51 protein-coding genes (2 of these 51 running past the window's edge) are annotated in these 57,671 nt (G+C 71.3%); 15 read left to right on the top strand and 36 right to left on the bottom strand.

Annotated elements, in window-relative coordinates:
- The 5 genes from ATL40_RS15520 to ATL40_RS14560 form a co-directional block, all read left to right on the top strand.
- Positions 1-240, top strand: partial view of a LacI family DNA-binding transcriptional regulator gene (locus ATL40_RS15520; protein ID WP_245867174.1) — the 3' portion only. It extends 27 nt beyond the left edge of the window; only the last 240 of its 267 coding nucleotides appear in the window; the start codon falls outside the window, past its left edge; its stop codon occupies positions 238-240.
- Positions 126-1,100: a substrate-binding domain-containing protein gene (locus ATL40_RS14570; RefSeq protein ID WP_342747633.1), complete on the top strand. Its 975-nt coding sequence runs from the start codon at positions 126-128 to the stop codon at positions 1,098-1,100. The genes ATL40_RS15520 and ATL40_RS14570 overlap by 115 nt, the downstream gene beginning before the upstream one ends.
- The gene (locus ATL40_RS14565; protein WP_245867173.1) at positions 1,097-2,278 is read left to right on the top strand and encodes an ABC transporter substrate-binding protein; all 1,182 of its coding nucleotides are present in this window, start codon (positions 1,097-1,099) and stop codon (positions 2,276-2,278) included. Before ATL40_RS14570 ends, ATL40_RS14565 begins: the two co-directional genes overlap by 4 nt.
- On the top strand, positions 2,275-2,403 hold the full coding sequence (locus tag ATL40_RS15615; RefSeq protein WP_281254908.1) for a hypothetical protein: 129 nt from the start codon (positions 2,275-2,277) through the stop codon (positions 2,401-2,403). Before ATL40_RS14565 ends, ATL40_RS15615 begins: the two co-directional genes overlap by 4 nt.
- A 169-nt stretch (positions 2,404-2,572) precedes the next feature.
- Entirely contained in the window at positions 2,573-3,184 is a 612-nt protein-coding gene (locus tag ATL40_RS14560; RefSeq protein WP_245867171.1) for a carbohydrate ABC transporter permease, read from the top strand.
- Here the strand turns inward: ATL40_RS14560 and ATL40_RS14555 are convergent.
- The 4 genes from ATL40_RS14555 to ATL40_RS14545 all read right to left on the bottom strand — a co-directional run bounded on the left by ATL40_RS14555 (position 3,159) and on the right by ATL40_RS14545 (position 6,474).
- Entirely contained in the window at positions 3,159-3,761 is a 603-nt protein-coding gene (locus ATL40_RS14555; RefSeq protein ID WP_245867169.1) for a carbohydrate ABC transporter permease, read from the bottom strand. The genes ATL40_RS14560 and ATL40_RS14555 overlap by 26 nt on opposite strands.
- Positions 3,762-4,043: 282 nt before the next feature.
- Positions 4,044-4,172, bottom strand: a complete 129-nt coding sequence (locus ATL40_RS15610) for a hypothetical protein (RefSeq protein ID WP_281254908.1) — start codon at positions 4,170-4,172, stop codon at positions 4,044-4,046.
- Positions 4,169-5,350, bottom strand: coding sequence for an ABC transporter substrate-binding protein (locus ATL40_RS14550; protein WP_245867167.1), 1,182 nt, complete (start codon positions 5,348-5,350; stop codon positions 4,169-4,171). Before ATL40_RS14550 ends, ATL40_RS15610 begins: the two co-directional genes overlap by 4 nt.
- Positions 5,347-6,474, bottom strand: a complete 1,128-nt coding sequence (locus tag ATL40_RS14545) for a LacI family DNA-binding transcriptional regulator (protein WP_098470176.1) — start codon at positions 6,472-6,474, stop codon at positions 5,347-5,349. Before ATL40_RS14545 ends, ATL40_RS14550 begins: the two co-directional genes overlap by 4 nt.
- A 238-nt stretch (positions 6,475-6,712) precedes the next feature.
- On the opposite strand from ATL40_RS14545, the gene ATL40_RS14540 reads away from it, so the two are divergent.
- Positions 6,713-7,327 carry a hypothetical protein gene (locus tag ATL40_RS14540; protein WP_098467735.1) on the top strand — a complete coding sequence of 205 codons (615 nt, stop codon included), beginning with the start codon at positions 6,713-6,715 and terminating at the stop codon, positions 7,325-7,327.
- A gap of 12 nt (positions 7,328-7,339) precedes the next feature.
- Here the strand turns inward: ATL40_RS14540 and ATL40_RS14535 are convergent, their stop codons facing one another.
- The 4 genes from ATL40_RS14535 to ATL40_RS14520 form a co-directional block, all read right to left on the bottom strand.
- On the bottom strand, positions 7,340-9,838 hold the full coding sequence (locus tag ATL40_RS14535; RefSeq protein WP_098467734.1) for a transglutaminase TgpA family protein: 2,499 nt from the start codon (positions 9,836-9,838) through the stop codon (positions 7,340-7,342).
- A gap of 9 nt (positions 9,839-9,847) precedes the next feature.
- Positions 9,848-11,128 (bottom strand): DUF58 domain-containing protein, encoded by a 1,281-nt coding sequence (locus tag ATL40_RS14530; protein ID WP_098467733.1) that lies wholly within the window; start codon positions 11,126-11,128, stop codon positions 9,848-9,850.
- A complete protein-coding gene (locus tag ATL40_RS14525; protein ID WP_098467732.1) occupies positions 11,125-12,126 on the bottom strand; it encodes an AAA family ATPase in 1,002 nt (333 codons plus the stop codon). Before ATL40_RS14525 ends, ATL40_RS14530 begins: the two co-directional genes overlap by 4 nt.
- Positions 12,127-12,242: 116 nt before the next feature.
- The gene (locus ATL40_RS14520) at positions 12,243-12,842 is read right to left on the bottom strand and encodes a hypothetical protein (RefSeq protein WP_098467731.1); all 600 of its coding nucleotides are present in this window, start codon (positions 12,840-12,842) and stop codon (positions 12,243-12,245) included.
- Between the two features lie 375 nt (positions 12,843-13,217).
- Here ATL40_RS14520 and ATL40_RS14515 point away from each other — a divergent pair, with 375 nt between their 5' ends.
- Genes ATL40_RS14515 through ATL40_RS14505 form a run of 3 tightly spaced genes read left to right on the top strand, consistent with a single transcriptional unit; the run spans position 13,218 to position 19,371 of the window.
- On the top strand, positions 13,218-14,018 hold the full coding sequence (locus ATL40_RS14515; protein WP_098467730.1) for a fructosamine kinase family protein: 801 nt from the start codon (positions 13,218-13,220) through the stop codon (positions 14,016-14,018).
- 50 nt (positions 14,019-14,068) lie between these two features.
- The gene (locus ATL40_RS14510; protein WP_143556806.1) at positions 14,069-16,672 is read left to right on the top strand and encodes a hypothetical protein; all 2,604 of its coding nucleotides are present in this window, start codon (positions 14,069-14,071) and stop codon (positions 16,670-16,672) included.
- Positions 16,673-16,731: 59 nt separating this feature from the next.
- Positions 16,732-19,371, top strand: coding sequence for an AAA family ATPase (locus ATL40_RS14505; RefSeq protein WP_098470172.1), 2,640 nt, complete (start codon positions 16,732-16,734; stop codon positions 19,369-19,371).
- Between the two features lie 37 nt (positions 19,372-19,408).
- On the opposite strand, the gene ATL40_RS14500 is transcribed toward ATL40_RS14505, so the two are convergent.
- The 3 genes from ATL40_RS14500 to ATL40_RS14490 all read right to left on the bottom strand — a co-directional run bounded on the left by ATL40_RS14500 (position 19,409) and on the right by ATL40_RS14490 (position 23,785).
- The gene (locus tag ATL40_RS14500; RefSeq protein ID WP_098470171.1) at positions 19,409-20,740 is read right to left on the bottom strand and encodes a mechanosensitive ion channel family protein; all 1,332 of its coding nucleotides are present in this window, start codon (positions 20,738-20,740) and stop codon (positions 19,409-19,411) included.
- Between the two features lie 651 nt (positions 20,741-21,391).
- On the bottom strand, positions 21,392-22,534 hold the full coding sequence (locus ATL40_RS14495) for a hypothetical protein (RefSeq protein ID WP_098470170.1): 1,143 nt from the start codon (positions 22,532-22,534) through the stop codon (positions 21,392-21,394).
- 60 nt (positions 22,535-22,594) lie between these two features.
- Entirely contained in the window at positions 22,595-23,785 is a 1,191-nt protein-coding gene (locus ATL40_RS14490) for a glycosyltransferase (protein WP_098470169.1), read from the bottom strand.
- 144 nt (positions 23,786-23,929) lie between these two features.
- Between ATL40_RS14490 and ATL40_RS14485 the strand changes: the two genes are divergently transcribed.
- On the top strand, positions 23,930-25,222 hold the full coding sequence (locus ATL40_RS14485; RefSeq protein ID WP_098470168.1) for a glycoside hydrolase family 15 protein: 1,293 nt from the start codon (positions 23,930-23,932) through the stop codon (positions 25,220-25,222).
- Positions 25,223-25,302: 80 nt separating this feature from the next.
- Here ATL40_RS14485 and ATL40_RS14480 read toward each other — a convergent pair whose 3' ends face one another.
- On the bottom strand, positions 25,303-25,893 hold the full coding sequence (locus ATL40_RS14480) for a DNA-3-methyladenine glycosylase I (protein ID WP_098470167.1): 591 nt from the start codon (positions 25,891-25,893) through the stop codon (positions 25,303-25,305).
- Between the two features lie 86 nt (positions 25,894-25,979).
- On the opposite strand from ATL40_RS14480, the gene ATL40_RS14475 reads away from it, so the two are divergent.
- Entirely contained in the window at positions 25,980-26,546 is a 567-nt protein-coding gene (locus tag ATL40_RS14475; protein ID WP_098470166.1) for a phosphoribosyltransferase, read from the top strand.
- Between the two features lie 33 nt (positions 26,547-26,579).
- Here ATL40_RS14475 and ATL40_RS14470 read toward each other — a convergent pair whose 3' ends face one another.
- Together ATL40_RS14470 and ATL40_RS15275 are read right to left on the bottom strand one after the other, a co-directional pair.
- Positions 26,580-27,092, bottom strand: coding sequence for a low molecular weight protein-tyrosine-phosphatase (locus tag ATL40_RS14470; RefSeq protein WP_098470165.1), 513 nt, complete (start codon positions 27,090-27,092; stop codon positions 26,580-26,582).
- 31 nt (positions 27,093-27,123) lie between these two features.
- On the bottom strand, positions 27,124-28,602 hold the full coding sequence (locus ATL40_RS15275) for a polysaccharide deacetylase family protein (protein ID WP_098470164.1): 1,479 nt from the start codon (positions 28,600-28,602) through the stop codon (positions 27,124-27,126).
- A gap of 376 nt (positions 28,603-28,978) precedes the next feature.
- On the opposite strand from ATL40_RS15275, the gene ATL40_RS14460 reads away from it, so the two are divergent.
- The gene (locus tag ATL40_RS14460) at positions 28,979-29,899 is read left to right on the top strand and encodes an LLM class F420-dependent oxidoreductase (protein WP_098470163.1); all 921 of its coding nucleotides are present in this window, start codon (positions 28,979-28,981) and stop codon (positions 29,897-29,899) included.
- 59 nt (positions 29,900-29,958) lie between these two features.
- On the opposite strand, the gene ATL40_RS14455 is transcribed toward ATL40_RS14460, so the two are convergent.
- The gene (locus ATL40_RS14455; RefSeq protein ID WP_098470162.1) at positions 29,959-31,647 is read right to left on the bottom strand and encodes a cation:proton antiporter; all 1,689 of its coding nucleotides are present in this window, start codon (positions 31,645-31,647) and stop codon (positions 29,959-29,961) included.
- A 101-nt stretch (positions 31,648-31,748) separates the two neighbouring features.
- On the opposite strand from ATL40_RS14455, the gene ATL40_RS14450 reads away from it, so the two are divergent.
- Complete coding sequence (locus ATL40_RS14450) at positions 31,749-32,795, top strand: LLM class F420-dependent oxidoreductase (RefSeq protein ID WP_098470161.1); 1,047 nt, start codon at positions 31,749-31,751, stop codon at positions 32,793-32,795.
- Positions 32,796-32,846: 51 nt separating this feature from the next.
- Here ATL40_RS14450 and ATL40_RS14445 read toward each other — a convergent pair whose 3' ends face one another.
- The 7 genes from ATL40_RS14445 to ATL40_RS14415 all read right to left on the bottom strand — a co-directional run bounded on the left by ATL40_RS14445 (position 32,847) and on the right by ATL40_RS14415 (position 41,768).
- Entirely contained in the window at positions 32,847-34,340 is a 1,494-nt protein-coding gene (locus ATL40_RS14445) for an amidohydrolase (protein WP_098470160.1), read from the bottom strand.
- A gap of 285 nt (positions 34,341-34,625) precedes the next feature.
- Positions 34,626-35,363, bottom strand: a complete 738-nt coding sequence (locus ATL40_RS14440; RefSeq protein ID WP_098470159.1) for a hypothetical protein — start codon at positions 35,361-35,363, stop codon at positions 34,626-34,628.
- Between the two features lie 172 nt (positions 35,364-35,535).
- Positions 35,536-36,510 carry a class 1b ribonucleoside-diphosphate reductase subunit beta gene (gene nrdF / locus ATL40_RS14435; protein WP_098470530.1) on the bottom strand — a complete coding sequence of 325 codons (975 nt, stop codon included), beginning with the start codon at positions 36,508-36,510 and terminating at the stop codon, positions 35,536-35,538.
- Between the two features lie 66 nt (positions 36,511-36,576).
- Positions 36,577-38,730, bottom strand: a complete 2,154-nt coding sequence (nrdE, locus tag ATL40_RS14430; RefSeq protein ID WP_211283135.1) for a class 1b ribonucleoside-diphosphate reductase subunit alpha — start codon at positions 38,728-38,730, stop codon at positions 36,577-36,579.
- Positions 38,700-39,116 carry a class Ib ribonucleoside-diphosphate reductase assembly flavoprotein NrdI gene (gene nrdI / locus ATL40_RS14425; protein ID WP_098470158.1) on the bottom strand — a complete coding sequence of 139 codons (417 nt, stop codon included), beginning with the start codon at positions 39,114-39,116 and terminating at the stop codon, positions 38,700-38,702. The genes nrdE and nrdI overlap by 31 nt, the downstream gene beginning before the upstream one ends.
- 137 nt (positions 39,117-39,253) lie before the next feature.
- Positions 39,254-39,502, bottom strand: coding sequence for a glutaredoxin-like protein NrdH (gene nrdH, locus ATL40_RS14420; protein ID WP_098470157.1), 249 nt, complete (start codon positions 39,500-39,502; stop codon positions 39,254-39,256).
- A gap of 493 nt (positions 39,503-39,995) precedes the next feature.
- Positions 39,996-41,768 (bottom strand): ABC transporter ATP-binding protein, encoded by a 1,773-nt coding sequence (locus tag ATL40_RS14415; RefSeq protein ID WP_098470156.1) that lies wholly within the window; start codon positions 41,766-41,768, stop codon positions 39,996-39,998.
- A gap of 106 nt (positions 41,769-41,874) precedes the next feature.
- Between ATL40_RS14415 and ATL40_RS14410 the strand changes: the two genes are divergently transcribed.
- The gene (locus ATL40_RS14410; protein ID WP_098470155.1) at positions 41,875-42,510 is read left to right on the top strand and encodes a hypothetical protein; all 636 of its coding nucleotides are present in this window, start codon (positions 41,875-41,877) and stop codon (positions 42,508-42,510) included.
- Between the two features lie 5 nt (positions 42,511-42,515).
- Here ATL40_RS14410 and ATL40_RS14405 read toward each other — a convergent pair whose 3' ends face one another.
- The 8 genes from ATL40_RS14405 to ATL40_RS14370 form a co-directional block, all read right to left on the bottom strand.
- Complete coding sequence (locus ATL40_RS14405; RefSeq protein WP_245867166.1) at positions 42,516-43,043, bottom strand: acyl-CoA thioesterase; 528 nt, start codon at positions 43,041-43,043, stop codon at positions 42,516-42,518.
- A 77-nt stretch (positions 43,044-43,120) separates the two neighbouring features.
- A complete protein-coding gene (locus tag ATL40_RS14400; protein WP_245867164.1) occupies positions 43,121-43,843 on the bottom strand; it encodes an alpha/beta fold hydrolase in 723 nt (240 codons plus the stop codon).
- Positions 43,844-44,062: 219 nt separating this feature from the next.
- Complete coding sequence (locus tag ATL40_RS14395; protein WP_098470153.1) at positions 44,063-45,289, bottom strand: arginine deiminase; 1,227 nt, start codon at positions 45,287-45,289, stop codon at positions 44,063-44,065.
- Between the two features lie 84 nt (positions 45,290-45,373).
- A complete protein-coding gene (locus ATL40_RS14390) occupies positions 45,374-47,017 on the bottom strand; it encodes a PQQ-binding-like beta-propeller repeat protein (RefSeq protein ID WP_098470152.1) in 1,644 nt (547 codons plus the stop codon).
- Positions 47,018-47,147: 130 nt separating this feature from the next.
- Positions 47,148-48,128: a zinc-binding metallopeptidase family protein gene (locus ATL40_RS14385; protein WP_098470151.1), complete on the bottom strand. Its 981-nt coding sequence runs from the start codon at positions 48,126-48,128 to the stop codon at positions 47,148-47,150.
- Positions 48,129-48,238: 110 nt separating this feature from the next.
- Complete coding sequence (locus ATL40_RS14380; RefSeq protein WP_098470150.1) at positions 48,239-49,771, bottom strand: OmpA family protein; 1,533 nt, start codon at positions 49,769-49,771, stop codon at positions 48,239-48,241.
- 165 nt (positions 49,772-49,936) lie between these two features.
- Positions 49,937-51,502, bottom strand: coding sequence for an OmpA family protein (locus ATL40_RS14375; RefSeq protein ID WP_169925998.1), 1,566 nt, complete (start codon positions 51,500-51,502; stop codon positions 49,937-49,939).
- A gap of 218 nt (positions 51,503-51,720) precedes the next feature.
- Positions 51,721-52,089, bottom strand: a complete 369-nt coding sequence (locus tag ATL40_RS14370; RefSeq protein ID WP_098470148.1) for a hypothetical protein — start codon at positions 52,087-52,089, stop codon at positions 51,721-51,723.
- A 195-nt stretch (positions 52,090-52,284) separates the two neighbouring features.
- Between ATL40_RS14370 and ATL40_RS14365 the strand changes: the two genes are divergently transcribed.
- Positions 52,285-53,760, top strand: a complete 1,476-nt coding sequence (locus ATL40_RS14365; RefSeq protein ID WP_169925997.1) for an ATP-binding cassette domain-containing protein — start codon at positions 52,285-52,287, stop codon at positions 53,758-53,760.
- A gap of 21 nt (positions 53,761-53,781) precedes the next feature.
- Here ATL40_RS14365 and ATL40_RS14360 read toward each other — a convergent pair whose 3' ends face one another.
- The 6 genes from ATL40_RS14360 to ATL40_RS14335 all read right to left on the bottom strand — a co-directional run.
- The gene (locus tag ATL40_RS14360; protein ID WP_211283134.1) at positions 53,782-54,198 is read right to left on the bottom strand and encodes a DnaJ family domain-containing protein; all 417 of its coding nucleotides are present in this window, start codon (positions 54,196-54,198) and stop codon (positions 53,782-53,784) included.
- A gap of 209 nt (positions 54,199-54,407) precedes the next feature.
- On the bottom strand, positions 54,408-55,445 hold the full coding sequence (locus ATL40_RS14355; protein WP_098470145.1) for a sensor histidine kinase: 1,038 nt from the start codon (positions 55,443-55,445) through the stop codon (positions 54,408-54,410).
- Positions 55,442-56,122 (bottom strand): response regulator transcription factor, encoded by a 681-nt coding sequence (locus tag ATL40_RS14350; RefSeq protein WP_281254907.1) that lies wholly within the window; start codon positions 56,120-56,122, stop codon positions 55,442-55,444. The genes ATL40_RS14355 and ATL40_RS14350 overlap by 4 nt, the downstream gene beginning before the upstream one ends.
- A gap of 4 nt (positions 56,123-56,126) precedes the next feature.
- Positions 56,127-57,047 carry an FAD:protein FMN transferase gene (locus tag ATL40_RS14345; RefSeq protein ID WP_098470143.1) on the bottom strand — a complete coding sequence of 307 codons (921 nt, stop codon included), beginning with the start codon at positions 57,045-57,047 and terminating at the stop codon, positions 56,127-56,129.
- Entirely contained in the window at positions 57,044-57,562 is a 519-nt protein-coding gene (locus ATL40_RS14340) for an FMN-binding protein (protein WP_098470142.1), read from the bottom strand. The genes ATL40_RS14345 and ATL40_RS14340 overlap by 4 nt, the downstream gene beginning before the upstream one ends.
- 56 nt (positions 57,563-57,618) lie before the next feature.
- Positions 57,619-57,671, bottom strand: the 3' portion of a protein-coding gene (locus tag ATL40_RS14335; protein ID WP_098470141.1) for a ferredoxin reductase family protein. 1,390 nt of this gene lie beyond the right edge of the window; only the last 53 of its 1,443 coding nucleotides appear in the window; its start codon lies beyond the right edge, outside the window — the gene reads right to left on this strand; its stop codon occupies positions 57,619-57,621.

The following is a 57,671-nucleotide window of genomic DNA, read 5'->3' as shown; positions in this document are numbered from 1 at the left end:
GCGGCGGCGGGGGTCTCCACCTCGACCGTCTCCCTTGTCCTGAACGACCGCGCTCGCCGAATTCCCGCGGCCACCCGGGAGAAGGTGCGCCGGCCGCGGCCGAGGTCGGATACTCCCCGAACGCCCTGGCCCGCAGCCTGCGCACGCGGCGCACCCGGACCGTCGGCCTCCTCTCCGACCGGATCGCTACCACGCCGTACGCAGGTCGGCTGCTCTCTGGCGCCCAGGATGTCGCGCTGAGCAACGACCACCTGGTGGTCCTGGTCAACACGGACGGCGATCGGGAGATCGAGGTCGACGCCGTCGCCACCCTGGCCAGCCACCAGGTCGACGCCATGATCTATGCCGCGATGTGGCACCGGCTCGTCCCTGTTCCCGAAGGCTTGCCGCCGGGCACGGTGTTCCTCGACTGCCGACCCGAGGGCGGTGGCTTTCCCGCCGTGGTCCCGGACGATGAGCGCGGGGGTCGCGCCGCCACCGAGGTGCTGCTCGCCTCCGGTCACCGACGCATCGCCTATATCGACGCCGACGAGGAGGACCTTCCGATCGCGTCGGGGCTGCGGTTGGCGGGCTACCGCGCGGCGCTGCTGGAGGCCGGCATCACCCCCGACCCGGCGCTGCACGTGCGGGCGGAGGTGAACGCGGCCGGTGGCCGATCCGCTCTGGGACGTCTGATAGCGCTCCCGCCGCGGCAGCGCCCCACCGGCATCTTCTGCTTCAACGACCGCATCGCGAGCGGTGTCTACTCCGCGGCGCACCGTGCGGGACTGGAGATTCCGCGAGACCTGTCCGTCGTCGGATACGACGACCAACAGCTCATCGCGGCCGAACTCGATCCACCCCTGACCACCGTTGCCCTGCCTCACGAGGCGATGGGGCGATGGGCCACCGAGGTGGCGCTGGGGATCAGGGAGATCGAGAAGGACGGCGAGATCCACCGGATGGAGTGTCCGGTGGTGCTTCGCTCATCTGTGGGTCCACCGCTGACCTCCATCACGCCAGCCAGCGATGGACCCACCGCCACACCCAGCGGTCGCACAGGAGCGACCACCGAGGCAGTTCCCGGGTGGCAGCCCGGGAGCGAGGAAGGAACACCATGAGGAGAAACTCCCTCACCCTGATCGTATCCGGCGCACTCGCCACGACCCTGGGCCTGACCGCATGCGGTCAAGCCGGTCAAGGCGGATCCGAGGGCGACGAGGCGGCCGGAGGTGACGGTGGAGCCACCACGGTCACCATGTGGACCCACTCGGCGGGCAACCCGGCCGAACTCGAGGTCTACGAGCGCATCATCTCTGAGTTCAACGCCTCGCAGGACCAGTACGAGGTGGTGCAGGAGGCGTTCCCGCAGGGCGCCTACAACGACGCGGTGGTGGCCGCTGCCGCAGCCGGGGACCTGCCGTGCCTCATCGACATGGACGGCCCGATCGTCCCGAACTGGGCGTGGGCGGGCTACCTCCAGCCCCTGGACCTGCCGACGGAGATCACCGACGCCCTGCTGCCCTCCGCGGTCGGGGAGTACCAGGGCGAGATCTACAGCGCCGGGTACTGGGACGCCGCACTGTCCGTCTTTGCCCGCCAGTCCGTGCTGGAGGCCAACGACATCCGGATCCCCACCGTGCAGGATCCTTGGACGATCGAGGAGTTCACCTCGGCGCTGGAGACGCTGAAGGCCGCTGGCTATGAGACCCCGCTGGACATCGGGGCCGAGGACACGGGCGAGTGGTGGCCCTACGCCTACTCACCCTTCCTGCAGAGCGCCGGGGGCGACCTCATCGACCGGGACTCCATGCTCACGGCGGACGGAGCACTGAACTCCGAGGGCTCGGTAGCCGCCATGACCTGGTTCCAGGAGGCGTTCGAGAACGGACTCACCTCGGCCAACGGCACGATCGGAAACCAGGAATTCAACGACGACGCCGTCGCGCTGAGCTACACCGGCGTATGGAACGCCATGGACTCCCTCGAGGCCGTGGGTGAGGATCTGCTGATCCTTCCCCCGCCCGACTTCGGGAACGGGCCGGCGATCGGTGGCGGCTCCTGGCAGTGGGTATCAGCGCCGACTGCCCCGCTGCAGACGGCGCGCGGGCCTACCTGGAGTTCTCCTTCGCCGACGAGTACATCACCGAGTTCGCCGACAACCAGGTGGTCATCCCCGCAACGGCCACGGCGGCCGAGGCCTCGCAGCTGTTCGGCCCCGACGGTGACCTGCGGCCGTTCGTGGAACTGTCCGAGAACTTCGCGATCGTTCGTCCGGAGACACCGGCCTATCCCGTGATCTCCTCCTCCTTCGAGAAGGCCGCGAAGGACATCATGAACGGTGCCGACGTCAACGACGCGCTCGACGGCGCCGTCACGGAGATTGACGCCAACATCTCCTCCAACGACGGGTACGGCTTCTAGAAGACCTTGCGCAGGTGGGCGGGCCGATCGGCCCGCCCACCTCGTGAGGCATGCCCGGGAGGTATGTATGACAACTCAGAAGACACCGGTGGTCGATGGCCGGGCCAGGGGTAGACGAATCAAGGGTCGGGCCAGCGGGCGCAGGTACGAAGCGCGATGGGGCGCGGGGATGGCCACCCCGGCGGTGGTGCTCCTGGTGCTGTTCCTGATCGTTCCGGTGGTGTTGGCGTTCGTGCTCTCGTTCACGAACGCGCGGCTGGTCTCCCCGAACCCGCCGCGGTTCGTGGGACTGGACAACTTCATCCGAGCCTTCACCCAGGACCCGGTGTTCACCCGATCTGCACTCAACACCGCGATCTTCGCGGCCGTGGTCGTGCCCGTGCAGGCAGGGTTCGCGCTGTTCCTGGCGATCCTGGTCAACCAGAAGATCCGTGGAGTCGTGGCCTTCCGCGTGATCTTCTTCATCCCGGTCGTGACCTCCATCGTGGTGGTCTCGATCCTGTGGAAGTTCATGTACCAGGACGACGGCCTCATCAACAACGCGATCGACACCCTGACGTTCGGCGCGTGGAGCGGGACGGCGTGGTTGCAGAATCCGTCCACCGCGCTCGGCGCGATCATCGTGCTGTCGATCTGGCAGGCCGTCGGCTTCCACATGCTGATCTGGCTCTCGGGGTTGCAGACCATCCCCGAGGAGCTCTACGAGGCCGCCCGGATGGACGGTGCGGGCACCTGGCAACAGTTCGGTGCAATCGTCAACGAGGCCTCCGGCCACGGATGAACACCCATGGCGTGTGAACCGACCGCCGATGGGGGGGCGCCGGGGGCGCGGAGGGGGGGGGTGTGATCGATCCTCGTGGGGCACCAGGTCGCAGGCCCGGCCAGGTGACGTTGACGAACTGTTGCCAGGTGCCCGCACCGTCCATCCGGGCGGCCTCGTAGAGCTCCTCGGGGATGGTCTGCAACCCCGAGAGCCAGATCAGCATGTGGAAGCCGACGGCCTGCCAGATCGACAGCACGATGATCGCGCCGAGCGCGGTGGACGGATTCTGCAACCACGCCGTCCCGCTCCACGCGCCGAACGTCAGGGTGTCGATCGCGTTGTTGATGAGGCCGTCGTCCTGGTACATGAACTTCCACAGGATCGAGACCACCACGATGGAGGTCACGACCGGGATGAAGAAGATCACGCGGAAGGCCACGACTCCACGGATCTTCTGGTTGACCAGGATCGCCAGGAACAGCGCGAACCCTGCCTGCACGGGCACGACCACGGCCGCGAAGATCGCGGTGTTGAGTGCAGATCGGGTGAACACCGGGTCCTGGGTGAAGGCTCGGATGAAGTTGTCCAGTCCCACGAACCGCGGCGGGTTCGGGAGACCAGCCGCGCGTTCGTGAACGAGAGCACGAACGCCAACACCACCGGAACGATCAGGAACAGCACCAGGAGCACCACCGCCGGGGTGGCCATCCCCGCGCCCCATCGCGCTTCGTACCTGCGCCCGCTGGCCCGACCCTTGATTCGTCTACCCCTGGCCCGGCCATCGACCACCGGTGTCTTCTGAGTTGTCATACATACCTCCCGGGCATGCCTCACGAGGTGGGCGGGCCGATCGGCCCGCCCACCTGCGCAAGGTCTTCTAGAAGCCGTACCCGTCGTTGGAGGAGATGTTGGCGTCAATCTCCGTGACGGCGCCGTCGAGCGCGTCGTTGACGTCGGCACCGTTCATGATGTCCTTCGCGGCCTTCTCGAAGGAGGAGGAGATCACGGGATAGGCCGGTGTCTCCGGACGAACGATCGCGAAGTTCTCGGACAGTTCCACGAACGGCCGCAGGTCACCGTCGGGGCCGAACAGCTGCGAGGCCTCGGCCGCCGTGGCCGTTGCGGGGATGACCACCTGGTTGTCGGCGAACTCGGTGATGTACTCGTCGGCGAAGGAGAACTCCAGGTAGGCCCGCGCGCCGTCTGCAGCGGGGCAGTCGGCGCTGATACCCCACTGCCAGGAGCCGCCACCGATCGCCGGCCCGTTCCCGAAGTCGGGCGGGGAAGGATCAGCAGATCCTCACCCACGGCCTCGAGGGAGTCCATGGCGTTCCATACGCCGGTGTAGCTCAGCGCGACGGCGTCGTCGTTGAATTCCTGGTTTCCGATCGTGCCGTTGGCCGAGGTGAGTCCGTTCTCGAACGCCTCCTGGAACCAGGTCATGGCGGCTACCGAGCCCTCGGAGTTCAGTGCTCCGTCCGCCGTGAGCATGGAGTCCCGGTCGATGAGGTCGCCCCCGGCGCTCTGCAGGAAGGGTGAGTAGGCGTAGGGCCACCACTCGCCCGTGTCCTCGGCCCCGATGTCCAGCGGGGTCTCATAGCCAGCGGCCTTCAGCGTCTCCAGCGCCGAGGTGAACTCCTCGATCGTCCAAGGATCCTGCACGGTGGGGATCCGGATGTCGTTGGCCTCCAGCACGGACTGGCGGGCAAAGACGGACAGTGCGGCGTCCCAGTACCCGGCGCTGTAGATCTCGCCCTGGTACTCCCCGACCGCGGAGGGCAGCAGGGCGTCGGTGATCTCCGTCGGCAGGTCCAGGGGCTGGAGGTAGCCCGCCCACGCCCAGTTCGGGACGATCGGGCCGTCCATGTCGATGAGGCACGGCAGGTCCCCGGCTGCGGCAGCGGCCACCACCGCGTCGTTGTAGGCGCCCTGCGGGAACGCCTCCTGCACCACCTCGTACTGGTCCTGCGAGGCGTTGAACTCAGAGATGATGCGCTCGTAGACCTCGAGTTCGGCCGGGTTGCCCGCCGAGTGGGTCCACATGGTGACCGTGGTGGCTCCACCGTCACCTCCGGCCGCCTCGTCGCCCTCGGATCCGCCTTGACCGGCTTGACCGCATGCGGTCAGGCCCAGGGTCGTGGCGAGTGCGCCGGATACGATCAGGGTGAGGGAGTTTCTCCTCATGGTGTTCCTTCCTCGCTCCCGGGCTGCCACCCGGGAACTGCCTCGGTGGTCGCTCCTGTGCGACCGCTGGGTGTGGCGGTGGGTCCATCGCTGGCTGGCGTGATGGAGGTCAGCGGTGGACCCACAGATGAGCGAAGCACCACCGGACACTCCATCCGGTGGATCTCGCCGTCCTTCTCGATCTCCCTGATCCCCAGCGCCACCTCGGTGGCCCATCGCCCCATCGCCTCGTGAGGCAGGGCAACGGTGGTCAGGGGTGGATCGAGTTCGGCCGCGATGAGCTGTTGGTCGTCGTATCCGACGACGGACAGGTCTCGCGGAATCTCCAGTCCCGCACGGTGCGCCGCGGAGTAGACACCGCTCGCGATGCGGTCGTTGAAGCAGAAGATGCCGGTGGGGCGCTGCCGCGGCGGGAGCGCTATCAGACGTCCCAGAGCGGATCGGCCACCGGCCGCGTTCACCTCCGCCCGCACGTGCAGCGCCGGGTCGGGGGTGATGCCGGCCTCCAGCAGCGCCGCGCGGTAGCCCGCCAACCGCAGCCCCGACGCGATCGGAAGGTCCTCCTCGTCGGCGTCGATATAGGCGATGCGTCGGTGACCGGAGGCGAGCAGCACCTCGGTGGCGGCGCGACCCCCGCGCTCATCGTCCGGGACCACGGCGGGAAAGCCACCGCCCTCGGGTCGGCAGTCGAGGAACACCGTGCCCGGCGGCAAGCCTTCGGGAACAGGGACGAGCCGGTGCCACATCGCGGCATAGATCATGGCGTCGACCTGGTGGCTGGCCAGGGTGGCGACGGCGTCGACCTCGATCTCCCGATCGCCGTCCGTGTTGACCAGGACCACCAGGTGGTCGTTGCTCAGCGCGACATCCTGGGCGCCAGAGAGCAGCCGACCTGCGTACGGCGTGGTAGCGATCCGGTCGGAGAGGAGGCCGACGGTCCGGGTGCGCCGCGTGCGCAGGCTGCGGGCCAGGGCGTTCGGGGAGTATCCGACCTCGGCCGCGGCCCGGCGCACCTTCTCCCGGGTGGCCGCGGGAATTCGGCGAGCGCGGTCGTTCAGGACAAGGGAGACGGTCGAGGTGGAGACCCCCGCCGCCGCGGCGACGTCAGACAACTTGGCGCGCATGTCCACTCCCACCTCACTTCGTCGTGATGGTCCGAGGCGGTCAAGTCCGCCGGGTCAATCGATTGACCTGATGTTCGCGCAGTCCAGAGCGGTGTGTCAAGACCTGAGCCCGAATCGTGATCGCGCATGGCCGTGACGGCCGGGGCCTCCCGGCGGTTTCGCGCCGTCTCGCGCCCGTGACGCCGCTTTGCCACCCCTCCAGGTGCGGCCTCGGCCACCATCCCCCACCCTGTTGGCCATGGACACCGACGACCCCACCGGGCGTAGTTCCATCGCCCACCCGCATCGCGCCTCGCGCGCCCGCCTCGGCCTCGCCGGCGCGGGCCTCGCCGCAGCCCTCACGCTCAGCGCGTGCAGCGGCATCTCCCTGCCCACCGGTGACGGCGGCCAGGTCAACCTCGACCTCGACGGTGACGGCGGTTCACTCACCGTCACCGACGAGGACGGCAACGAGCAGAACATCGATATCGAGACCGACGACGACTCCTTCGCCATCACCGATGGGGACGGCAACAACATCATGTCCGGGGGTGGTGGCACCGAGGTGCCCGAGGACTTCCCCAGCGACATCCCGCTGCCCGACGGCGAGTTGCAGTTCTCCTCGAGCGTCACCGTGGACAGTGGCGACAACTGGTCGCTGACCTACCTGGTGCCGGGTGACCCGGTCACGGTCACCGAGGCGCTGCGCGGCGAGATGGACTCCGCCGGGTTCGAGGAGATCTCCAGTTGGCAGGCCGAGGACGCCTCCGCGACCGTCATGGAGGGCAACGGCTACACCGTGTCGCTCATGACGGCCGACGCGCCCGATTCCGAGGGAACCAGCGTCACCTACACCGTGACGCAGCAGAGCTGAGCATCCGGCCGCTCACCGCCAGGCGAGCGGCCGGATCGAGCGCGGGAACCACCGGTCGGCGGGCCGGATCGGGGCGTGCACGACCAGGCCCTCCCGCAGCCGCTCCACGAGCTCGGCGTTCTCGCTGCCTGCGGGGCCGTCATGGGCGTGCTGGTGCAGGACGGCGAACCGCTCGGGTGCCGCCGGAGCGCCTCCCTCCCGCTCCCGGGCTGCTCCCGGGCCCGCCGCTCGCACGTCCTGCCCGTGCGCCCCACCGGCGGGGGCCGGGGCGTACCAGGCGCGTTCCAGCCTCTCCACGAGGGCGTCCAGGCTCGCCCGGGTCCACCGGTCCGCCAGGGCCGCCGTCGCGACCTCGTGGGCGATCTGCGGCACGGAACCGTTCACCGGCAGGTCGAGCCCGTGGTCCAGGGCGAGCGCCTCGATCTCCGCCCACGCCTGCGCATCGGCGGCGGCCGGCCCAGCCTCCCGCATGCGCACCAGCCGGCGGCGACGCACCATCTCGCGCGCGGCATTGGGCGCGAGCGCCAGGATTGCCGCGCCCAGCATGGCGGCGACCAACGGCAGCAGGCTCGCCCGACCCTGCTGCTCATCCTGCGCTGCGGACCCCGCCTGCTCGTCCGGCGCCGCAGAACTCGCATCCGTGGTCGGTTCCGGTGCGCCGGTCTCCGGCGCCGAGGTCTCGACGTCGGGTACCTCCTGGCCCTCTTCCCCCGGGTTGCTCCCGGGGCCGAGGTCCGGCCCCTGGCCCAGCACGGTCTCCCGGGGCCCGAAGCCCTGTTGCCGCAGGTTCGAGCCGTCAGCGGGCGTCGGGTCGAAGCGGACCCACCCCGCGTCATCGAACTCGACCTCGACCCACGCGTGCGCGTTCGTGGAGTAGATCTCGGTGACGCCGTCGGCGTTCGTGGTCCCGGCGGAGTAGCCCACCACCACGCGGGCGGGGATCCCGAGGCTGCGGAGCATCACCGCCATCGCGCTGGCGTACTGCTCGCAGTACCCCACCTTGCGCTCCAGGAAGTCCAACAGGCGGTTGCCGGTGGAGCCATCGGCCACGGACAGGCTGTAGGTGAATCCGCCGGTATCGGTGAACCACTGCTGCAGGGCCAGGGCGCGAGCGAAGTCGGTCTCCGCGCCCGCGGTGACCTGTTCGGCGAGCGCCACCACCTGCGGGTGCACCGCATCCAGGCGGGTGTTCTCCTCGTCGGGGCTCGTGGTGTCCGCGGCGAGCGCCGCGGCCGAGGGGCGCTCGCCGGTGACCACCAGCCGGTAGGCCCCGGGATCGAGGGGGTCGCTCGCGTGCCACATCCGCAGGCTCTCGTCGTGGGCCCAGCCCTCGACCTCGGTCGCCAGGGCCTGCGTGCTGTCCGGGACCGGCAGGTGCGGGGTGAGGTGGTCGGTCGCGGTCAACCGCAGCAGGGTCACCTCTCCGTTGGAGTCGCCGGGCGTGACGGTACGGGGCACGTCCATGACCGGGGCCGGATCCTCGGCCAGGTCGCCCAGGCGCCAGCCGACATCGTCCACCCACTCCTCCAGCACGGCCACCCGCACGTAGTCGGGGGTCTCCTGCCCCTCGATCTGCAGGAGCAACTGGGAGTCGCCGCTGCGCAGGTTGCCCGCGAGTTGCGTGAAGGGTGAGACGCCGATGGTGTCGGCGCCGAAGGCGTCGTAGCGGCCCTGCGTGCCGACGGGGGTGAGCGGGACCGTGAGCACCGCCGCGCCGATGGCCAGCGCCCCCACCCCCGCCACGGCGGCCACCGCCCCGCGTCTGGCGGAGCCGTTCCGCGAGGCGCTGAGCCCGAGCAGTGCGATGTACGCGGCGGCAGCCACCGCGAACCGGCTGAGCACCACCGGCTCGACCAGGAGCACGGCGGCCACGATGAACAGGACCAGCAGCGGCAGTGCGATCAGGGCGGGCGCCCGGTCGGCGAGCCGGTCCGCGAGCACGGCGAGGCTCCCGATCGCGAGCACGAGCAGCCAGGTCAGCTCGCGGGAGGGCTCCACGGGGATACGGCCGGTGACGATCTGGTTCCACGCCACCACGAACGCCTCGCGCGCCCCGGCCAGGTCCCAGATACCCGAGGTGAGGCCGGCGACGACGAGGAGCGCTGCCACCTGCACCAGGCCGAGACCCAGCCACGCGCCCGGGGAGACCAGTGATCGACCGCCCGAGGGTCGTGACCCGCCGCGCAGCGACGCGGCGATCACGCCCGTCAGCCCCAGGGTGAGGATGATCGCGACGGCGGTGACCAGGGGCGGCAGCCAGGAGGTGTTCGCCAGGCCCGGTTCCAGGAGGGTCGCGGCGGCGAGCAACGCGAGGGCGGCGAGCAGGTGGATCGCCACGGCGATCGCGAGACGGGCGCCGCGCCGCTCCCCCCAGCCGCCGGGGCCGCCGGCGCTGCCGCGCGGCCCCCGATCAGCGCTCCGGGGTCCCCCGGGCGCACCGCCGCGCATGGCCTCGCGGGCCGCGGCGCTCAGCGCCGAGTCCGTGGCCTCGCTCATCTCGGTCCGGGACATGCCGACTGCCTACAGGGCCGGCACGCGGCGGCGCGCCGCGTTCCAATCGAGGGCGGGGTCGGCGCCGAGGTCGGTCACGTGCCAGCCGTGGGAGGCGAGCACGGCGCGTGCGCGCTCAGCACTCGCGGCGGCGGCCGCCTCCGCGCCCAGGAAGGCGAGGCAGGTGGCGCCCTGCCGGCGGGCGTTCGCCAGTCCCATGGCGTCGGCGTCCGTGTGGACGGCGGCCACGGCGATGATCAGGTCCGGCCGTCCCGGCACCTCGGGCGAGAGGGGCGCGGCGGCTGAACCGGTGAGGTCCACCAGCGCTGCCAGGGCCTCGGCGGGGGTCTCGGGGGTGGCCAGCACGGTGCCGGCCTGGTCCACCAGCGCGGTGAGCACTCCGCGATCCAGGAGTTGGACGAGCACCGAGGCGGCCATGGTGACGCACCGCTCCAGGCCCTCCTCGGCCACGCCGCTGCGGGCCGCCCTCTCACCCTCGCCACCGCTGCGGCAGTCCAGGATCACCGCGGCGGAGTCCGCCTGCACCGCCTCCGGTGTGCGCACCAACAGCCCCTCCTCCTGCCGGGCGGAGGCACGCCAGTTGATCAGCCGGGGGTCGTCGCCGCTGACGTAGGGCCGCAGGGTGGCCTGCGGCGCGCCGCTGGCGCCACCCGGCTGCGCACCGCGGGCCTCCGCGGAACCGGACAGGCTGCGGGGCAGGCCGGTGAGGGCCACGGGTCGGGGCGCGACGGCGAGGGTGGCGGTGACGCCGAGGGCCGCGTTCGCCTGGCACAGCCCGAGCGGGTCCAGCACCCGAAGCCGCGGTGAGGCGATCGGATACCGTCCGCGCCGCACGCCCTGAAGGGGGATGGTGATCACCTCGGCACGCCCGGGGACCAGGGATCCGCGCGCGTGGCGGCTCGCCCGCGTGATCCCGGGAACCGCGGGCAGCACCACGTCCAGGGTGCCGCTGCGCCGTCGGGCCGTGTTGCGCAGGTCGAGGTGCAGCAGCCCACGCTCCCCCGCCTGGAGCACCTCGGGTTCGAGGCGGTAGGCGGCGGCGAAGGAGGGGCGGGAGGTGAAGGTGGCGAGCCACGCCAGCGGTGGCAGCAGCAGGGCGACCACCGCGGGCAGCAGCAGGTCACGTTCGTCGAAGAGGAGGCCGAGGGCCGCCAGGCCGCACCCGACGGCGAGCATCACCCAGCCACGCGCCGTGAACGTGCGCCGCACCCGTCGCCGGGCCGCCTGACTCGAGGGCGCGGTGGCGGCTGCGCGCACCGGGTCGCGCACCGGGGCCGGCGCCGTGGTCACCGCGGCGCACCCCGCGGGATGGCAACGTGCGCGAGGATCTCCGAGATCACGTCCTGGCTGGTGGCGCCGGCACCGAGCGACCCGGTGTGACCGGCGGGGGTCAGCACCAGTCGGTGGGCCAGCACGGGAGCCGCCAGGGCGACCACGTCGCTCGGGGTGACGTGATCGCGGCCGTGCAGCGCCGCGCGGGCACGCGCGGCGCGGGAGAGGTGCAGGGCGGCGCGCGGTGAGGCCCCGAGCCGCACACCGGGGGCGGTCCGGGTGGAGCGCACCACCGCGACCAGGTAGTCGCGCACCAGGGGGGCGAGGTGGACGCGGCGGACGGCGGCGATGACCTCGCGCACCGTGGCGGCATCGGTCACGGGGCGCAGGTCGCGCAGCGGGTCGCTGGCCTCGCGGTCCAGCAGCATCGCCGACTCGGCGGCCGCATCGGGGTAGCCGATGGCGGTGCGCGCGAGGAAACGGTCACGCTGCGCCTCCGGAAGCGGGTAGGTGCCCTCCATCTCGACCGGGTTCTGGGTCGCCAGCACCAGGAAGGGCTCGGCCAGCGGGTGGGTGGCACCGTCCACGGAGACCTGCTGCTCCTCCATCGCCTCCAGGAGAGCCGACTGGGTCTTCGGTGAGGCCCGGTTGATCTCGTCCGCCACCACGATGGAGGCGAACACGGGCCCGGGGCGGAACTCGAACGCGCCGGTGGCGCGGTTGTAGATGCTCACCCCGGTCACATCGCTCGGCATGAGGTCCGGGGTGAACTGGATCCGGGAGGTCGCCACCCCGAGCGCACGCGCAAGGGCCTTCGCGAGGCTGGTCTTCCCGGTGCCGGGGAGGTCCTCGATGAGCAGGTGCCCCTCGCTGAGCAGGCAGACCAGCGCGAGGTCGATCACCTCGTCCTTGCCCACCAACACCGTGCCCACGGCCTGCGCGATCGCGTCACCGACCTCGCGCACGGCCTGCGGCGGGTATCCGGTGGCTCCCTCGACGCCGGAGGTGTTCCTCATGCCACGAGTCTGTCACAGCGCGGGCCCGCCACTCGGTGGAATCGAGAGGTGGCGGGCTCGCGTGCGCAGGGTGTGCGTGGGCGTTGCCGGCGTGGGCGTTGCCGGCGTGGCGCCGTTCAGACCGCGGTCGGGGCCGGGCAGACGCCGCTGGTGGTGGTCGGTAGCAGTCCCGGCCAGTAGTACCGCTCGAATCCGCCACTGGTCGGGGTGACGAGCCGGGTGGCCAGGGACTGCGTACCGTAGCCCGACGCGGTGGCCATGAGCGTCAGCCACTCCGGCTTCACCTCGTCCCCGATGCGCAGGTAGCCCCAGGTGCCGTGGTAGCCCATGAGCTGCCCACCACACGTGGTGTTCGCGCCGTTCGCGCCCCCGTCCAGGGCGATCGTCCCGTTGACGTCCGTCACCAGAGTGATCGAGTAGTCGCTCCCGGAGCCTTGCATCGCCGACCACGCCGCCGCGGCCGAGAGGCAGGGGTTACGCACGAAGCTCATGTTCTTCTTGCCACGGTCGCTCCCGGTGATCGAGAACGTCACGGCGACGCCCGCCTGCGGCACGCCCGAGGGATCAGCAACCGTGACGCGGAACCCGTCCGCGATCCATCCGAGGTACTGCTTCTGGTCGCCCTGCTGGGCCCCGGGGGTCGCACAGCTCCCCGAGAGGGTCGGCGCGGTGGAAGCCATGGCCGCGGGTGCCACCGCGCTCGTGACGGCGACCACAGGCACCGACCATACCGCACCTCGAAGCAGGCCACGGCGCACTATCGCACTGCTGTTCGACTTGTTGGCGGGCGTGCTTGAACCCTGGACGTTGCTCATGATGAGCCCCCACTCGCTCGATACGGAGCCGGACCGCGTGCCCGGCCGATGAAGCGTGAACCAACGCTTCACAGCCCGTCAAAGGGCGCGGCAAAATCAGTTCGCTCGGATGCGGGTGAATCGTGCCACACCACGCACACCCCGCCCCTCGGCGGTGCGGCGCTCGCCGTTCGCGAGGCGGAACAGACCACAGATCCCTAACCTGGTGAGAGACCTACTCATGCCCACCCGGGCCGGCGCCCCTGCGCAGGCCCGTCGAGACCAGCAAGGACGACCATGCCGCGACGCACCTGGAGCAAGGTCCTCCCGCCGGAGGCCGCCGAGCGGGAGGCCGCCGGGCTGCGCTGGCTGGCCGCCGCCCAGGGCAGCGGCGGAGCCGCGGTGGTCACCGTGGTTGCGCTGGAGGGTCCGCGTCTGGTGCTCGAGCGCCTCACCCGCGCCCACCCGCAGCCCCTTCATGCCCGCGAGTTCGGACGCGCTCTGGCCCGCACCCATGCGGCGGGTGCCCTCACCTGGGGGATGGCACCCCCGGGCACCCGTGGGGACGGCGTGATCGGTGCCGCGCGCCTGGCCACGCCGACCCATCCGGAGGCGCCTGACGCGCCCCGACACTGGGGCGAGTTCTACGCCACCTACCGTCTGCTGCCGCATCTGCGCAACGCCGTCGGCCGCGACAGCGTCAGCCCGCAGGGGGCGCGAGCGGTGGAGGAAGTCTGCGCCCTGCTCGTGGACGGGGCGATGAACCATCCGCAGCCACAACTCCTCGAGCCCGACACCCCGGCACGAGTGCACGGCGACCTGTGGTCGGGGAACGTGATGTGGACCGAGACCGGGTGCGTGCTCATCGACCCGGCCGCGCACGGTGGCCACGCCGAGACGGACCTGGCGATGCTCGCACTGTTCGGCCTGCCCTACCTGCAGGACGTGCTCGCCGGGTACCAGGAGGTCTCCCCCCTGGCCCCGGGGTGGCAGGACCGGGTGCACCTGCATCAACTGCATCCCCTGCTCGTGCACGCTGAGCTCTTCGGCGGTTGGTACGGGGACCAGGCAGTCGCTGCCGCACGAGCCTGCACCTGAGCACGCCCCCCGAGACGCGAGGATCGGATGGTGGCCGTATCGTGGCCAGCGTGGGAGAACCGAGCCGGTCCGCACCGTTCGACGCGATCGCGGCCGAACTGCGCGGGATGCGACTTGCGGCCGGGGACCCCTCGTTCGGAGAGATCACGGCGCGCATCGCTCGGCTGCGGGGCGAGCGCGGCTCCTCGGCCTGGGGTGCCCGGCCCGGCCGTGTCACGGTGTACGACGCCTTCCGCGACGGCAGGCGGCGCGTGGACCCCGAACTGGTGGCCGACATCACGCTCGCGCTGGGGTTTCCCGAGCGCGAGCAGGACCTGCGGTCGATGTGTGTGGCGGCAGCGGGCGGGCGTGCACGCAGCACCGCTCGGCCCGACATCACCCTCCTGGAGCCTGCCGAGGTCCCCGAACCGCTGATCGGACGCGCCGCCGACCTCGACCACGCCCGCGACCTGCTCACCCGCACGGCAGGGCCGCGCCGACTCCTGATCACCGGGATGCCCGGCGTGGGCAAGTCGGCCTTCGCGCTCCGCCTCGCCGAGGAGACGGCGCGCGAGGCAGGCGCCCAGGTGGTCCGGGTGTCGCTGCGCACCGCCTCCGGAGACGAGGGCACGGAGGCGACCGATCCCGCTGTCCTGCTGCGCCAACTGCGCGACCACGTGGCGGACATGCCACGTGACCGTGGCCTGGTGGTGGTGCTGGACGACGCGACCGACCGCGCGGGACTCGCCCGATTCGCGATGGGCCTGAAGCCGACCACCACCCTCATCGCCACTTCCCGGCGCCGTCTGGCCGATGCGATGACCACGATGGACCTCCCACCGCTGACCACGCAGGCCGCGTGCGAGCTCCTGGCACGACAGATCGACGCCGCCGGCTCCCCCGTGCAGCGCGACCCGGGGATCGTGGAGGCGATCGCGGCGCACTGCGGAGGGCTCCCGCTGGCTGTGGCTGTGGTGGCCGGGCAGATCGCCGCGCGGCCCGGGTGGCTCCTGTCGGATCACCTGCGGCGGCTGGAGGCGATCGACGGGGGCCTGGCACCCGCCCTGGAGGAGGTCCTCGACTCACTCGAGCATGCCCCCGAGCACGTCCTGAGCCTGCTCGCGATCCACCCGGGACCGCTGACAGCCGGGGAGGTGGCGGTCTCGCTGCGCCGAGACCTCACGCCGGAGCAGGTCGATGCCGCGCTCGGCGTCCTGCGCCTGGAGAACCTCGTGCACCAGGAGGACTCCGGCACGCTGGTGCTGCACGACGTCGTGCGCGCCGTGGCCGCCGACCGTGCGGTTGATCGCTTCCCCGCCTCCCAGCGCACCCGGGAGGCCCAGGCCCTCGCCAGCAGCCTCGCGCAGCGCCTGATCACAGCCATCGGGCGGGCGGAGTTGACCAGCCCGCCGGATCCGGTCCTGGAGGCGCTGTTCCCGCCCACGGCGCCGGAGGGCTCCTGGGAGGCGCAGGCCGTACCCCCCGACCCTCAGGGGTGCCGCACCTGGCTGGCGGAGCACATCGCCCTGGCGGTCACCACCGCACAGGTCGCCGCCGACGAGGGCCTGGAACAGGAGGTCACGGCGCTGGCGGCGAGCGGGATGCGGTACCTGCTGTGGCGGCGTGAACCCGTGGACGCCTACCGCATCGCGCGCACCGCCATGCACCATGGCGCGCCGCAGTCGCGGATGTACTTCACCCTCGAGACCAGCGGGATCGCCGCAGCCCTGAACCTGCTGGACGAGGCGGACGCGATGCTGGCCACCGTGGCCGCGGAGGGTGACCTCGCGATGCGGATCGAGGCCACGGCCCAGCGCGCCCTCAACGAGATGTGGAAGCGCCACCTGCCCACCGGCATCGAGTTCGCGCGGACCGCACTGGCCGAGGCGCAGACGGCGGGCCTGACGGTGATCAGGCAGTCGATCGCCAGCCACCTCATGCGCGCCCTGGTGCTGTCGGGGGATCCACGTGCGGCGCTCGCGGTGCACGAGGAGGTGTTCGGGTCCATCGACGCGCCCGGCGGCTACCACGGGGTGGTGTCCACCATCGCGCTCGCCGAGGCGCACGTCGAGTTGGCCGAGACCGAGCTCGCTCTGGCTGCGCTCGACGCCGCACAGGCCATGGGGGACGGCGGGGCCTTCCCGGCCGAGAGCGCCGCGACGCTGCGGCACCGCCTGCGTGCGTTGCAGGGTCAGGACAGCTCGCGTGAGCTGGAGGCATTCGGGCAGGGCGCGGCGAACGAGTCACTCGGGGTGATGGCGCAGGTCGCGCAGGCGACCACCGATCGGATCGCGGCACGCTCCGGCGCGGCGGTGGACCTCGCCCGCCGGGCGTTGGCCGCGGATCCACCCGAGAACATGAACCCGTTCCGGGTGAGTGCCAACGCGCTGGCGTTCGCCCTGGTGCTCGCCGAGGGCGGCGACCCGGCCGGCGCCCGCGCGGTGGCGCAGCAGGCCACCAGGGACGCCCGTGAGCACGGTGTGCACCTCGTGGCCGCCTACGGCGACGCCGTGCTCGGCCTGTGCGCGGCACTCGAGGGCGATCCTTGCGCACACGAGTTGCTGCGCGCCGTGCTGGACGAGGACGCCGCGAGCCCCCTGCTGCGCGGATGGGTCGCTCATCACCTCGATCCCACCTCCCCGCCCGCGGTGATGAGGGCCCTCGTCGTGCCGTGACGGGCTGACCCGCGAGCGGGTCACGTTCCCGCGCGGCGCGCGCGGCCTACGCTGGCACCATGGTCATGGCGACGCCGCCGCAGAGCCTGGACGACATCGCCCTCGCGCTGCGCACCATGCGCGCTGAGGCGGGGGACCCGTCGTTCGGGGAGATCGCCGCGCGCATCGCGCGGCTGCGCTCGGCGCGTCCCGGTGCGCGCTTCATCCGCCGACCGGGCAAGGTGACCGTCTACGACGCCTTCCGCGACGGCAGACGACGGATCGACCCCGACCTCGTCGCCGACATCGCCATCGTGCTGGGATTCCCGGAGCGTGAGCGAGACCTGCGGGAGTTGCACCGTGCGGTGCTCGGCGGCCTGGCCACCGCCACGGCGCGGCCGGAGTTCACGGCGCTGAACCCCGAGTCCCTCACGGTCATCGGACGCCGCCGGGAGCGTGACAGCGCGCGCGACCTGTTGATGCCCGAGGAAGGTGGGCCGCGGCATCTCCTCATCACCGGGATGCCCGGGGTCGGCAAGTCGGCCCTGGCCCGCGCGGTCGCAGCCGACGCGGCGCTGGCCCGCCCCCGCGCGCGGGTCCTCTCGATCGGGCTGCGCACGGCCTCCGGTGATGCCTGCATCACCGCGGCCTCCCCGAGTGCGGTGCTCACCGAGCTCACGCGCGTGATCGCCACGCGCCCGGGCCCCGGGCTGCGCGCCGAGGCCACCGACCTCGTCCTGATCGTGGAGGATGTGACCAGCCCCGAGAACATCACCGCATTCGTCTCCGGGCTCCCCCCGGGCGCCACAGTGATCACGACCTCCCGCCGGCGGATCGAGCCACCTCACGGATTCGCTCTGCTGGAGCTCGGCCCGATGATCCTCCAGGATGCCTGCGACATGCTCGCCACGCTCACGGACGGGAACTACGCCCCCACCGACCCCGCCCGTGCCCGCGCGGACCTGGCCCTGCTGGCCGAGGCCTGCGGTCGCCTCCCGCTCGCGATCACGGTGCTCGCCGGTCAGATCGCGGCACGCCCCACCTGGTACCTCAGCGACCACCTGCGCCGCCTCGAGGCCACCGAGGCCGGGCTCGTCCCTGCCCTCGAGGACGTCTACGACGCCTTGGGACCTCCAGCGCGCAGCGTCCTCAGCTTCCTCGCGCTCCATCCCGGTCCGCTCACCCCCGCGGAACTGCACATCGCCCTGACCGACACGATCGGAGCGCTGGAGGTCGACCGGTCGGTGGCCGTCCTGGTGCGTGAGAACCTCCTCACCCCGCGTCCCGACGACGTCCTCGAACTCCATGACATCGTGCGCGCCACCGTCGCCGACCGAGCCGCCGACGACATTCCCTCCTCCCGACGCCGACGTGAGATCGAGACCCTGGCGACCGTCCTCACCCAGCGGTTCGCCACCGCCACCGAACGCGCCCGCGTCCGGGTCACCGTGAACCCCACCATCGATTCCTGGGTCCCCGCACCCGACCCGGCCGAGGACGCGGTCCCACGCGGGCGGCGGGCGAGCCAGGACTGGCTCGATGCCCAGGTCCCCGTGGCCATCACGACGCTGCAGGCCGCGGCCGACGTGAACGCCCCGGATGCGGTCTCTCGGCTGGCGCTGTCGATGCTGCACTACCTGCGATGGAGTTCCCGGCGGCTGGATGCCTACCTCGCGTGTTCCACGGCGATGACCCACGGCCGCCGTGAGCTGTGGGGATACTTCGCGATGCAGACGGCGCAACTGCTCGAGGCGACCGACCGATCGGTGCAGGCCGAGGAGCTCTACGCCGAGGTGGCGGCTCGGGGCGGACCGCGGGAACGGATCGAGGCGCAGACCAATCTCGCCGTCACACACCTGTGGGAACGGGACATGAGCGAGGGACTCGACCTCACGCGCGCGGCCATCCGGGCCATCGAGTCGCTCGGCCCCGACCACGGCGACGCCAGTCGTACCGAGTACCAGAGCCTCACCATCTCCGTGATGCGGGCGCTGCTCGTGACCGGTCGTCTACCCGAAGCACTCCAGGCCCATCAGAGGATTCCCGTCTCCGAGGACCCCTGCGATCGCAGGATGACCGTGATCGCCAGGACCCGACTCGCGGAGATCCACCTCGAACTGGCCGACGCGGACCTCACGAACGCCACCCTCGACTCCGCCGCCACCCTCGGCGACGCGGGGTATGAGACCTCGGACGCGATCACGCAGAACCGGCACCGCCTGCGCGCGATCCAAGGCCTGGACGGCAGCGACCTGGTCGCCACCCTCGTGCAGGCCGATCGTGGTGATGCGCGATCGGTCCTCGGTGTCGTCACGCGTGCGACCGCGGCACGTATGGCCGGGGATCACGCCCGGGCGGTGGACCTCGCCGAGCGCGCGCTCGGAGCCCGGACGGCGACCCCGATCGGGATCTGGCGCTGGAGTGCGGCCCAGCTCAACTGCGCGCTGGTCCTCGCGGAGGCGGGCGAGGTGAGCCGCGCAGACGACCTGGCCCGGAAGGCGACCGAGGAGGTGCGGCGTTTCGGCGCCGATCTCATCGTCGCCTACGGTCGGGCCGTGCTCGGCTACCTCGGTTCGCTCGCGGGGGATGCGGACGCACCCGCGGCGATGCGGGAGGTCCTGGCCGATCCCGCGGCGAGTCCGCTGCTACGAGGCTGGGTCGCTCACCGGCTCGACCCCACCGGGCCCGAGCCGCTCATGCGTCACCTCGTGGTCCCGTAGCCCGCGCCGCGCCCGGCACCCGGCACCCGCCGGTCAGTCAGCCCTCGCCCTCGGGCCCCCGGCGTCGCATCCTCTCCCACTCCTCATCGGCGGCGGACTGCTCGCCACGCGCCTCGTCCTGCCGGGCACGTTCGGCCAGCACCTCATCGCCCGGCCCGGCGAACATCGCACGCCGGTCCTCGTCGCCGTCCTCCCCGGCGAACAGCCCCGGGCCGCGGGGGGCGTTCTCCCCCTCCCCCGGCACGGGCGCCGACCGGCGGGCAGCCTTCGCATCGCGCGCGTTGCGCTCGCTCTCGGAGGAGGTCTCGATGCGCAGGCGGGGCAGTCCGCCACGATCGAACTGCTGCAACCAGGTGACCATCCCTTCCCGGATCGTCACGCGCAGGTCCCACAGCAGGCCCGAGTCCTGCGCACTGACCAGCACCCGCACCGTCATGGAACTCCCGGTCGCCTCGGTCACGGAGAGCCCGCCCACGCGACCGTCCCACAGGTCCGTGGCCGCGAGCTGGCGGTCGAGCTCGGCGCGCATCTCGGCGATCGGCACCGAGAAGTCCACGGACAACTCGACCGTGCCCAGCAGTTCGGTCTGCCGACGGGTCCAGTTCTCGAACGGCTTGGTGGTGAAGTAGGTGGAGGGAAGCACGAGTCGGCGGTCGTCCCACACCTGCACCACCACGTAGGTCAGGGTGATCTCCTCGATCCGGCCCCACTCGCCCTCCACGACCACCACGTCGCCCACGCGGATCGCGTCGGAGAAGGCGATCTGCATGCCGGCGAACACCGCGCCGAGCGAGGTCTGCGCGGCGAGGCCCGCCACGATCGACATCACACCGGCGGAGGCGAACAGCGTCGCCCCGAGATCGGCGAAGGTCGGGAACGTCATCAGGGCCGCCGCGACGGCGAGGATCACCACGATCGCGATCGCCAGTCGGCGCAGGACCACGATCTGGGTGCGCATCCTGCGGCGGTGGCGGTCCGCCTCGGGTAGTTCGGTATCACCGCCGCCGTAGCGCTTCATGAAGCGCCGCTCGAGCACCAGGATCACCCGGATCGCCAGCCACGCGAGGGTCGCGATGAGAACGATGAGGAGCAGCTGATCGACCCAGCCCCGCCACCGTTCCTCCTCGTCCGCGGTGCGGTTGACCGCGATGAACGCGCCGATGACCATCAGCGTGGCGCGGACCGGGGCGCGGGTGAGGGAGGACAGGTCGCGGATGAGGTCGCTGCGGCCACCGATCCGCCGCACCACCCAGGACAGCACGATGCCCAGGACGTAGGCGATGGCGACGGCCCCGGCGACCCAGCCGAGGGTCACCGCGAGATTGGTGGCGGACTCGATCTCGGTCTCGAGGTCGGGTTCGTCAGACATGGTCTCTTCCTGATCGGGGGCGGGTCTCCTCGACGCTACGGCACACGGCTGGGAGATTCCGAACGAACGCGGCGTGGATCACGCACCGTGCAGGGATCCGGTGCGTGCTGCGTGGCGATGGTGTGAAGACCCGCTCTTCCGGTCGGTCCCGACGATCTGCGCACCCCCTCTTGACACGCAGAGCGTCGGGACCGACCGGGCCGGACATCGACCCCCCGGACGACGTCCGAACTGCCTCGGCGGTGATGTCCGGCGTCGAACCGAGGCCTGCTGGCGTCAACCCCCCGATTGCCACCAGCGCACTACGAGGTTCGACGCCGGACACCATCCCCGCGGGCAGCGGGTGCAAGAACTGACACTGTCCCGTTCTTGCATGACCTACTCTGACGGCAGGTGTTCGGGAAGGTCACGCTCTCCGAACAACCCCGAACACGCGTCTCACTGGGTGAGACAAACGGGTTCGCCGACTCGTCGACTACGCGAAGGGGCCGGGGGCACAGCCACTCCGCCGGACTCCGGCGAGCCGACGAACCCTTGCACCGGTCCGGTGCGGTATCCACCCTGCCGAACCGCGCGAGTTCGCGTCGATTCCTCCGAACGTTCCCGAACGCACAGGCGAGATCACGCCCGGTTCAGCGACACGACTCCCGGCTACAGACGCAACAGGTCGGCGCTCCCACCGCGGCGGAACGCCCACGCGCCCACGACCGAGGGGTGCCGGGCCACCGCGCGCGCGCCGTCCGTCACGTCCTGCGCAAGCCGCCCACCCGCAGCGGGGAACGGACCCAGCACCCGGGAGGTCGCCTGACCGTCACGACGCCGAGCCGTGACCCGCAGGAACCAGGCGTCCGGATCGGGCTCCCGACCGGCCGACGCCCCGGCGCCGAGGAAGAGGTGGGGCCGCAGCCGCGGATCCTGCGCCACGCGTGACTGCGCGTGCGCCCCGCCGTCGTCGTCGTGCATCACGCGCTCCCACAACGCGTCCAGGCCCAGCGCCTGCGCCTCGAGAGCGAGCTCACGCAGCCAGCGTGCGCTGTGCCGCTCGGCGAGTTCGCTGGCCATCTCGAACGCCTCCTCACCGCTGACCTCGTGCGCGATCCCCCGGGTCCTCACCCCGGTGGGCGCCTGCCAACGCGAGTCCAGGGTGACGCCGCGGCCGATTCCCGCGATCCCGGCGGGGACGCCGATCCCACCGCGCAGCGGGATCCGCACGGCGGCCCGCCCCGGACCCGCCAGGCCGATCGCTCCGTGCCGGGGCGCACCACGCACCTGGTAGCGACCGACCTCGAGGTCCGCGTACTCCACGCCGGCGTCGATCCGCTCGTCCCAGGTGATCCCACGCCGCTGCGGTGCGTTGATCCACGTGGAGTGGGAGTAGAAGTCCTGGACACAGTGCAGCGCGAATCCGACGACGCCTCTCACGGCGGCCACGGCGTGCTCGCCCGCCGCCTCGGCGCACCAGCGGATCGCGACACGTGTCCCTGTCAGGACCCGTTCGAAACTCGCCTCCACCAGTTCCGGCGTGGTCAGGTCGTCCATGTGCAGGGTGCGCAGGGCCGGTGCGATCTCCCGTGCCGCTCGCACCCGCGCCATGCCGCCCTCATACAGCCACGCCGGGTCCCACAGGTAGCGATCGATCACATCCGCGGCGAAGGCCAGTTCGGTGCCGGCGCCCTGAGCCCAGCCCGCCTCGGCTGCCGCCCGCCGCGTGATCCCGAAGTGGTGCCAGGCACCGGAGTCGTGGGGTTCGAGGTAGCCCTCGGTTCCGAAGGCCAGGACGAGGGGCAGCACCATGCCACCCATCCTGCCGCGCGCATCCCGATGACGCACCCCTCAGGCGGCCACTCGGGGCGCTCAGGCCGTGCGAGACTCCTGCAACAGCGCGCAGTAGGCCGCGAGCATGCCACCCGCCGTGGTGTCCCAGCCGCGCTCGCGCGCGTGAGCACGGGATGCCTGCGACATCCGCGCGCGTAGATCCTCCGAGTCCAGCACCCGTGCCAGCGCCTCGGCCCACGTCCGCGGCTCCCGGTCCGGTAGCAACAGGCCCGTCACGCCGTCGCGCACCGCCTCCCGCAGGCCGCCCACGGCGCCTGCCACCACCGGGACTCCGCTGGCGGCGGCCTCGAGCGCCACCAGGCCGTAGGTCTCGGAATGGGAGGGCACCAGCACGATGCTCGCCTCGCGCATCAACCGCGCCAACTCCTCCCGGCTCTGCGGGCCCAGGAGAGCGACGTCCTCGACCACCCCGAGCTGCGCGGCGAGCGCCTGCAACGAGTCGACGTACTCCGTGCCGTGCGTGGCTCCACCGGCCACCTGGAGTATCGGACGTGGCTGGGGCAGCCGCGCCAGGGCGCGGATCGCCAGATCGACGCCCTTGAGCGGCTCCAGCCGGGCGGCCAGGAGCACCCTCGGCCGCCCGCCCGCGGGCAGCGGTTCAGCGAGCGGATGGAACACCCGTGGGTCCACGCCCGGGTGGACCACCCACATCCGGGAGGCAGGCGCACCCAGGCGGGTGATCGCCGTCGTGGCCTCGGCATCGCTCACGGCGACGACGGCGTCACTGCGGCGGGCGAGGTGGGCCTCCCCCGCCAGCCGGCCCGGGGACTCCGGCCGCTCCCCCTCGGCGAGCGCCGTCAGGGGCGGGGCCGCGATGCTGTGGAAGGACTGGACGTGCGGCACACCCCACGCGTGGGCAACCGGCAGCGCCGCCATCCCCGAGAACCAGTGGTGGGAGTGCACCACGTCCACCGGCTCCAGGTCCTCCAAGCGCTCACGGAAGGGTGCGATGAAACCCTCGTGCTCACCCTTGGGCACCGGGTGGGGCGGTCCGGCGCTCACGCGGCGCACGCGGACGCCGTCCACCACGCAGACCTCCGGGGAATCGGGGTCCGAGCGGCGGGTGATGACCTCGATGCGGTGCCCACGGGCGGCGAGCGCCTGGCTGGTGTGCCGCACCACCACGTTCATCCCCCCGACGTCGCCGCTGCCCGGCGGCGCGAACGGGTCGGTGTGCAGGCACACCACGGCAACGGACACGGGGGACACGAGGGACCATTCTGCCCCGTCCTTGCGCCCTGCGGGCCCCCAGAGGGACCTGAGCCGGGGGACGTACCCCACACCCGCCAGGTCTCGACCAAGACTTGGTCTGCCAGCCCTCGGCATATGGTCGCGAATAGGTAAGGTATCCGCATGGCCGGCCGTCCACTGTCCCGCCGCGGGCTGCTCGGCACCGGGCTCGGGTTGGCGGCGCTGGTCACCGTGGGGGCCACCGGCACGCGCTCCTCCTCCGCCCGGTACGCGCAGGACGGCCTGCACTCCCAGACCGTCGCATGGAGCGCACCGGGCGAACGGCAGCTGATCGGCGCGGCAGATCAGGTGGTGCCGGGCACTCGCGTGATGCGCGGCGCCGCCGGGCAGGCCACGCTGATCGCGCGGGAGTCCGCCTGGATCGCCGGCTGTGCCCCGTGGACCGCCACCACACGGGCGCGCGAGGCGCTCCTGGACCTCACGGTGCTGCAGGTGGGCGACGTGGGTGTGGCCGGCTGGTCCACGCACTGGCGCTACACCTGGCCGCGGGACGCCTCCCACGTGGCGATGGCACTCATCCGCGCCGGGCGCCGCGCCGAGGCCGTGCGCATGCTGGCCCGGCTGCAGGCGTGGCAGGGGCGTGACGGCTGGTTCGAGGCCAGGTACCTGCCCGACGGCTCGGGCACACCGGACGAGCGGGAACGGCAGCTCGACGGCGTGGGCTGGGTGCTGTGGGCCACGGCCGGGCTGCTTCAGGGCCCCGACGCGCTCACGCAGGTCCGCCTCCTGCGGCCGATGATCGAGCGCAGCCTGGGGCTGGCGATGGCGGTGACCGCCGACGGGCTACCCCCGGTCTCCCCGGACTACTGGGAGGTCGGGGAGACCCGCCGCACGCTGGGCACCGCCGCGCCGCTGCTCGCCGGGCTCCAGGCCGGTGCCCGCCTGCTCGCGGCGCTCGGGGAGCCGGCGGGCGCGCGGCGTGCCCGGCGCGCGGCGGTGGACCTGGAGGCGCGCATCCATGAGGTGTTCGGGGCACGGGGCTACCCCCGCCACGAGGACGGCACGCTACGGGACACCGGTGTGGCGTTCCTGCTCCCGCCCTACACCGAGGCTGCGCATCCGGACGTGGTGGCGGCGGTGCGGGCCGCCCGCAGCGAGATGGTGCGGCCGGCCGGCGGGCTGGCGCCGGGCGCCGGCTGGCGTGAGGACGGCGTGAGCTGGACCCCCGAGACCGCCGTGTTCGCCCTGGTCGCTGCCGCACAGGGCGCCGACGCGGCGACGGAGCGCGCCTATGCACTCGACACCCTTGCCTGGCTCGGCAGGCATCGCACCGAGGCGGGTTCCTACCCCGAGAAGGTGCTCTACGACGGGCGGCCGGCCGCCGTCGCGCCGCTGGCCTGGACCGCGGCCACGGTGCTGCTGGCGGAACACGCCCTCGCCACGACGCCCACCTGACCCGCGGCGCCCACCTGACCCGCGACGCCCACCTGACCCGAATCGCCCCGCCCGGTGCGTACCGCGGGGCCGTGCCGCCCTCAGCCGCGCAGGATGCAGGTATCGAGGTGATCGTCCACGATGCCGATCGCCTGCATGGCCGCGTAGGCGGTGGTGGGTCCCACGAATCGGAAGCCGCGTCGCTTGAGTTCCTTCGCGAGTGCCGCGCTCTGCACCGTGGAGCCCGGGACCTCCTGCGCTGTGGGCGGCTGTGGGCGGGGTGCGGGACGGTGGCGCTCGAGCACGTCCGCGAGACGCTCACCAGCGGCATGCATCGCCACAAGCGCCCGGGCGTTGGCCACGGTCGCTTCGATCTTGGCCCGATTGCGCACGATCGCGGCATCGCGGAGAAGACGCTGCACGTCGTCATCCCCGAACGCCGCGATGCGCGCCGGGTCGAAGTCGTGGAATGCGGTGCGGAACGCCTCCCGCTTGCGCAGGATCGTCAGCCAGGACAGGCCCGACTGGAATGCCTCGAGACACACGCGTTCCAGGAGTTCGCGTTCGTCGTCGCTCACCGGTGGCGGCACGCCCCACTCCGTGTCGTGATACGCCTCGTACAGCGGATCGCCGTCGCCGAAGCAGCGACGACGCCCCGGAGTGCCGGCCAGGGACGCGGGATCTGATGCCATGCGCCAGACCGTACCGCCGTGAGCCGACGCGGCACGGCCAGTCCCCGAGAGGCTGTGGACGGCCCCGGCGCCGGTAGGGTCGGGACATGCCAGAGCGCACGACCCAGACCACGTCCACGTCCAGCACCCCGACCCCGGCGGAGCGGTTCCCCACCGCCGAGGACTACCCCGACCGCGAGGTGCTGACCTGGGAGGGATTCGGCTACGCCGTGCGCGACCTCGCCCGGATGATCGCCGCGGCCGAGTGGGAGCCGGAGATCGTGGTGGCCATCGCGCGCGGCGGGCTCATCCCCGCGGGTTCGCTCGCCTACGCGCTGGGCGCCAAGGCCATGGGCACCCTCAACGTGGAGTTCTACAGCGGCGTCGGTGAGACCCTGCCCGAGCCGATGGTGCTGCCGCCCGCGCTGGATACCTCCGCCGTGGCCGGCATGCGGGCGCTGGTGGTCGACGACGTGGCGGACTCCGGACGCACCCTCGCCCTGGTGCTGGAGATGCTGCGCAGCCACGGCGCCGACGTGCGCTCCGCCGTCGTCTACGGCAAGCCCACCTCGATCGTGGCGCCGGACTTCGCCTGGCGCACCACGTCGTCGTGGATCATGTTCCCCTGGTCCTCGCTGCCGCCGGTCACCGGCGCCGACGGCAAGGACGCCTGACACTCAGGCCCGCGCCGGCCCCGACCGCCCCCACTACTGCGGCATCCGGGCGCGCAGGTACGCCACGACGCCCGGCACACACGCCTCCACGGTCGCGAGCGTCTCGCGGAAGTCCGCCATGTCGCCGTACCAGGGGTCCGGGGCGTCGGGCGCCGAGGCCGAGGAGGGGTCGCCGTCGGGCACCCCGTGCTCGAAGGCCCGGAACATCACCACACGCTCGGCGGGGAACCCCACCTGACGCAGCCGACGCGCGTGCTGCGCCGTCATGGCCAGCGCCACGTCCACCTGCTGCGCATCGGACGTGGTGACCTGGCGCGCTCGGTGCCGTGGCACCTCATAGCCCGCCTCGGTCAGCACCTGCTGCGCCCGGGAGTCGATGGGGTTGCCGTGCTCCTCGTCCGAGGTGCCGCTGGAGTCCAGCCGCACCCGGTCGGCGAGGCCGGCTCGCACGAGGGCATCGCGCAGCACCACCTCCGCCATCGGGGAGCGGCAGATGTTGCCGGTGCACACGGTCATCACGCGCAGCGTGGTGGGAGCAGACGTCATGCGCCCAGTGTGCCCGACCGGCCGCAACCCTCTACCGCCCGGAGTAGTACACGCCCCCGGGGGTCGTGGAGCCCCCCATGAGCTCATCCACGGTCACCAGGGTGTGCCCCTGACCCTGCAGGTAGCTGATGACGTCGTTCACGGCGTCCACCGAGGTCGCGTGGATGTCGTGCATGAGCACGATCGATCCGCGGTGCGCGTTCGCCTTGACGACCTCGAGGGTCTTGGCCGGATCGCGGTGCTTCCAGTCCAGCGTGTCCACGTCCCACAGGATCAGGCTCAGCCCCAGTTCGCCCGAGACCGACTTCACGGTCTCGTCCCACGCGCCGTAGGGCGGGCGCTGAATGCTCGGCACGATGCCGGTGGCGTCCTTGATGGCGGCCGCCGTGGCCGTGAACTGCTCCCGCACGCCGTTGGCGTCCAAGGTGGTCAGGTCGGGGTGGCGCCAGGTGTGGTTGCCGATCTGGTGGCCCGCGTCGGCCACGGCGCGCGCGATCGCCGGGTTGCTCGCGACCGACTGCCCCACCATGAAGAAGGTCGCCTTGACGTCGCGGTCCGCGAGGATGCCCAGGAGCCGGGAGGTCTGGGCGTTCGGCCCGTCGTCGAAGGTGAGGGCCACACACGACTCGACCGCGCAGTCCACGCCCCCGCCACCGCCACCCGTGGACGGCTGCGGCGCCGGCTTCGGCTTCGGGGCCGGCGGCGCCTTCCCGACCGGCGGCAGCGGGATCTCACGCACCGCGATCTCCAGGTCACCCGACTGCGCGACGAGGGAGGCCAGGTCCGCCTGGCTGCGCGCGGCCGCCCGGACCACGCGCCCCTGGTCGGTCAACCAGCCGTCGGTGGCGGCACGGGGCACGCGCAGGCTGTGGGCGCCGTCGACGACGAGCACGTCACCCTCGGCGGAGAACCGCACGTCGGGCGGCGGGCTCGCCTGGAGTGCCTCCTCGCCCTCCTCGCTCGGCTGCGCGTCCGCCGCGGCCACCTGCGTGGTGCCCTCCGTGGCCGCCAGCGCGGCAGTCAGTGCGGCCACGCCGCGCGTGGTGAACAGGTCCGCGGTGGTGATCACCTGCCCGGTGGTCAGATCGCCGTAGTAGACCGGCGGGGCGTCCCGGTAGTCCTCACCCGGCGCCGCCTCGTCGCTGTGAGGCGTGAGACCGAGGATCTGGCGGCTGGCGGTGACGATGTCGACACCCACACCATCCCCCACCGCGCCCGTGAGCGCCTCCACGAGGGCGCCGCTTCCCGGCAGCGCGGCCAGATCGGCCAGCCCGACGGCGGTGCCGGAGTTGCCCCCACCCTCGGCGTCCTGCTCCTGCGAGCCCGCCTCGATGAGGCCGAGGCTCGCGGCGTCCACGGCGGCCGGCGTGTCCACCACCTCCGCGGCCGGGGTGCTCTCACCCTCGGGGGAGGTGCAAGCGGTCAGCGCGAGGGCGGCCGCGGCGAGAGCGGCGAGCAGCCCTCGCGCACGCGGCGTGCGGGCAGTGTTCGATCCGCGGTCAACGTCCATGTCGGGGGGTCCTGCCTGGTGCGTCAGGCCTCGTCGGGTACCGACGGGGCCCGGGTTCGGGGGGGGTGTTCCCGATGGTACTGGGTGCCTCGGAAAATGCCATGACAACTCGGCTCGGTGCGGATTACATTTCCCTCACACGTGAAAGGAGGTGGTCCACGACATGACGTTCGACCGGACTCGTGAGGTGACCGCCCGCTGACAACGGGTGAGCCGGATGTGCCGTCCGCTCGCCCCTCGGCGAGTACCAGGCGGTGACCGGAGCCCGCGGGAGTCGTGCCCTCGTCCAGCACGACCGCTCGAGGATCGAGCATCCCGCGGGCTCTTCCATGCCCGGCGCCCGCCGCCCCGGGCGGTGGGGTGGCAGGCTGGGGAAATGGATCTTCGCATCTTCACCGAACCTCAACAGGGCGCCTCCTACGACGACCAGCTCCGCGTGGCCCAGCGGGCCGAGCGCCTCGGGTACGACGCGTTCTTCCGCTCCGACCACTTCGTGGCGATGGGCGGCGACGGGCTGCCCGGTCCGACCGACTCCTGGGTGACCCTCGGAGGCATCGCGCGGGAGACCTCCACGATCCGCCTCGGCACGCTGGTCACCTCCGCCACCTTCCGCCAGCCGGGTCTGCTCGCGATCCAGGTGGCGCAGGTGGATGCGATGTCCGGTGGCCGGGTGGAGCTCGGGCTCGGCGCGGGATGGTTCGAGCGCGAGCACGCCGCCTACGGGTTCCCCTTCCCCCCGAAGCGGTTCGGCCTGCTGACGGAGCAGTTCGAGATCCTCACCGGGCTGTGGGGCACGCCGGAGGGCGAGACCTTCTCCTACGACGGCGAGCACTACCAGCTCGCGCAGTCGCCCGCCCTTCCCAAGCCGGTGCAGAAGCCGCTGCCGCTGATCGTGGGCGGCAACGGCCCGCGCCGCACCCCGGCCCTGGCCGCGCGGTTCGCCGCGGAGTACAACACCAGCTTCCCCGAGATCGCCGACATCCCCACGCGTTTCGCCACCGTGCGCAGCGCCTGCGAGGAGGCCGGGCGCGATCCCGAGACCCTGACCTACAGTGCCGCACTGGTGTTGGCCGTGGGCGCCGACGAGGCGGAGTTCACCCGCCGCGCCGCCGCGATCGGGCGTGAGCCCGGGGAACTGCGCGAACACGGCATCGCGGGCACCGTGGCCGAGGCCCGCGCGCGCCTGGAGCAGCTGAAGGAGTGGGGAGCCGGCCGGGTGTACCTGCAGGTGCTGGACCTCAGCGACCTGGACCACCTGGACCTCGTGGCCACGGAGATCATGCCCGCGCTGCGCTGACCCCACCGCGAGGTGGTCCCGTCCGCACCGGCGGGACCGCCCGCGGGGGCGTGTCGCGCTCAGCGGGTGCGCCGCAGTTCCTCCAGGTCCAGCACCTCCTGGACCTGCGCGATCGCCTCGGTGGAGTAGGCGCCGAGGGAGCGCTCATCGGCGAGCGCCTCGCGTGCCGCGTCGAAGTAACGCACAGCCGCGAGTCGGATCGGGTCGACCGGCTCCCCGGTCTCCGGATCCACCTCCTGCGGACCGGCGCCCAGGGTGCGCGCCAGCAGGCCGTCCCGCTTGGCGATCCGCTCCAGACGTTCCGCGAGACCCGAGACGACCTCCTCGTCCAGATCGCCGTCCTCCCGCAGGGTCGAGACCGCCTGCCGGTGCACGTCGCGCATCACCAGCACGACCTCCCCGTGCAGCGACTGGCTCGGGTCCTGGCCGAGGCCGGTGCGCCGGATCACCCACGGCAGGGTGAGCCCGAAGCCGAGCAGGGTCATCAGGGCCACGGTGAAGGCGACGGCGATCAGGGTCGAGCGCATCGGCGTCGAGACGGGCAGCGTGAGCGCGGCAGCCACCGTCACCACGCCGCGCATCCCCGCCCAGGAGATCACCAGCCCGCCCTTGCGGGTGATCGGTGCGCGACGGTAGAACTCCCGATCGGCGCGCAGTCGGGCCAGGCGCCGCCGGGCCTTGGCCCGCTGGGGGTCGGAGTCGTCCAGCCCCTTGACCGCCGCGTCCACCGCCGCCAACCGGCGCGCCCGGTGCGGCGCACGCCACCGCGCACCCCGCATGAAGACGGCCACCGCCGCCACCCGCAGCAGCACGAGCGCGAGCACACAGGCGGCGGCGACCCCCACGACCAGCCCCACGGAGGACTGGTTGCGGGTCACGTCCAGGAACAGGTCCACCAGTTGCAGACCCATGAGCAGGAACACCGCGTTCTCCAGCAGGAACGCGATCGTGGCCCAGTTGGTGCGTTCGATCTGACGCTGCTGCGCGGACAGCCGCCGCAGGCCGAGGTGACCCGAGAGCACCCCCGCCACCACCACGGCCACCACCCCGGAGGCCCCGAGCTCCTCGGCGGGCCAGTACACCAGCCAGGGCAGCACCAGGCTGACCGAGGTGGACAGCACCGGGTCGGAGATCCGCTCCCGAACCAGCACACTGACCCAGCCGATCGCCAGCCCTAGCGCCACCGCGATCACCACGCCGTAGGCGAAGTCCCCCGTCAACTGCAGGAAGGAGAACCCGCCCGCGGCGGCGACCGTGGCGACCTTCAGCATCACCAGGGCCGAGGCGTCGTTGAACAGGCTCTCCCCCTCCAGCACCGCCATCACCCGGGGAGGCAGCCCGAGTCGCTTCCCCACCGCCGTGGCCGCCACGGCATCCGTCGGGGAGATCACCGCGCCGAGCGCCACCCCCGCGGCGAACGGGACGGAGGGGAGCAGGAGGTGCACGAGCGCCCCCACCCCGAAAGCCGAGACGATCACCAGCACGATCGAGAGCCACCCGATCATCCCGACGTTGCGCCGCAGGTCGATGACCGGCACCTGCACCGCGGAGGCGTACAGCAGCGGGGGGAGCACCCCCATGAGGATCCACTCCGGTTGCAGTTCGATATCGGGGATCGCGGGCATCAGCGAGATGATCGCGCCGATCAGCACGAGGATGAGCGGCGTGGCCACCCCGGTGCGGCGCGCGAGCGCCGTTGCCAGCAGGATGATGCCCACGGCACCGGACGCCAGGACGAGGGGGGACATACCCTCGAGATTACGACCCTCGTCTCGCCTGCGCCCGGCCGCTGCCGTAGGTTCGAGTGGGTGCCGCACACCGAGGTGCGGCCAGGACGCGAGGGAGCGACATGAGGTTCGGGCTGCACGCGGGCTACTGGGCGGGCGGGCCACCCGCCGGGATGGCGCAGGCGGTGACCTGGGCGGACGGCGCGGGCCTGGACTCGGTGTGGACCGCCGAGTCCTACGGTTCCGATGCGTTCACGCCGCTGGCGTGGTGGGGCGCCGGCACCTCCCGGATCCGCCTGGCCACGGGCATCGCGCAGATGTCCGCCCGCACCCCCACCGCCACCGCGATGGCCGCGATGACCCTGGACCACCTCTCCGGTGGCCGGTTCGCGCTCGGCATCGGCGCCTCCGGTCCGCAGGTGGTGGAGGGCTGGTACGGCGCGCCCTACGCCAAGCCGCTGGCCCGCACCCGGGAGTACATCGCGATCGTGCGGGACGTGCTGGCCCGTGAGGCCCCCGTCACCGCCCCCGGACCCCACTACCCGTTGCCGATTGCGGGGGAGGTGAGCGGCGCCGTCGGGCAGGGCAAGCCCCTCAAGGCCAACATCCACCCGCTGCGGGCCGATCTGCCGATCCTGCTGGCCGCGCAGGGCCCGAAGAACACCTCCCTGGCGGCGGAGATCGCCGACGGCTGGCTGCCGGCGTTCCTCTCCCCCGCCACCGACGCGCAGGCGCGGGAACTGCTGGCGGCCGGGTTCGCCAAGCGCGCCGCCGGCACCCGGGACGTCTCACAGTTCGAGGTGGCGGCCTCGGTGCCGCTGGCCGTGGCCGAGAGCGTGGAGGCCGCGGTGGACCTGCTGCGACCGCACCTCGCGCTGTACGCGGGCGGGATGGGGTCCTCCAGTCACAACTTCCACCGCGAGGCGATGGCGCGGCTCGGGTTCGCCGAGGAACTGCAGGAGGTGGCCGCGCACTACGCGGCCGGGGACAAGGCGCGCGCCGCGGCGGCGGTGCCCAGCGAACTGGTGCGCGAGATCGCCCTGGTGGGCACGCCGTCGGACATCGCCGCCCAGCTGCGGCGCTGGGAGGAGACCTGCGTGACCACCCTCGTGCTGCAGACCGACCCCCGGGCCCTGCCGGCGCTGGCGGGGGTGCTGACGGGCTCCTGACCCGATCGCTCCGGGCGCTCAGGGCGCCCCCTCGGTCCGTCTCGATCCGGCTCAGTCCATCGCCCGGTGGGTCCACTCCCCCGCGATGAGGGTGCCCGCCACCCGGGTGCCGGGTGGGGCGGCGAGGGGGTCGACGTCGAGGATCGCCAGATCCGCCCGGCCCCCCACCCGGGGGCGCACCCCGCGCCCGGTGGCGGCGGCGAGTGCCACCTCGCCACCCAGGCGCTGCTCGGGACCCCAGGCGGCGCGCTCGTCGCCGGTGCGGGTGACGGCCGCGGAGATCTGCAGCCACGGGTCCAGCGGTGAGACCGGCGCATCCGAGCCGAAGATCAACGGGACCCCGGCGGCCACGAGGGAGGCCAGCGGGAAGGCACGATCGCCGCGACCGGGCCAGAGCGCATCGGCGACGTCGCGGTCGTCCAGCAGGTGCGCCGGCTGCACCGAGGCGGTGATCCCGAGGGCCGCCATCCGGGGGATGTCCTCCCAGGACAGCAGCTGGGCGTGCTCGATAGACCCGGTGGCGCCGGTGGCCTCGAAGGCGCGCAGCGCCTGCTCGGCGGCGGCGTCGCCGATGGCGTGGATGCTGCAGCTGAGGTCGGCCTCCAGGGCGCGGTTCATCAGCTCCACGAGTTCGGCGAGCTGGTAGTTCAACCCACCGAACCCGCCGCCGGGGTAGGGGTCGTGGCAGTAGGCGGTGCGGGTGTTCAGGGCGCCGTCGGAGAGGACCTTGAGGGTGGCCAGCCGAGCCATCGGGTGGCCGCGGCCATCCAGCGCGTTCCCCAGGGGGCTGCGCCCGCGCAGCCCGGCGGCCAGCACGTCCTCGAGGTGATCGGGCCAGACGGCGGCGCGCACCCGCAGCGGGTAGGGCGCCCAGCCCTCGGGGCGGTCCTCGACAGCCTCGGCGGCGGTCATCCGGGTGGCCCACCGCCGCGGGTCGTCGGACTCGAAGTCCACCACGCCCACCAGGCCGCGGGTCGCGGCCTCGGCCGCGGCCTCACGCACCCAGGCGTCCCGCTGGAGGTCGCTGCCACCGTCCAGCGCACTGGCGACGGTGAGGAAGTCCTCCTCGCGCACCAGGCCGGAGGGGTCGGGCTGGCGTTCGAACGCGTGCAGCGCCGGGGTGGAGAACCAGCCGGAGTGCAGGTCCCCGGAGACGAGCACGACGGCGCGGCCCGGCGCGGCCTGATCCAGCATCTCCGTGCTCGGCTGATCGGGCCAGGTGGCGGCCCGGTACCCGAAGCCGACCAGCACGCCGTCGCGCTCGGGGTGCTGCGCGACATATCGCCGGACCAGTTCGGCCGCCTCGGCGGCGGAGGTGGCGGGGCTCACGTCGAACCGGCGCGCGACCTGCGCCCACTGCATGAGGTGCACGTGCGCGTCCCACAGGCCGGGGATGAGCCAGCGACCGGCGAGATCGAGGGTCTCCTCGCCTCGTTCGGGGCGGATGCGGGCGTCGATGCCACGGATCACGCCGCGGGAGACCCGCACGTCCCAGACGCCGTCGCGTCCCACCAGCCGCGCGCCGCGCATCAGCATCGAACCCATGCCCGCGAGTCTGCCACTCCTGCGTTGCGGTCTCGTTGCCCGCGCCGCGGGCGAGCCCTGCCCCCGCCCGGTCCCGCCGAGCGTGCCCTTGCGCACCCCCACCCCCGCCGAGCGTGCCCTTGCGCACCCCCACCCCCGCCGAGCGTGCCCTTGCGCAGCCTCCGCTCGCTCAACCTCGGCGCAACACCCCGCTCGGCGAACGGGTTGCGGCCCATGCACACGCTCGGCCAGGAGGGCACTCGGCGGTGGGGCGCTACAGTGCGCGGGTCGGCGACGACGGCGCAGCTACGCGCGGATCGGCGTTCGACCCGGCGCGGGGCGAGCGGCGCGCCCGACCCACACCGCGTTGAGTTCGCCGAGCGGCACCGTGGACACGGTGGTGAACCCCACCGCCCGCAGCAGACGCGCGCGGGCGTCGTCGATCGCGACGGCGAGCACCGGCGACTCGTCGGCGTGCACCACGGGGTGCACCACCCGGCGCGCCAGCTCGATCACCTCGCGCGGGTCCACCTCGCCGGTCGCGACCGTCAGCGACGCGAGCACAAGCCGCGGTCGGTTCGCTAGCAACTCGGCGAACACGCCAGTCGCCGTCGCCTCGACCTCTCCGCGCAGGTGGTCGCCGGGGCCGATCGCGGCGGACACGTCATCCAGATGCAGCTCGCGCGCGAGCAGGTGGGACGTGTCGGCGCTCAGCGCTCGGCCGTCCCCCGGCAGCCACACCGAGGCGGCCACCAGCCGCCCACCACGCTCGGCGACCCACAGGTCCCCGGACTCCAGCGACAGGTGGGACAGCGCGAGCCGGGCCGCCGCGGCCGCGGTCTCCTCGTCGTGCGGGCCGTCGAGGATGCCGTCACCGTTGATGTCCACCGGCGCCGCACCTGCCCGCATCAGGCGTACGACGGCGTTGACATCCACCAAGGTGCCGCGTCGCACCGTGGTCTCGGGCACCGCAGGCACCGCTGCCGCAGCGCTGGTGTGGTGGGCCGCGGTGATGGTCGGCTCGGGGGCAGGCTGTGTGCTCACACCACCAGCCTCACCCCGCTACCTGGTGGTCACCTGAGAATCGTGGCGCTCGATCACTCGTGCGCCGCGGGACCACAGCCTGCCCGGGCTCTGACGTCGTGAGGCCCGGCACCACACACGTGTGCAGTCCCGGGCCCCACGGTTGACGGGGCGGTGGGCCCCGTCGAAGAGATCAGAAGTCCCAGTCGTCGTCCTCGGTGGAGACGGCCTTGCCGATCACGTAGGAGGAGCCGGAGCCGGAGAAGAAGTCGTGGTTCTCGTCGGCGTTCGGCGCCAGGGCGGAGAGGATCGCCGGGTTCACCTCGGTCTGGTCCTTGGGGAACAGCGGGTCGTACCCGAGGTTCATCAGCGCCTTGTTGGCGTTGTAGCGCAGGAACATCTTGACGTCCTCGGTCAGCCCGACGCCGTCGTAGAGGTCCTCGGTGTACTGCTCCTCGTTCTCGTACAGCTCCATGAGCAGTTCGTAGGTGTAGGCCTGCAGCTCGTCACGCTTCTCCTGCGTCTCGGCCGCGAGTCCCTTCTGGAACTTGTAGCCGATGTAGTACCCGTGCACGGCCTCGTCGCGGATGATCAGGCGGATCACGTCCGCCGTGTTCGTCAGCTTGGCGTGCGCCGACCAGTACATCGGCAGGTAGAAGCCGGAGTAGAACAGGAAGGACTCCAGCAGGGTGGAGGCCACCTTGCGCTTCAGCGGCTCGTCACCCCGGTAGTACTTCATGACGATCTCGGCCTTGCGCTGGAGGTTCTCGTTCTCCTCCGACCAGCGGAACGCCTCGTCGATCTCCTTGGTGGAGCACAGCGTGGAGAAGATCGAGGAGTAGCTCTTGGCGTGCACCGACTCCATGAAGGCGATGTTGGTGTACACCGCCTCCTCGTGCGGGGTCAGCGCATCCGGGATCAGGCTGACGGCGCCGACCGTGCCCTGGATGGTGTCCAGGAGGGTCAGGCCCGTGAACACCCGCATCGTGAGGGTCTGTTCCTCGGCGGTCAGGGTGTGCCAGGACTGGATGTCGTTGGAGACCGGCACCTTCTCCGGCAGCCAGAAGTTGCCCACGAGGCGGTCCCACACCTCCTGGTCCTTCTCGTCCTCGATGCGGTTCCAGTTGATGGCGTGGACCCGGCTGACGAGCTTGAGCTTCTCGCTGATCATTCCTGCGTCACTTCTCTCTGTGTGTCCCTGCGCGTGTCATGTCCCTGCGAGCGGCCGGAGCCGTCACAGCGTGCAGGACACGCAGCCCTCGACCTCGGTGCCCTCCAGGGCGGCCTGCCGCAGTCGGATGTAGTACAGCGTCTTGATGCCCTTGCGCCAGGCGTAGATCTGCGCGCGGTTCACATCACGCGTGGTGGCGGTGTCCTTGAAGAACAGCGTCAGCGACAGCCCCTGGTCCACATGCTGCGTGGCGGCGGCGTAGGTGTCGATGATCTTCTCGTAGCCGATCTCGTACGCGTCCTGGTAGTACTCCATGTTCTCGTCCGTGAGGTAGGGCGCCGGGTAGTAGACCCGCCCGATCTTGCCCTCCTTGCGGATCTCGATCGGCGCCACGATGGGGTGGATCGAGCTGGTGGAGTGGTTGATGTAGGAGATCGACCCGGTGGGCGGCACCGCCTGCAGGTAGGCGTTGTAGATGCCGTGCTCGGCCACGGACGCCTTGAGGTCGAGCCAGTCGGCCTGGGTGGGCACGTGCACGCCGGCATCGGCGAAGATCTGCTTCACCCGCTCCGTGGCCGGCTCCCATGTGCGCTCGGTGTACTTGTCGAAGTAGGCACCGGAGGCATACTCCGAGTCGGCGAACCCGCGGAAGGTCTCCCCCCGCTCGATCGCGATCTTGTTGGAGGCGCGCAGCGCGTGGTAGGCGACCGTGTAGAAGTAGATGTTCGTGAAGTCGATGCCCTCCTCGCTGCCGTAGAAGACCCGCTCACGGGCGAGGTAGCCGTGCAGGTTCATCTGGCCCAGGCCGATGGCGTGCGAGGCGTCGTTCCCCTCCGCGACCGAGGGCACCGAGGTGATCGTGGTCTGGTCGGAGACCGCGGTGAGCGAGCGGATCGCCGTCTCGATCGTCAGCCCCAGGTCCGGGGAGTCCATGGCCTTGGCGATGTTCAGCGAGCCGAGGTTGCAGGAGATGTCCCGGCCGACCACGTCGTAGGACAGGTCCTCGTGGTAGGTCGAGGCGGTGGAGACCTGCAGGATCTCCGAGCACAGGTTGCTCATCGTGACCCGGCCGGCGATCGGGTTCGCGGCGTTCACGGTGTCCTCGAACACGATGTAGGGGTAGCCGGACTCGAACTGGATCTCGGCGAGGATCTGGAAGAACTCACGCGCCTTGATCTTGGTCTTGCGGATCCGGCCGTCCTCGACCATCTCGTGGTACTTCTCCGTGACGGAGATCTCCGAGAACGGCACCCCGTACACGCGCTCCACATCGTAGGGGGAGAAGAGGTACATGGCCTCGTTCTTCTTGGCCAGCTCGAAGGTGATGTCCGGGATGACCACGCCCAGGGAGAGCGTCTTGATGCGGATCTTCTCGTCCGCGTTCTCCCGCTTGGTGTCCAGGAACCGCAGGATGTCGGGGTGGTGGGCGTTGAGGTACACCGCGCCCGCACCCTGGCGTGCACCGAGCTGGTTGGCGTAGGAGAAGGAGTCCTCCAGGAGCTTCATCACGGGGATCACCCCGGAGGACTGGTTCTCGATCTTCTTGATCGGCGCTCCGTGCTCACGCACGTTCGTGAGCTGCAGCGCCACACCGCCGCCGCGCTTGGACAGCTGCAGGGCGGAGTTGATGCCGCGCGCGATCGATTCCATGTTGTCCTCGATGCGCAGCAGGAAGCAGGAGACCAACTCCCCGCGCTGCTGCTTGCCGGCGTTGAGGAAGGTGGGCGTCGCGGGCTGGAATCGACCCGAGATGACCTCCTCGACCACGGAGCGGGCCAGGGCCTCGTCACCGTCGGCCAGGGTGAGGGCCACCATCACCACGCGGTCCTCGAACCGCTCCAGGTAACGCTTCCCGTCGAAGGTCTTCAGCGTGTAGGAGGTGTAGTACTTGAACGCGCCGAGGAAGGTGGAGAAGCGGAACTTCATCGCGTAGGCCGCGTCCCACAGCTCGTGCAGGAACTCCCGGGAGTACTTCGCCAGCACCTCGGGCTCGTAGTAGCCCTCGGTGACCAGGTACTCGAGCTTCTCGTCCAGGTTGTGGAAGAAGACGGTGTTCTGGTTCACGTGCTGGAGGAAGTACTGCCGGGCCGCGGCGTGGTCGGCGTCCAGCTGGAGCCGGCCGTCGGGACCGTACAGGTTCAGCATCGCGTTCAGGGCGTGGTAGTCCAGGCCCTCCAGGCGCGAGCTCAGGCCGGGATCTGCGAGCGTTGAAGCCAAAACTGTGCCAATCCTTCGCGGACGCGCGTGACGTCCTGGTCGGTTCCGAGGAGTTCGAATCGGTAGAGCAACGGGACGTCGCACTTCGCGGCGACCACGTCTCCTGCCAGGCAGTAGCTCTCGTGGAAGTTGGTGTTGCCCGCGGCGATGACGCCGCGCAGCAGGCCACGGTTGCGGGGATCGTTGAGGAACGCGATGACCTGCTTGGGCACGGCTCCGTGACCGGTCCCGCCGCCGTAGGTCGGCAGGATCAGTACGTGCTCCTGGGTCATCACCAGAGGCTCGTCCCTCCGGCGCAGCGGGATGCGGTGCGCCGCCAGGCCGACCTTGGTCACGAAGCGGTGGGTGTTCTCCGAGACGGAGGAGAAGTAGCTGATGGTGCCCATCACGCCGATCCTCCCTCGCGAATCCCGCACGCTCTTCCTACCGCGTCGGCGCGCCACCCCGGTGGGGCCGTGCCGGGCGGCGCCACGCGGGCTGCGTGACGCCGCCGATGTCCGGGCGGACCCGGCGACGACTGCGCTCAGACGGCGGCCGCGGCGTCCCGAGCCGCGACGAGCGCCTTGATCTTGTCGGGGCGGAACCCGGCCCAGTGGTCGCCGCCTGCGAACACCACGGGCGCCTGCTGATAGCCGAGCGCCTTCACGGTGTTCAGTGCCTCGGCGTCGAGCGTGAGGTCCACGACCTCGTACTCGAGCCCCTGCTTGTCCAGGGCGCGGTAGGTCGCGTTGCACTGGACGCAGTTCGGCTTGCTGAAGACGGTGATGCTCACGGTTCTTCCCCTTGTCGACGTGACCGGGTCCCACCCCACGGGGGGTGGATCACGCCGGTGTAGTTACATGCGTGTTGTTTGCGTCCGGGTGTGCTGCTTCCCCGGAATCTCGCTCCACAGACACTACACCTAGTGGTCCCGGTCGGGTAGCACCACCAGATGTCGTGTCGGTCGCGTCGCACCCCCGCGGCGTTGTCCACCGCTGTGGGTGCCGCCGCGCGCCGGGATGTGGACGACGCGCCGCTCGCCGTGGGGCATCCCCCGCCTGACACGCGCCGATGCCGACGAACCCACATCCCCAGTTGTGGACAACCATGTGGAGAGCGTGTGGACGGCCGCGCACCACGACCTCGGCACACCCCCGGGCCACCCCGCTCGGATGCCGGCTGGCCGTCGGGCGTGTCGCGCGCACGCGGCGTGTCGCTGTCCATGCCCACACCATCCCACCGACCCCTGACATCCTGGCGGCGTGGCGCACACGGGCCGGGGCGCCTCACCCCTGCGCGGCGTGCAGCGCGGCGTAGCGCCCCCGCGCCGAGAGCAGCTCGGCGTGAGAGCCGACCTCGATCACCCGGCCCGCTTCCAGCACCACGATCCGATCAGCCGAGCGGATGGTGGAGAGCCGGTGTGCCACCACGAGCGTGGTGCGCCCCACCATGAGTCGGGCCAGCGCCTCCTTGACCAGGCCCTCGGACTCCGGGTCGAGCGCCGAGGTCGCCTCGTCCAGCAGCAGCAGCTTCGGGTCGCGCACCAACGCGCGGGCGATCGCGAGGCGCTGACGTTGCCCGCCCGAGAGGCGCGCCCCCCGCTCCCCCACCACGGTCTCCCAGCCCTCGGGCAGGCCCGCCACGAGGTCGGCGGCGTTCGCGTCCCGCAGCGCCTGCCACACCCGCTCGTCGCTGACCTCGCCGAGTCCGTACGTGACGTTGTCCCGGATCGACCCCTCGAACAGCACCGACTCCTGGGGCACCACCGAGACCCAGCGCCGGTAGGTGCGCAGGTCCAGGGTGGCGGCATCGACGCCGTCGAGCAGGATCCTGCCCTGGGTGGGGCGCAGGAAGCCCAGCGCCAGATTCAGCAGGGTCGACTTCCCCGACCCGGAGGAACCGACGAAGGCGACCGTCTCCCCGGGGGCGATCTCCAGGTCCACATCGCTGAGCGCCGAGGTGGCGGAGTCCGGGTAGCGGTACCCCGCGCCGTCGAACCTCACCCGTCCGGCCACGCGACCCACACTCGCCTTGCCGGCGTTGTCCTCCAGGTCAGGTTCCTGCAGCACCTCGGCCACCGAGCGGACCGACTCCAGTCCGCGCGCACCGACCGGGATGAGCATGAGCACCTGTGTCACGCCACCGGTGATGAGCGCGAAGTAACTGGAAAGCATCACGACCTGCCCGGCGGTGATCGGCGCCCACCCGGAGATGGCCGCCCATCCCGCCAGGATCAGGGTCCCGGCGCCGAGGAGTTGCAGACCGACCCAGGAGAGGGAGGCGAAGCGCCCGTTGAGCACGTCGAGCTCGTAGCCGGCGCTGCGCACGCCTTCGGCGCCTTCGGCCACGCGCCGCTCGGCCGTGCTCTCGATACCGTGCGCACGAGTGATCGGCATCAGCGTGGCCATCTCCCCGACCCGCGCCGAGAACACCTCCACCTGCCGGCGGAACGCCTCGTTGTAGGCACGGGATCGCCGCATCAGCATATAGCGCAGCGCGATCGCCAGCGGGATCGTGAGGGCGTAGACGGGCAGGAAGAGGGGCACCTCGATCGCGGTGGTCACGACGGCGGCGGTCACCACGACCGAGGCGCTCAGCAGCGGGTGGGTGACCTGCTGCAGCATGAGTTCGATGTTCTCCACATCGCGCACCACCTTGGTCTGCACCACGGAGGCGGAGACGCGGGTGTGGAAGCCGATCGAGAGGGTCTGCAGCCGCGCCGTCAGGGCATTGCGCAGGTCGGCGCCGACCTGCCGCACCACGGACATGAACAGCCGGGTGTACCCGAGGTGGTTGGGGTAGTTCTGCACCAGCGCCACGAACGCGGCCGCCGCCCACCACCACAGGTGGCTGAGCGGGCCACCCGCCACCACCACGTCCACCACGCCGGCCGTGATGATCGGAAGCAGCCAGACCGGGGTCTCCTTCAGCACGAAGCAGCCGACGGCGCCCGCCACCCTCACCTTGTGCATGCCCAGGAGCGCCAGGACGGAGTGCAGGGGGCGTTGCCCGTCGATGAGCGAGGTCACGCTGCGCGAGGGGGAGGTCACTCTTCCCATTGTGGGGGGCTGGCGACCTGGAAGAAAGCGCTCTCTCCCACCTCTGCCACCGTCTCGTCTCGCGCCGCGGTCTCAATAACTGGACATACCCACTACCATCGCTCGGATGTGGTGGCTGGAGGCAATCGGTTGGGCCGGCTCGGTGCTGGTGGTGTGGTCCCTCATGCAGGCGCGCGTGCTGCGCCTGCGGTGGATGAACTTGGCGGGGGCGCTGCTCGCGACCGGGTACAACCTGGTGATCGAGGTGTGGCCGATCGTGGCGATGAACGGCGCGATCGCCATCATCGACATCTACTGGCTGATCCGCCTGTACCGCGAGGCGCACGACGAGCAGATCTATGAGGTGATCGAGGTCGCCCCCGAGGACGCCTACCTCGGGCACGTGCTGCGCACCCACGCCGAAGACATCAGCGAGTTCCACCCCGATGTCCTCACGGCCGACGACGGCGAGGGCGGACCGCACGCACGTCCGTGGTGCTTCCTCGTGCTCAAGGGCGATGAGACGGTCGGCGTGGTGATCGCCCGTGCGCAGGGCGAGGCGACCGTCGCCATCGAGTTGGACTGGGTGCGCCCCTCCTACCGCGACTTCACCCCCGGCGAGTTCGTGCACCGCTCCGGACTGTTCCGCGAGCGCGGCGTCAGCCAGGTGGTGTGGGACAACCCGCCGGCGAGCTCCGAGCCGTACCTGCGCCAGATGGGCTTCACCCAGTCCGGTGTGGGGCACTGGGTGCGCACCGCCTGAGCACCTCAGCGCGCGGCGACCCCGATCGCCTCAGCCCACTCCGCGACGTCGTGCGGCAACTCCGGCTGCGCCGTGCCCGGCCCCAGGAGCTCGATCACATCCGGCGCCGCGATGCGGGCTCCAGTGCCGCGTTGGAGGAACCGGCCCGCCACCAGGCCCCGGGCGCACACCTGCTCGTCCCGCAGGAACCGCTGCTCGAGGTAGGCCATGCGCTCGTCCCATCCGACCACCTGGGTGTGGATCTCGAAGCGCTGCCCCAGGGTGAGGGAGTGGCGATAGCGCATGGTGGAGGCGGCGACGACCGGGTACCAGCGCTTCTCGGCCAGGCGCGCCATGCCGCCGATGTCGGCGAGGAAGTTCGTGCGCGCCACATCCATCATCTGCAGGTACACGCCGTTGTTCACGTGCATGTACAGGTCCAGGTCACTGGGGCGCACGCGCATCCGCGTGACGGACACCCCGAGCGGGTCCATGCCCGGCACGGCCTTGCGGGGGCGGACGGCGGCGAAGAGGAGGTGTAGTTGACGGGCCACTCACGCAGGTTAGCCCGCCCGCGGCCCGCGAGCGCGAAACCATCGCCGACGGCGCTAGCGATGGCCGGGCCGGCGAGTCAGGCCGCCGAGCCGCCGCCGAGCGGTCCGCGGGCGATCCGGTCCACGGTGCGCAGGGCCCCGACGAGCAGCCGGTTGAACGCCTCCGGGGCGTGCAGGTGGACGTCGTGGCCCGCGTTGCCGAGCACGTGGAAGCGCGAGTTGCCCATGGCGGCGCGGAACCGACGCTCGTCCAGCCGCAGCGGATCGCGGCGGCCGTTGACGAACCAGACCGGGACTGTCAGGGAGCGCAGGGTGGGCAGCGGGGAGACCGCGGAGACCTCCCGCAGCATGTCGGTGACCACGCCCCAGGTGCTGGCGCCGCCGCGGCGCAGCCTCGCCACCAGGCCGGAGGCACGGCGGTAGGAGTCCATGGCCCAGCGGCGCGGCACGGTGCTGCAGCCCGAGAGCATGAGGCCGGAGATGGAGTCCGGGTAGCGGTCGGCGTAGGCGATGGCGGAGTACCCACCCAGGGACAGGCCCACGAGCAGGGGCGGCGCGGGGGCGGCCTCGACGGCGTCGCGGATCGTGGCCACGGCGCCCGCCATGGTCAGGCGCTCGGTCAGGCGTGAGCCGTGCCCCGGCAGGTCGACGGCCTGGCAGTGCACGCCGCGCCCACGAAGGACCGCCATCTGCTCCTCCCAGATGCTCGAGGAGCTGCGGGTGCCGTGCACGAAGACCACCGGGGTCGTGGTCTCCTCCAGCACCGTGGTCTCCCCAGGCACTGCCGTCTCCTCAGGCACCGCGCGTCCTCCGCCCCGCCCGCCCGAGCGGCGGACTTATGACACTTATCGTAGCGCCGCGCCGGTCGCCGTGGGGCGCCGGGAGCCGATCTCCACACTCCGTTCACGTTGCCCGCGCGGCAAACAACCGCGAAACCGTGGGCTCTGCGCCGAGCACGTGGCCCCCGGGCACGGCCTCGGCGCTGCCGGTACGGGCTCGGCGAAGGAGAGCAGGGGCGCTCAGGCCGCGTCGCGCTCGATCGGGCAGGACATGCACCGCGGCCCACCCCGGCCGCGGCCCAGCTCCGATCCCGCCAGCGGCACCACCTCGATGCCCTGATCTGCCAGGTAGGCGTTCGTGGCGGTATTGCGCTCGTAGCCGAGTACCACCCCCGGGGAGACGGCGAGGAAGTTGTTCGCGTCGTCCCACTGCTCCCGCGCCGCCGCGAGCCGGTCCAGGGGGGCGCGCAGCACCCGCAGCCGGTCCAGCCCGAGCGCCTCGGCGACCACGGGGAAGAGCTCGGCGTTCTCCCGCACGCGGTACTCACCGCCGTCGCCCACCGGCGTGAGGGTGTAGGACCGCAACGAATCGGGCAGGTGCGGGTAGATGCTGAACGCGTCGCGGTCCACCATCGTCATCGCGGTGTCCAGGTGCATGAACGCGCGCTCGTGCGGGAGCTCCACCACGATGATCCGCTGCACCTGTCCGCTGGCGAACAGGGCCCCGCTGAGGACCTCCACACCCTGGGGGGCCGTGCGCTCACCCAGGCCGATCATCACGGTGCCGTTCCCGAGCACCAGGATGTCCCCACCCTCCACGGTGGCGGGCGCGTGGTGCAGGGAGTCGTTCCCGCGGTAGACGGGATAGGAGCCGCCGGCGAAGAGCGGGTGGTAGTTGAGGATCACGCGGGAGTTCACGGTCTCGCGCACCCGGGCGTGGCGCGCCATCGGGTTGATCGTCACCCCGCCGTAGATCCAGGCGACGTTGTCGCGCTGGTACAGGTGGTTCGGCAGCGGGCCGAGGAGCAGGTCGTCGTCGTCCAGCACCTCCAGCAGCAGGCTCGAGGCCTGCGAGAGGTGCCCCGCGACGTCGCGCTTGAGCAGGCCCCCAATGAGAAGGTCGGCGAGGTCCCCGGCGGGCATCGCCGCCACGAGATCCACCAGGTAGCGCGAGAGGCCCGGCCCGAACTGGGTCTCGGTGGTCAGGCGCTCCTGCAGGAACTCCCGGGCGCCGACCACATCCACGGCCTGCACGAGCAGGTCCCGGAAGCGCAGCACCTCCACGTCGCGCTCACGCAGCGCGCCCTGGAAGGCGCGGTGCTCCTCGCGGGCGCGCTCTGCCCACATCACGTCGTCGAACAGCAGGTCGTCCACCGTGTTGGGCGTGAGCCGGGACAGTTCGATGCCCGGCTCGTGGACCACCACGCGGCGCAGTCGGCCGACCTCAGAATGCACTCCTAGCGACATTGCGGCCTCCTGGCATCGGTTCGCTTCCGCCCCATCGTGCCCCGCCTCCGGGTCGGCCTGCCAGCCGCGCCGCAGCGATGTGGGTCAGCCCATGTTGTTCCCGAGGGTGGTCAGTACCCAATGGCCGTCCACACGCTCGAAGCCGGCTTGCACGAAGTAGGCGCCCCCACCGGTGGTGATCCGGTAGGTCGCCGTGTCCTCGCTCTCGGTGATCTCGACCTCGCCCTCGTCGAGGAGCTGCGCCTGCAACTGCTCCAGCGTCCACTGCTGGGTGACGCTCGGGGCGAGCAGGTGCTCGATCGGCGCGAGGTCACCGGCCTCCAGCGCTCGCTGGATCGTGGCCACGGTCTCCTGGACGGACACCTCCTCGGTCGGACTGGACGACGGCGCGGGCTCGGTCCCGAGGACAGCCTCGCCCTCCAGCGCGGGCCCCAGGGCGACCAGGCGGACGAACGCGCCGTGCTCGTCGCGCTCCCACAGGTAGAGCCCGGATCCACTCATCTGGACCACCTCGCCGGCGAACTCGCGGGTCCAGCCCACCTCGCCCGTGGCGGGATCACGCCAGGACAGCCGCGTCCGGTCCTCGGAGACCTCGAAGAGGGCGTCCTGCACCACGACGTCGGTGCCCGCGCTCTGCCAGGTGGCGGCGACCTCGCCGTCGAGTGTCACCGCGGTGGACGCGGTGTCCGTCTCCAGGATCAGGTACTCCTCGTCGCCGGCAACCAGCGTGCGCGGGAGGACCCCCTGTACCTCGTCGACCTCGAACAGCACCTCGCCATCGCTCAGGGCGACTCGCCACACCTCCGGTGAGGCCCCTCCGCGTGCGTCGGTGCTCACCGTCACGGGCCCGAGCGAGGTCTCCACGTCGTAGGAGAACAACACATCCTCGGTGAGCACTTCCTCGCCGGTCTCCAGGCGCACCGTGTTCATCGTGCCGTCCTCGTGCCACACCACGGCGTAGCCCAGTTCGCTGGTGACCCCGGAGACATTGGAGGGGAAGTCTCCCGTCACGGTGGACCACAGGATGCTGCCATCGCCGGCGATCCGATCGACCTGGCTGCGGTCCCCCACATTCGTGGCCACCACGAGGTCATCCCCCTCCCACATCAGATGGGGATAGGCCTGTTCGGGCAGCGAGGCGACCATCTCCCGCTCACCCGTGATCGCGTCCAGCAGGAACACCTCGGTCGCGCCGGGCGGTCCGGCGAAGAAGTTCACCTCCGCACACGCCACGGTGGCGCCGTCCGGGGCGAAGGCGCAATCGCTGAGAGACAGCGCGGTCATGTCCCACAGGACGGTGCCGGTACTCGCGTCGATGCCGGCGGCGATCTCGTAGGGCATGTCCGTGGTCGGCGGGACGCCGGCGAACGCGTCCACGATCACGACCTCCGGGGAGCTGCCTCGAGGCGACTGCCACAGTGCACCCTCCCGGAAGCCGAAGACGACCTCGCCGGGCTCGAGGACGAACTCCTCGAGATCGCTCGCGTCCAGGCTCCAGGACTCCACGATCCCGTGGGAGTAGTCGGGTTCGGGCGCTGGCGTCGTGGGCTCCTCAGCCGTGGGAGTCGGGGTCGTCTGCGCAGCACTCGACTGCTCGGCCGTGGGGGTCGGCTCGGGCTCGGCCATCAGGCGCGGCACCGCCACCGCAGCGGCGGCTCCGAGAACGACGACGCCTCCGCCCACCGCCACCCAGATGGGGATCGAGGTGGAGCCGATTCTCGCGCTCATCGCCTGACCTCACCCGGGTGGGAGCGTGAAACGGCACCAAGAATGCCCGAACTGAGGCTCACGAAGAAACTCCATTTGCGCTGGGAGGCAAGTGAAGCCAGTCAAACACGGAATATCCGACTCCGCAGGGTCAGCCCATCACGCACTGGTGGACGAAACTCATCTTCTCCAGCACCGCCGGCGGCAGCACGAAAGGGTACAGATCGGGGTGACCCATCGACCTGTTGATCATGTTCAGGCTCCAGGTCAGCGGCACCCAGAGCGCGATGATGCGCCGGAAGGCGGCGTCGCCGGGTACGTGCCGGTCGGCAACCGCGCCGGAGGGCGCCATCGCGAACGCCGCCGCGGTGTCCAGGGTGTCGCGGATGTGCAGGTAGTGCGCGAACGTCTCCGCCCAGTCCTCGGCGGGATGCATGGTGGCGTAGGAGGAGACGTGGGTGGACTCCCAGCCCTGCGGTGCGCCCTCGCTGTAGTGCCGGTCGATGGCCTCTTGGTAGTCCTCGTTCGGGTTGCCGAAGAGTTCCACGAAACGCGCCCAGCGCTGCTCGTCGTACAGCACCAGCACCGTGAAGTAGTAGTGGCCGATCTCGTGCCGGAAGTGACCCAGCAGCGTGCGGTACGGCTCGTCCATCGCCACCCGCAGTTGCTCGCGATGCACGTCGTCGCCCTCGGCGAGGTCGAGGGTGATGACCCCGTTCGCATGGCCCGTCACCACCGATTCCTCGGCGCTGGAGAGCAGGTCGAACGCCAGTCCGCTCGGGGAGCTGATGCGGTCGGTGATGGGCAGTCCGAGGGCGGTGAGCTCCACAATAAGACGGCGCTTGGCGGCTTCCGCCCTCCCGAAGGCGGGCATGGCCGGGGAGTCGTCGCGTGGCCGGGTCCGGGTCAGCGAGCACGAGCGGCACAGGCCCGACGGCGAGCCCGACCAGGAGATCCAGTTGCAGCCGGCGATGCTCCGGTTGGCGCAGACCACCGGGGCGTCGGCGGCGGGATCGACCGAGCGGAAGCCCCGCAGGTCCGGGTCGTAGGCGAGGTCCGCGCCGCAGCGCAGGCACGCGGAGTTCTCGAACGCCAACTGGTTCCCACAGGTACGGCACATCAGGTCGCGCATGGGCGGCCTCCCTTCGTCACTGCTCAGCCTAGGCACCACGGGGTGCAGGGTGGACGCGCGTGCCGCGCATCACATCCACTCGCTGCGGCCGCGGACGGTAAGAACACGGCTCATGGCAGGCTCTCGTCCGTCACGGGCACATCGGGAAGGCGGAAGTGATTGGGAAGGTCCACGGTGACCGTGTCCGTACCGGGGTCCGGCCACAACACCGTATAGACGCTGCTCCCGCCCGCGGCGATCTCGTCACCGCGATAGCGATCGGTCAGGAGTTGTCGCAGCTGATCCGGCGAGTACGGGTCCACGTAGTCCAGCGGATAGGTGCGCGACCGCGAGGTGAGCAGCGATGCAGCGTGGGCAGATCCGGCCTGCGTCAGCGTGTCGAAGGCGCGATCGGCACGGTACCCGATCCGGGAGCCTCCCAGCGGTGCAGTCCACACCACCTCGTCCCCGGCCAGGTTCGTCAGCTCGAAGCGACCCTGCAGGTATCCCTCCATACGCGTCACCTCCACGGCCACGCGCACGGGTTCTCCTCCGATCTCGTAGTCCAAGGAGCTCGACCCTGCCTCTGCGACGACACCGGAGGTCTCCTCCAGGTCGCCGTCGGCGCCCGCGAGGCCGGGATCCGCAGGATCCTCGGTTGTCGCGGGCTCGCGGTAGACGACCTCGACGCGGCGGTTGGCCGCGCGTGCGGCTGCTGAGGTGTTCGCCACCACGGGTTCCCGCTCACCGCGCCCCTCCACCGTGATCGCCACGTTCGGCAGGTCGTCGGCCAGGGCGTCGGCCACAGCCTGAGCCCGCCGTAGCGACAGGTCGTCGTTATAGTCCGCGCCCCCACGGTCGTCGGTGTGCCCGACCACTTCAAGCTCCGTGGCTCCCGCATCCTGGACCTGCGCGGCGGTGCGCGCCAGGGCCGCGGCCGCGCCGCTGGTCAACTCGGCGGAGTCGACATCGAACAGGACCTCGCTCTCGATGGCGATAGTCGCCTCCCCCTGCGAGATGCGTGTGGACGATTCCTGCGCTCGGTCGACCGAATAGGATTCGATCGGTGCGGTGGCCGCGCTGCTTCCCGCACTCAACTCCACGTCGTCAGGGATTTCCAGGGCGTCGACGTCCACCACAGGGATGTCGGCCACGAGCCCGACGTGCTTCAGCAAGAGGTCCACATCGTTTCCCTGCGGCGCTGCGAACACAGCGGTGATCACCTGGTCACCCGCGCTGAGGTCCAGGGCCCCCTCACTCGCCACGGGCTCGCCCTCGGCGTCCCGCGCCACCAGGAGCACCTGCTCACCGTCGATGAGCCTGAGGTCGGAGGCACCGAACGGGTTGGCGTTCACGCCCTCCACCCACTCGATGCCGAGCCGCACGGAGGGGCCTCCTTCGGCGGTCATGGTCAGGACGGCGTACTCACCGTCGGAGATGATCTCGGCTACCGAGACCTCCACCTCGTGCCCTCCCATAGACCCGACCCCGACGATCGGCTCGGCCTGCGCCGGTGCCTCCTGCGGCGTGGTTGCGCTCGGCGAGCTCGAAGGCTGCGAGGTGCCCTCCCCCGAGCCCCCCTCGTCCGGCTCGGCCGGCGAACACCCCACCAGAAGCACCACCGCCGACACTGCGGCAATCCATCTCAACGGTGCCCAGGTCATGGTTGACGCTTCCGGAGGATGCGGTCGTCGTCAGTACTGGTCATCACAATCACGGCTACCTCCCTTTGCGTACACGGAGCACTTCCAGCCCACCTCCGGGCCTCGAGGTCGGCGATTTGCGCGTTGGCGCCCAGCTCTGGAATTCCGAATCGAGCTGGTTGAGGCCTAGTCGACAACCTCGGTGACGGGGACGTCCAGGAGGCGGAAGGAACCCGGCGCCTCGAGGGTGACGGTGTCGGTGCCGGGGTCGGGCATCAGCACGGTGAAGACCGTCGAGGCACCAGGGGAGACGTCCTCGTTGCGCATCCGCTCCCCCACGATGAGCCGGACAGTCTCCTCCCCGTCGGTGAATGGATAGACGTAGTCCAGCGGGTAGTACACGGTCTGTGGCGTCAGGATCGTCAACGCGTGCGCATCCGCAGTCCGCGCCAGCAACCCGAGACCCCGCTCTTCACGCCCGGCAGCACCCCGGGACAACACGCCCAAGATCACGATCTCCTCGGTGCCTTCGTTGGTGAAGGTCAGCTGGGCCTCCAGGAACCGCTCATGGCGCATCACCTGTGCCGTGACCGTCAGGTCCTCACTCTTCTCCGTGGACACACCCTCATCCGCCGACCCCACGTAGACGCCCTCGGCAGGCTCCGGCAACTCCGTCGGCACTCCCGCCTCCACCTCGGTCGACGTCGCCGAGGCGTCCTCCCCCTCGAAGGAGACCTCCACCCGGCGATTCGCCGCCCGGGCCTCATCCGAGGTGCCCTCAGCCACCGGCTCCCGCTTACCCCGGCCCTCCACCGTCATCGCCACCTGCGGCAGCAACGGCGTCAGCGCCTGCGCCACCGCCTGCGCCCGCCGCAGCGACAAGTCATCGTTGTAGGAATCCGTGCCCACATCATCGGTATGCCCCACCACCGACACCTCCGAGGCGCCCGCCTGCTGCACCTGGGCCGCGGTGCGCTCCAACACACCCTGAGCGTCCGAGTTGAGCTCCGCCGACTCCGGCGCGAACAACACCTCACTGGCCAACGACACCGTCTCCACCGACTCCACCACCCGCGTGGAAGACGCCCCCTGCACATCCTCGGCGTAGACATCCATCGTCGTCACCTCGGCCTGCAAGGCCCCCTCTAGCTCCATCTCCTCCGGCAACACCAACGCCTCCTGACGCACCACCGGCACATCAGTCACCAGGCCCAGCTCCCGCACCAACACATCCACCGACCCCGAGTCCTCGCCCGGCGCCGGCACCAAACTCCAGAACGACGTCGTCTCCCCCGCCGGCACCCGCACGAGACCCCACGGCGCCACCACCGGAACACCCTCACCATCACGCACCAGATGCAGCACCTCACCCCCATCCAGTACCAGCGCACCCGTCGGCGAGACGTTCGCGGCGTTGTAGAGGTTGCTGAACGTGGCGCCCAGATCCACCTGCTCGCTCAGATCGTGACTGACGGCGACCTCCAGCAGCGCCAGGTCACCATCGGTCACCAACGGACCCACCTGCGCCGTCACCATCACCTCATCCACCAACCGCTCCACCACCACACCGCCCGGCAGGTCAGGCTCGGTCGAGGCAGACTCCGCCGCAGACGGCCCAGCCTCCGACTCAACAGCCTCCGCGGATCCCCCGCCCTCCGGCGCCGCCGACTCCCCCACGTCTGGGCCCGCCGCCGTGCAGCCCGCCAGGAACACCGCGGCCGCGAGCGCGCCCGACCATGACATCCGATTCATTGATCCCCCCCTACGTCAATGCGTCCTGGACCACGCTAACGGCGGGTGCGGGCAGGCGTCAGAACGGGATTCGCGGCCTCGTTCCGAGGCCACTCGGAACACCGACGCATTCGCGCGTCACGTCTCGCATCATTGCGACGCGTTTCGCGCGCGCTGGCTCGACAGACGCGAATGCCGGCCGTGCCCCGAGGGCACGACCGGCATGATGCGTTGATCGGTCAGACGGACACCTGGGATGCGATGCCCTTGAGCTTGTGACGGGCGAGCGCCAGGTTCGCGCTCTGCCGGTTCAGGGCCAGGTAGATGAACAGGCCCTGCGCGCCCTGGGTGTGCAGGACGTTGATCAGGTGGTACTGGGAGTCCAGCGTGATGAGAATGTCCTCGATCTCGTCGGCGAGACCGAGGTCGCGCATGGTCGCGAGCTTGGCACGCACCACGTTGGAGTTGCCCGCCGCCGCGACGCCGAGGTCGAAGTTCGGGTTGCCGCCCTGCGCAAGCGCCATACCGCTCGCGTAGTCCACGATCGCGGCGCCAACGGCGCCCTCGATCGCCAGGAGTTGCTGAATCGCACTGTCAAGTGATGCCATGAGAAAAATCCCCCCGGATTCGAAAACGTCGACCGCCCCCTCGGCGGCCGTTGGCATCGTAGCCCAGAGCCACGCCGCCACGAGATCAGGTAGATTCGCTCCTTGAGCGATGGGGGGACGCCTCGCCAACCCTGGCATCCCTTCGCGCTCGGCGCGTTCGGCGAGGGGAAGAGGGACATGGACACGCTCGTGCAAGTGCGAGGCGCTTCGGCGTCGTATCAGGCCCGACGAGTCCTCAAGGAACTCGACCTCACGATCGAGCACGGCGAGACCGTCGGGCTGATCGGACTCAACGGTGCCGGCAAGTCCACGCTGGTGAAAGTGCTGGCCGGTCAGCACCCACTCGACGGTGGCACGATGACGATCGCCGGCGAACGCTACGCTCCGGCGAGCCTTGAGGAGGCGCAGGCCTGCGGGGTGGGCGTCATCTCGCAGAACTCCGAGCCCCCACTGGACCTGACCGTGGCTCGCGCCCTGGTGCGCAACACCTTCCGCTGCGCGGAAGAGCACGACGCCGTGCGCGAGTGGGCCGCCGACCTGATCGCCGCCGCCGGGGTGGACCTGGACCCTGACGCCGTGGTCGGCACCCTCGACCGCGCCCGCCGAGCCCTCGTCGAGGTGGTGCGGATGATGGCCGAGGAGGCGCAGCTCGTCATCATCGACGAGGTGGCCGTCACCCTCGCCGACTACGAGATCGCGGCTCTCCACCACGTCCTGCGGCGCCTGGCGACGGAGGGCCGGGGCATCCTCTACATCACCCACCGAATGGACGAAGTCCAGTCGATCGTGGACCGTGTGGTGGTGATGGACCAGGGCACGGTCGTGGTGGACGGCTCTGTGGCAGGCCTGGGATCGGACGCCCTGGAGGGTCTGCTGTTGAAGGACATCTCCCAGCTCGAGACACGCCGCTCCGAGGGTGCACACGACGTGGAACACGCCGCCATCGCCCTGACCGGCGTGCGACTGGGCGAGCGCCTGCGCGGGGTGGACCTCGCCGTCGCCCCCGGGGAAGTCCTGGGCATCACCGGCACGTTCGATTCCGGGGTGCGCGAGCTCGTCGAGGTGCTCGTGGGTCAGCAACTACCCGATGACGGTGTCGTGTATCGCAACGGACACCCGGTGCACCTGGACTCCCCCGAGGAGGCGGAACGTCACGGCATCAGTCACCTCACTGACGCGGTCTCGACGCGGGAGAACGACCACACCCTCGTGGCCGGACTCGGCGGCGAGGACCTGGCCCTCAGTGACGAGATCGTGCGTGCGCGCCGCATGATCGAACTGGTGCGTGAGCTGCGGATCAACACCGCCAACATCAACGACTCCGTAGGCCACCTCTCCGGTGGCGACCAGCAGAAGGCCGAACTCATCCGCTCGATCGAACGCGGCGGTGACGTCCTGGTGCTCGCCCACCCCACGCAGGGGGTGGACGTCGCGGCGCGCCTGTCGGTCTTCTCCTACGTGCACCAGCTGGCCGCGACAGGCGCCGCAGTGATCTTCCTGTCCACCGACATGAGCGAACTGCTGAAGTGGAGCCACCGCATCGTGGTCCTCGCCCAGGGGACGATCACGCTGCACGGCGAGACGGCCTCGTTCAACGAGGACCAGCTCGTCACCGCCATGCTGGGCGAGCAGGAACTGCGCGCGAGCGGACGGCGGGCGCGGATCGGCTGACCGGCCCGGACTCGCGATCCCCTAGCAGCCCGGAGCCTCTCCCGACCCACGCGCCTCCCGCCACCGCTCGAGCGCCTCGGCGACATCAAGGGTGGTCACCAGCGTGGGCGGCAGGCCCGGGGTGGAGGGTCGCAGCCGTTCGAGGCGGACCCGCTCGTTGAAGTCCGCGACCGCGTCACGCACCGCGTCCTCGCTGGCCAGTTCCCCGATGCCGGCCAGCAGGTCGCGGCGCTCGCGGCGCAGTTGGATCAGCGCGGGCGCCAGGGCGGACAGGTCCCCGCCCTCCTCCCGGATCCGGCGCTTGATCCACCAGTCCGGGTCGTCCGCATCGCTGAGGTCCAGCGGGCGGCCGGCCCCCGGCAGGTTGTCGAAGGCGCCGCTCGCGATCGCCTCGCGGATACGCTCCTGCGCCAAGGAGAAGAAAGGCGACTCGCTCACCCCAGCCAGGGTACGCCGTCGGGCATCGTGGCCCCCGACCTGCGCGAGGGAGGCGGAGCGAGAAGGAGGTGGCTGGCCCGTCTGTCGCCTCGCGGCGAGTGGCCGCTCGTAGCGGCAAATGGTGAGGCCCGGGGACATGTTCCGGGCCAGCCACCCAGTACAAGGTACGGGGGCGTGGGGGTATTCCCGCAACCCCGATGCGACATGGATCACACCCGGGAGCGCGATCCGTCGCCGCCCGGCTCGGCCGCGGGCAGTTCCAGGAGCATCACGGTGCCGGAGGCGGAGGTGGACTCCACCCGGACCCGGCCGCCGAACCGCGCCGCGATGTCACGCACCAGGGCCAGCCCGAGGCCGAAGCCGCGTGCGGATCCCTCCGCCCGGACGAAGCGCTCGAACAGCCGCTCCGGGTCGGCCACGTCGATCCCGCTGCCCTGGTCCTGCACCCGAAGGTGCACGACGGCGCCGCTGCCCTGCGCTGCGAAGGTCACCGTGGCGTCGGGCGGGCTGTGGCGCACCGCGTTGTCGCCGAGCGCGAGCAGCGCCCTGGTCAGCGCGGTGGGGTCGGCCGCCACCCGCAGTCCTGGCGGCGCGGCGGCGCGCAGGTGCACCCCGCACTCCCGGGCGCGCGGTTCCAGCAGGGCCATCACATCCTCGACCGCGCCCGATACCTCGCACTCGACCCCTCCGGGGGCCGTGACGCCCGCCGTCTCCGCGGCGACCAGCAGATCGGTGAGTACGTCGTCCATCACGGTGGCATCGCGGCGCATCGCCGCCAGATCCGCCGCGAGTCGCCCCTCGGTTTCACCGCTCTCCTCGGCCTGCCGGGACAGGTGGTGCTGGGCGAGCTGGATCCGGCTGGACAGCGTGGTCAGCGGGGTGCGCAACTCGTGGCTGGCATCGGCGACGAAGTCGCGCTGGACCCGCAGCGCCTCGGAGAGCGGGCGGGTGGCGCGCCGCGCGACGAACCAGGCGACCACGGCGAGCACGAGGACGGCCGCACCGCACAGCGCGAGCACCGCCGGGAGGGCGGCATCGACGTCGATCACCCGTTCGCTCCAGGGGACGACCTGCCCGCGGTCGTCGCGACGATCGGGGTGACCCTCCGCCCGGGACCGGGTGACCAGCAACGTCACGGCGATCATCCCGATCACCGCGACCAATGCGAGGGAGGCCAGGCCGACCGCGACGCCCACCTCGAGCGCCGCGCGACGCACCCGCCGCTCGTCCGCGCTCCGCTGCGTCACGAGGGACTCCCGATCCGATACCCCCGGGCCCGGACCGTCTCGATGAGTTCCGGGGTGGACTTGCGCCGGACGTAATGCACGTAGGACTCCACGGTCCCGGCGGACTCCCCGCCGGGGAAGACCGCCGTGAGGATCTCCGCGCGCGTGAAGACGTGCTCGGGGCTGGAGGAGAGCAGCTCCAGCAGGTCGCTCTCGGTGGTGGTCAGTGCCACCCGCCCGCCCGTGGGTGCGTACAGGGCGCCGGTGGCGGGGGTGAACAGCCACGATCCGATCTCCCGGCGCCGCCCGTGCGCCTCGTACCCGCGGCGCAGCGCTCGCAGCCGCGCCAGGAGTTCCTCGAAGTCGAACGGCTTCACCAGGTAGTCGTTCGCCCCGCCGTCCAGGCCCTCGACGCGATCGCCCACGCTCCCCAGGGCGGTGAGCAGCAGGATCGGGGTGGTGATCCGCGCCGTGCGGATCGCGGCCACCAGGTCGGTGCCGGACAGGCCCGGCAGCCGGCGGTCCACCACCATGACGTCGTAGCGCTCGCGCAGGGCGAGGTCGCGCGCACGGATGCCGTCCTGCGCCAGGTCCACCCGGTAGGACTCGGCGAGCACCTCGCGCACCATCTCAGCGGTGGCGGTCTCGTCCTCGACGTACAGCAGGCGCGGCAGCGTCCCCTCGGCCGTGGTGTGCACGCCCTCAGGATGCCAGGCCTGGCGGCGTCCAGCGGTGCAGGTCCCGCCACTCATCGAGCACGACCACCTCCCGGACACCGCTCGGACGTGCCTCATCGAGCCACGCGATGCCCTCGCCCGCGGAGCCCGCGGAGCCCTCGGAGCCCGCGGAGCCCGCCACGATGGCACTGGTCGCCCAGATGTCCGCGATCGCCAGGTCGGCGGCAATCACCGTGGCGCTCACCGCGCCGCCGGCCACCCGCCCGGTGCGGGGATCACGGATGTGGTGGCCTCGCTCCCCGGTCCCGGAGGTCGCGACTGCGCCGTCACGGACCTCGATCCGGCCCAGCAGCCCGCCGCGGGGGTCGGCCAGGCCGATCCGCCAGCGCCAGTCCGAGCCCGGATCGGTCACCAGCTGCATGTCGCCCCCGGCGCTGAGACCGACGGCACGCACCCCGGGGAGGTCCACCAGGCCGGCCAGGTGACGCCGGGTGGCCTCGGCGACCGCCCAGCCCTTGACGTACCCGGTCGGATCGAAGTGTCCGCTCCAGTAGGCGCTGAACCGACCGCCGGTGGCCACCTCCGCCTCGCGGCAGCGCCGCGCCACCTCCTGCACCCGCGGATCGGCGTCCTGCAGGGGCAGACGCCCCGAGGCGATGCGCGAGACGGCGGAGTCGGCGAGGTAGGGGGAGAAGACCGCCTCGATCTCCCGCAGGTGCGCGATGGCGCGCTCGACGGCGTGGCTCAGGAGATCGGCCATCCCCGGGGTACGCGGGACGGTGGGATCGGGGATGATGTGCGTGCTGGCCACGGTCCCCATCACCTCGTGCCGCCAGGCCCAGCGGTCCGGGGTCGGGGCGTCGGGCGAGACGGTGTCGAACCCGGTGTCGGTGGCGGTGGCGGCCTCGGCCGAGGGGCCGGCCGGGGGCGGCGTCGGGGCGTTCACAGGCCCGCCTCGTCCAGGGCGGACTGCAGGGAGTCGATGTAGCCCTGGGAGGTGAAGGTCGCACCCGTCACCAGATCGATGTCGGCGCTCTGCGCCTCCAGGGTGGCCGCCTCCAGGATCGGGATCGCCTCCCCGTTTAGTTGGATGTCCCGCGGGTCGGTGTAGGGGTAGTCGATCGCCGTCGCCCGGGTGATGGCGCCGTCGACCACGGTGATCTCGACCTGAAGGGTGCCGAACGCCACCGGGATCGGATCCCCCGTGTAGGTGATCGCCTCGCTCGTGTCGGACGTGTCGGTGTCGGCGTCGCTGTCGGAGGTATCGCCGTCAGCGGCCTCGCCCGTCTCCTGGGACGGCGAGGTCGCCGATCCCGCGGAGACCTCGGACTCGGTCTGGCCGGCGGCGCTCGCCGCCACCTGGGGCGGCGCCGGGCGCACCACCTCGGTGGAGGTGCGGTAGCTGAGCAGGAGCGCGAGGGCGCTGGCGGTCGAGAGTGCGGTGAGGAGGATGCGTCGCATGAGTCGTCTCCGGTCCGGTGGGGGTCGGGGTCAGATGGGTCGCAGTCGGATGGCGGTCAGATGGAGAAGGACTCCGAGTGCAGGGCCTCGCGGGGCAGACCCGCGGCCA

It is taken from the genome of Serinibacter salmoneus (assembly GCF_002563925.1).
Classification (GTDB): Bacteria; Actinomycetota; Actinomycetes; order Actinomycetales; family Beutenbergiaceae; genus Serinibacter; species Serinibacter salmoneus.
Note: the sequence above shows the minus strand (reverse complement) of the source record. Positions and strands in the feature narration are given on the sequence as shown.

Excerpts from the sequence above, each read along its gene's own strand:
- ATL40_RS14390 (WP_098470152.1), bottom strand. The coding sequence starts at position 47,017 with ATGAGCGCGAGAATCGGCTCCACCTCGATCCCCATCTGGGTGGCGGTG.
- ATL40_RS14455 (WP_098470162.1), bottom strand. The coding sequence starts at position 31,647 with ATGTCCCCCCTCGTCCTGGCGTCCGGTGCCGTGGGCATCATCCTGCTG.
- ATL40_RS14410 (WP_098470155.1), top strand. The coding sequence starts at position 41,875 with ATGTGGTGGCTGGAGGCAATCGGTTGGGCCGGCTCGGTGCTGGTGGTG.
- ATL40_RS14535 (WP_098467734.1), bottom strand. The coding sequence starts at position 9,838 with ATGTCCCGGACCGAGATGAGCGAGGCCACGGACTCGGCGCTGAGCGCC.
- ATL40_RS14525 (WP_098467732.1), bottom strand. The coding sequence starts at position 12,126 with ATGAGGAACACCTCCGGCGTCGAGGGAGCCACCGGATACCCGCCGCAG.
- ATL40_RS14445 (WP_098470160.1), bottom strand. The coding sequence starts at position 34,340 with ATGGGTTCGATGCTGATGCGCGGCGCGCGGCTGGTGGGACGCGACGGC.
- ATL40_RS14395 (WP_098470153.1), bottom strand. The coding sequence starts at position 45,289 with ATGTCGCTAGGAGTGCATTCTGAGGTCGGCCGACTGCGCCGCGTGGTG.
- ATL40_RS14385 (WP_098470151.1), bottom strand. The coding sequence starts at position 48,128 with ATGCGCGACCTGATGTGCCGTACCTGTGGGAACCAGTTGGCGTTCGAG.
- ATL40_RS14560 (WP_245867171.1), top strand. The coding sequence starts at position 2,573 with ATGGCCACCCCGGCGGTGGTGCTCCTGGTGCTGTTCCTGATCGTTCCG.
- ATL40_RS14380 (WP_098470150.1), bottom strand. The coding sequence starts at position 49,771 with ATGACCTGGGCACCGTTGAGATGGATTGCCGCAGTGTCGGCGGTGGTG.
- ATL40_RS14370 (WP_098470148.1), bottom strand. The coding sequence starts at position 52,089 with ATGGCATCACTTGACAGTGCGATTCAGCAACTCCTGGCGATCGAGGGC.
- ATL40_RS14450 (WP_098470161.1), top strand. The coding sequence starts at position 31,749 with ATGAGGTTCGGGCTGCACGCGGGCTACTGGGCGGGCGGGCCACCCGCC.
- ATL40_RS14415 (WP_098470156.1), bottom strand. The coding sequence starts at position 41,768 with ATGGGAAGAGTGACCTCCCCCTCGCGCAGCGTGACCTCGCTCATCGAC.
- ATL40_RS14550 (WP_245867167.1), bottom strand. The coding sequence starts at position 5,350 with ATGAGGAGAAACTCCCTCACCCTGATCGTATCCGGCGCACTCGCCACG.
- ATL40_RS14470 (WP_098470165.1), bottom strand. The coding sequence starts at position 27,092 with ATGACGTCTGCTCCCACCACGCTGCGCGTGATGACCGTGTGCACCGGC.
- ATL40_RS14565 (WP_245867173.1), top strand. The coding sequence starts at position 1,097 with ATGAGGAGAAACTCCCTCACCCTGATCGTATCCGGCGCACTCGCCACG.
- nrdI (WP_098470158.1), bottom strand. The coding sequence starts at position 39,116 with ATGGGCACCATCAGCTACTTCTCCTCCGTCTCGGAGAACACCCACCGC.
- ATL40_RS14340 (WP_098470142.1), bottom strand. The coding sequence starts at position 57,562 with ATGCGACGCATCCTCCTCACCGCACTCTCGACCGCCAGCGCCCTCGCG.
- ATL40_RS14500 (WP_098470171.1), bottom strand. The coding sequence starts at position 20,740 with ATGTCTGACGAACCCGACCTCGAGACCGAGATCGAGTCCGCCACCAAT.
- ATL40_RS15275 (WP_098470164.1), bottom strand. The coding sequence starts at position 28,602 with ATGGACGTTGACCGCGGATCGAACACTGCCCGCACGCCGCGTGCGCGA.
- ATL40_RS14375 (WP_169925998.1), bottom strand. The coding sequence starts at position 51,502 with ATGAATCGGATGTCATGGTCGGGCGCGCTCGCGGCCGCGGTGTTCCTG.
- ATL40_RS14545 (WP_098470176.1), bottom strand. The coding sequence starts at position 6,474 with ATGCGCGCCAAGTTGTCTGACGTCGCCGCGGCGGCGGGGGTCTCCACC.
- ATL40_RS14485 (WP_098470168.1), top strand. The coding sequence starts at position 23,930 with ATGGCCGGCCGTCCACTGTCCCGCCGCGGGCTGCTCGGCACCGGGCTC.
- ATL40_RS14495 (WP_098470170.1), bottom strand. The coding sequence starts at position 22,534 with ATGGTGCTGCCCCTCGTCCTGGCCTTCGGAACCGAGGGCTACCTCGAA.
- ATL40_RS14460 (WP_098470163.1), top strand. The coding sequence starts at position 28,979 with ATGGATCTTCGCATCTTCACCGAACCTCAACAGGGCGCCTCCTACGAC.
- ATL40_RS14515 (WP_098467730.1), top strand. The coding sequence starts at position 13,218 with ATGCCGCGACGCACCTGGAGCAAGGTCCTCCCGCCGGAGGCCGCCGAG.
- ATL40_RS14475 (WP_098470166.1), top strand. The coding sequence starts at position 25,980 with ATGCCAGAGCGCACGACCCAGACCACGTCCACGTCCAGCACCCCGACC.
- ATL40_RS14480 (WP_098470167.1), bottom strand. The coding sequence starts at position 25,893 with ATGGCATCAGATCCCGCGTCCCTGGCCGGCACTCCGGGGCGTCGTCGC.
- ATL40_RS14540 (WP_098467735.1), top strand. The coding sequence starts at position 6,713 with ATGGACACCGACGACCCCACCGGGCGTAGTTCCATCGCCCACCCGCAT.
- ATL40_RS14505 (WP_098470172.1), top strand. The coding sequence starts at position 16,732 with ATGGTCATGGCGACGCCGCCGCAGAGCCTGGACGACATCGCCCTCGCG.